This window comes from Massilia pinisoli (assembly GCF_024753285.1).
Lineage (GTDB): Bacteria > Pseudomonadota > Gammaproteobacteria > Burkholderiales > Burkholderiaceae_D > Telluria > Telluria pinisoli.
In genome coordinates this window covers 112,893-159,689 of record NZ_JANUGW010000016.1, presented here as the reverse complement: position 1 = coordinate 159,689, position 46,797 = coordinate 112,893, and the positions used below count along the sequence as shown (strand labels likewise).

Here is a 46,797-nt window from a genome sequence, read left to right as displayed (position 1 = left end):
CGGCCTCCGCCCACCGAATAACCGCATGATGCTGGCGATCAGGTACCGCGCTTCCCGCGCGCCGCCTCTTCCGCCTTGCGCGCCGCCTTCTCGGCCGCGATGCGCGCCTTCTCTTCCATCTCGATGCGGTGCCGCTCGAGCGCCTCGGCGCGGCTCTGCGGGGTTTCCAGGCTGATGCGGCCCAGTGCGCCCTGGCGATAATCCTGCAGCAGCACGTGCGCCGCCTTTTCGTAGTCGTAGTCGCCCCCGCGCACGCGGAACGCGCGGCGTTGCGCGACGCCTTCGATCACGCCGAAACCGTCCAGGCCCTCGGTCTTGACGCCGTAGCGCGCGGTCAGCAGGTGCGGATAGCGCTGCAGCAGCAAGGTGCCCAGGTATTCCGCGACCTCTTCCTCGATGACGGCGTTCGTGCCGATCGCGTGGCTGGCCGCCAGCATCAGGCCGTCGCTTTCCATCTCGATCTTCGGCCACAGCATGCCCGGCGTGTCGACGAGCACCGTGAACTTGTCCAGGTAGAGCTTTTGCTGGGACTTCGTGACGGCCGGCTCGTCGCCGACCTTCGCCACGCGCTTTTTCAACAGCGCGTTCATCAACGTGGACTTGCCCACGTTCGGAATGCCCATGATCATGATGCGCAACGGTTTCGTCGGCACGCCCCGGTGCGGCGCCAGCGCCTTGCACAGGTCGGGAAGGCGCGCCACGTCGGACGGCTTCTTCGTCGTCATCGGGTACGCGGTGACGCCGTCCTGCGCGTCATACCACGCGGCCCAGGCCGCGGTAGCGGCGGGGTCGGCGAGGTCGGTCTTGTTCAGCACCTTCAGGCAGGGACGCTGGCGGAACTTGCGCAACTCCTCGACCATCGGATTGCTGCTCGCCTCGGGCAGGCGGGCGTCCAGGACCTCGATGACCACGTCCGTGTTTTCCATCTGTTCCGCGGCCTGCTTGCGGGCGGCGGCCATGTGGCCTGGGAACCATTGAATCGACATGCTAAACCTTCAAATCTGCGTGCAACCCTCTATTTTACGCTAATTCCGGCGTATTGACGGGCAACGCAGAGACTCCCGCTCAGCGTGTCGCGGGGATGCACTCGCTGGGTGGCGGCGGCGCGGCCGGGTCGAACGCGGTCAGTCGGGCCCGCGCTTCGCGCACGTCCTTGCCGTATTCGGTCAGGTAGCGCGACCGTTCCTCGCTCTGCCATTCGGCGTCGGAATAGCTTTTCGATGCGTGCGCGGCGGCCGTGAGCACCTTGCCCTGCAGGCGCGGCAGCAGCGCGCGGTCGGGGTCCGTGTTTTCCTTCAGCAGGTAGCCGTCGACGTCGCGCAAGGTCAACGGTGCGACGGGCGCCTCGTCGCGCAGCAGCTTGCCGAACATCGTCAGCCTGACGTCGTTCGGGCCCGGGCCCAGGACGTCGTTGAAGGTCAGCAGCGCGACCGGTCGGCCGCGGGCGTCGTCGACGCGGCCGTTGACGATGTAGCGGCCCGGGATGCGCACGTCGAGCGGCAGGTGGAACACGAGCGAGCCCTCCTCGACGGCTTCGCGCGGCGGCCCCGCCCACGTGCCCGGCAGCTCCGGCGTGTAGATGACGTCGAACTGCACGACGCCGCTCTTGCCGCCCGCGTTGTAGCGCACTTCCGTGCGGATGGTGCCGTTGAACGACGCGAGGCCCGTCTGCGCGGGTGCGAGCACGCCGGCGAAGGCGCCATCGTTCGGGACCGGGTCGGCACCCGTGCCGTCGTCGACGAACGGTACGGACACCTGCGGCGTCGTGCGCGTGCCGCGGTACGTGATGCCTTCCGCGATGGCGCGCGTGATCACAAGGGGCAGCGTGTTGCCGTCGGCGTCGACGGCGCGCAGCGAGAACGCCACCGATTCGCCTGACGCCATGTAGACGCGCGACTGCGACGTCTGCAGCTGGATGCGGCCATCGGTGCCGCCGCCGTCCGCGTGCATCGCGTTCATCGACGTGACCGGGTCGTTCGGGCGGTTCTGGTCCGGGTTTTCCGTCATCGGGCGCGACCCGACCGGGTACTGGCTCGCCGTGCGGTAGCTGCAATACGTGTGGTCGGTCAGCTGCACGTTCTCGACGAGCACCCGGCGCTGGGCCACGCGGTCGCCCGGCGGCGGTGGCGCGCCGCCGGCCTGCACGGGCCCGAAGAAATGCGGCGCGCCCGGCGCGGCCGGCCGGGCGTTGGCTACGACAGGCGCGGGCGCGTCGCCCTGCATGGCGCTCCACGCGAGCAGCGCCACGACGGCGACGGCCGCCGCGCCCAGCGCCACGGCGCGCAGACGGGGCCGTGGCGGGCTGGATGGCCGCGGCGCGCGCGGCCGGTCAGGCGGACCGCTAGAGGGCACTGTTCACCATCGCGTTGCGCACGACGGACACGATGCCTTCCCAGTTGCCGTTCGTGTAGTGGTTGTACGACTCGCTGTCGTCGCGGAACGATACGGAGTGGTAGCTCCATTTCAGGCTGCCGCCCTCGTTGGCCGCGGTCCCGAGCGTCAGGTCGTTGCAGAACCAGTCGCTGGGATTGCAGTACGAGCCGCCGGAACTGCCGGACACGCCGCCCGAGCTGTGGTACGCGACGGCCTCGTCATCCTGGCCGGGCAGGATGCCGGAATACGCCGTGCCCTTGGCGGCCGCGTACATGTAGAACCAGATGCCGCGCGTATCGTTGTGGTTGTACATGGCCCTCGCCGTCGTCGTCTTGAGGTCTTGCGTCAGCGGGTCGGAGACGGCCCACGAGCCGTAGTCGGCCAGTTCGGAACCACCGCCCGCGCCGGACGCGGCGCGCACCCACTTGATGTTCCATCCGGTCTGCGACGTGCCGTCGCTGTTGCCGCACACGCCCGACGAATTCGGCGCCGCGTTCTTTTTCTGGCGCGCCGAGCCGCCGTAGTTGGCGAGCGTGTAGCCCAGCATCAGGTCGCCCGCGCTGTGCGTCGCGATATAGCACCAGTTGGCGCCGGTGCAGAAGCAGTCGAGGGCGTCGCGGATGTGATAGCTCTGCGAGGCGATGCTGTTGTAGCCGTCCCAGTTGACGGCCTTCTTGTTGACGCCGGCCGCCGTGGATGCGGGGCCCCAGTACGTGAAGCTGTTGTAGTCGCCGATCGTGCCGCCGCCCGTGCGGCCGTTGATCCACAGCGTGTAGTTCGTCGCCGATGCCATCCCTGTGATCCCGAGCAGGCACAGCGCCATCAGCCAGCGCATCAGTTTCATCTCTCCTCCGTTGTCGTTATGTCGTCGTGCGGTTCGATGTCGCGGCTGCGGACCGGGCTTGTGGCCAACGATACGCAGCCGATCCAATGTAGGACCGCGGGAACGGAGTGTCAATTGCGGCAGGAGCCAAGCGGGTGGCTCCTGCGGCAACGATGCGATGCGGCCGTGGCGCCGCGCTAGTAGGCGCTGTTCACCATCGCGCCGCGCACGACGGACACGATGCCTCCCCAGTTGCCGTTCGTGTAGTGGTTGTACGACTCGCCGTCGTCGCGGAACGAGACGGAGTGATAGCTCCACTTCAAGCTGCCACCCTGGTTGGCGGCGGTGCCGAGCGTCAGGTCGTTGCAGAACCAGTCGCTGGGATTGCAGAAGGCGCCGCCGGAACTGCCTGAGACGCCGCCCGCGCTGTGGTAGGCGACGACCTCGTCGTCCTGGCCGGGAAGGATGGCGGAATACGCCGCGCCGCGCGCGCCCGCGTACATGTAGAACCAGATGCCGCGCGTGACGTTGTGGTTGTACATGGCGCGCGCCGTCGTCGTCTTGAGGTCTTGCGTCAAGGGGTCGGAGACGGCCCACGAGCCGTAGTCGGCCAGTTCAGAGCCGCCGGCCGCACCGGCCGCCGCGCGCACCCACTTGATGTTCCAGCCGGTCTGCGACGTGCCGTCGCTGTTGCCGCAGATGCCCGACGAATTCGGCGCGGGATTCTTCTTCATGCGCGCCGAGCCGCCGTAGTTGGCGAGCACGTAGCCCAGCATCAGGTCGCCCGCGCTGTGCGTCGCGATATAGCACCAGTTGTTGCCGGTGCAGAAGCAGTCGAGGGCGTAACGGATGCGGTAGTTCTGCGTGGCGATGCTGTTGTAGCCGTCCCAGTTGACGGCCTTCTTGTTGACGCCGGCCGCCGCGGATGCGGGGCCCCAGTAGGTAAAGCTGTCGTAGTTGCCGATGGTGCCGCCGCCGTTGCGGCCGTTGATCCACAGCGTGTAGTTCGTCGCCGATGCCAGGCCCGTGATCGCGAGCAGGCACAGCGCTGTCAGCCAGCGCATCAGTTTCATCTCTCCCTCCGTCTCCGTCGTCTGGTTCGATGTTGCCGCTGCTTCCAGCGCTTGCGGCAGCCGATCCAATGTAGGACGGCGGGATGGAGGTGTCAATTGCCGGGGGAGCTGAAAACCCGACGCCGGGACGACAAAACAACTCGACCGAAGCGATACGCTAGTCGATGTCGGCAAGCGCCTTGACGTGCGCGACGACGCTGCGGCCCAGCGCCGACAGCGCATAGCCGCCTTCGAGGCAGCTGACGATGCGTCCGCCCGCGTACAGGCGCGCGACGTCGGCGATCTGGTGCGTGATCCACGCGTAGTCCGCCTCGACGAGCGCCATGTTCCCCATGTCGTCTTCCTTGTGGGCGTCGAAGCCGGCCGAGAAGAAGATCATCTGCGGGCGGAACGCGTGCAGCGCCGGCAGCCATTGCTCGGCGACGAGCTTGCGCACGACGTCGCCGCCGCTGTACGCGGGCACGGGGACGTTGACGCACGTGGCCGTGATCGGTTCCGGCTCCGTGTACGGATAGAACGGGTGCTGGAAGAAGCTGGCCATCAGCACGCGCGGATCGTCCTTGAACGACTCGGCCGTGCCGTTGCCGTGGTGGACGTCGAAATCGATGATCGCGACGCGTTCGAGCCCGTGCACATCGAGCGCGCGCCGGGCGGCGATGGCGACGTTGTTGAACAGGCAGAAGCCCATCGCCTCCGACGGCCGCGCGTGGTGGCCCGGCGGCCGCACGGCGCAGAACGCGTTATTGATCGTGCCCGCGACGACGGCATCCGTCGCGGCGACGGCGGCGCCCGCGGCGCGCAGGGCGGCGCGGTAGCTGTCCTTGCACAGCAAGGTGTCGCCGTCGAGCGGATAGAGTTCGCCCGGCGCCGTCGGCAGGTTGTCGCGCACGCGGTCGAGCGCGTCCTGCGTGTGGTTGCGCAGGATGTCGGCCTCGTCCGCGAGGGGCGCGCTGACGCGCTCGACGAGGCCGTCCAGGCGCGCGAGGATCAACTGGTCCTCGATGGCGCGCAGGCGCTCGGGGCATTCCGGATGCCAGCTGCCCATCTGGTGCAGGGAACAGTCCGGGTGGCTGTAAATGGCTGTGCTCATGGTCTTGATTGCGCGTGGCGCTCATCCGTGACGCGTGCCCGCCCGTTCTCGCATAGAATCGATGGGAAAGGCATGTTGACGCAGGCATACGGATGGCTAACAGCGCTAATCTACCATGCCTGCCCGCCGTGCCGCCCCGAACGACCACCGGAAGCCATCCATGTTCAACAAATTGCATGCCGCCGCGCGCCAGGTCAGCCAGATCGTGGTCGGCAAGGACCAGCAGGTCCGCCTCGCCGTCGCCTGTCTGCTGGCCGGCGGCCACCTGCTCATCGACGACGTGCCCGGCGTCGGCAAGACCACGCTCGCGCACGCGCTGGCGCTGGCGCTGGGCCTGCGGTTCAACCGCGTCCAGTTCACGAGCGACCTGCTGCCGGCCGACGTCGCGGGCATCTCCGTCTACGAGCGCGAAAAGAACGGCTTCGTGTTCCACCCGGGGCCGATCTTCACGCAGGTGCTGCTCGCCGACGAGATCAACCGCGCGACCCCGAAGACGCAATCGGGCCTGCTGGAGGCAATGGAAGAGCGCCAGGTCACGGCGGACGGCGTCACTCGTGCGCTGCCGGAACCGTTCTTCGTCATCGCGACGCAGAACCCGGCACACCAGGTCGGCACGTTCCCCCTGCCGGAATCGCAGCTGGACCGCTTCCTGATGTGCCTGTCGCTGGGCTATCCGGACCCCGCCGCCGAGCGCGCCCTGCTGATGGGCGAGGACCGCCGCGCCATGCTGAAGACCATCGAACCGGTGATGCGCCCGGAAGAACTCGTCGATGCCCAGCGCTCGCTGCGCGCGATCCACGCGTCCGGCGCCCTCGTCGACTACCTGCAGGCCCTGGCGCAGGCGTCGCGCTCGGGCAAGCTGTTCGCGGAAGGGCTGTCGCCGCGCGCCGTGCTGGCGCTGCTGCAGGCCGCGCGCGCCTGGGCCGCGCTGGAAGGCCGCGACCACGTGATCCCGGAAGACGTGCAGACCCTGCTCGTGCCCGTGTGCGCGCACCGCCTGCGGCCGCTGCGGTCGGCGCAGGGCGTGGCGATGGCGAGCCGCGATCTCGTTCTCCAGCTGCAGAAATCGGTCCCCTTATGACATGGCGCACGCAGCCGGCACGATGACGCGACCGCGCGGATGGCTGGACCGCAAGCGCGCCCTGTGGCGCGCGCGCACGACGGCACGCGACGCGGGCAGCGTGTTCCTCAGCCAGCGGCGCGTGTACATTCTCCCGACGCGTGCGGGGCTGGGCTTTGCCGCGCTGCTGCTCGTGCTGCTGGTCGGCTCCGTCAACTACAACCTCGGCCTCGGCTTCGGCCTCACGTTCGTCGCCGGCGCGTGCGCCGTGGTCGACATGGTACAGACGACGCGCAACCTGGCCGGCCTCGTGCTCAGCGCCGGCCGCGCGCCCGCCGTGTTCGCCGGCGAGGACGCGCCGTTCGAACTGCGCGTCGAGAATCCGACGCGCCTCGCCCGCTACGCCGTCTGGATCGATGTCGAGCACGTCGCCGAACCGCGCCAGGCCGTCGACGTGACGGCCGGCGCCACCACGGCGCTCGTACTGCGCGCGTCCACGCAGGCGCGCGGCTGGATGCGCGCGCCGCGCGTGCGCCTGTCCACGCAATTCCCGCTGGGCCTGTTCCGCGCGTGGAGCTGGTGGCAGCCGGACAGCCGCGCCCTCGTCTACCCGTTCCCCGAGCAGGACGCCCCGCCGTTGCCGATGCTGGGCCGTCCAAGCCCGGACGGTGCCGGCAGCACGGGCAGCGACGATTTCGCGGGTGTGCGCAACTACCAGCCGGGCGACGCGCTGCGCCACCTCGCATGGCGCCAGATCGCCCGGCTCGACCCGGCGCTGGGCGGACCGCTCGTCACCAAGCATTTCGAGGGCGGCACCGTCGACGATCTCGAGCTCGACTTCGACGCGCTGCCCCCGCACCTCGACGTCGAACTGCGCCTCGCCCGGATGACCCGCTGGGTGCTGGAAGCGGAGCAGCGCGCGCTGCCGTACGCGTTCCGCCTGGGCCGCATCCGCTACGACACGGGCCTCGGCACGGCGCACGAAGCCGCGTGCCTGCGCGCACTGGCGCTGTACGGCATCGCGGAGGACGCCGCATGAGATTCGCGTTGCCGGCGCCGCTGTCGCGCGACAAGCAGGATACGCTGCTGCTCGTCGCCGCGAGCCTGCTCGTGCTGGTGCCGCACGCGGCGCACCTGCCGGCGTGGGTCAGTGCGCTGTGCGGTGCGACGCTGGCCTGGCGCGCCGGCGTCACGTTGCTGGGCCGGCGGCTGCCATCGAACCTCGTCCTCGTACCGATTGCGGCGGCCGCGATGGCGGGCGTACTGCGCGAGTACCACACGCTGCTGGGGCGCGACGCGGGTGTCGCGATGCTCGTGCTGCTCGTCGCCTTCAAGATGCTGGAGATGCATGCGCGGCGCGACCTGTTCGTCGTCGTGTTCCTCTGCTACTTCCTCGTGCTGACGAATTTCTTTTATTCGCAGTCGATCCCGACGGCCATGCTGATGCTCGCCTCGATCGTTGCGCTGCTGGCCACGCAGCTGTCGTTCCAGCTGACGGGCGCCGTCCCGCCGCTGCGCACGCGGCTGTGGATGGGTGCGAAGGTGCTGGCGCTCGCGCTGCCGCTGGCCGGCGCCGCGTTCGTCCTGTTCCCCCGCATCGAAGGCCCGCTGTGGGGCATGCCGGACGATGCGCACGCGTCCCGGACGGGCTTGTCGGACACGATGGCGCCCGGCCAGATGTCGGACCTGGCGCAGTCGGAAGACGTCGCGTTCCGCGTGAAATTCGACGGCCCCGTGCCGCCGCAACCGCAGCTGTACTGGCGCGGCCCCGTGCTGGGCGACTACGACGGCCGCACGTGGACGCGCGTGCTCCCGTCGCAGCACGCGGAGCCGCTGTCGCTGTCCGTGGGCGGCAAGCCCGTCGGCTACGAAGTCACGCTGGAAGCGTCCAACACGCGCTGGCTGTTCGCGCTCGAGATGCCGCGCGCGCTGCCCGAGCTGCCGGGCCGCGGTGTCGGCCTGTCGGACGAGCTGGAATTCCAGGCGCTGGCGCCGATCTCGGACCGCGTGCGCTACCACCTCGCTTCCTACGTCCACTACAGCCTGCAGCCGCAAGCGACGGCCGTCGACGGACGCTGGCTGAGCCTGCCCTACGGCGTCGATCCGCGCGCCCGCGCGGCCGGCCAGGCGCTGACGGCCGAGCCCGATCCGGCGCGCCGCGTGGCGGCCGTGCTGCGCCGGTTTGCGCGCGACGGCTTCGTCTACACGCTGCACCCGCCGCTGCTGCCGGGCCCCGACTCCATCGACGATTTCCTGTACGGCACGCGCGCCGGCTTTTGCGAGCACTATGCGGGGGCCTTCGTGTTCCTGATGCGTGCGGCCGGCGTGCCGGCGCGCGTCGTGACGGGCTACCAGGGCGGCGACTTGAATCCCATCGACGGCTACCTCACCGTGCGCCAATCCGATGCCCACGCGTGGGCCGAGGTGTGGCTGCCGCGCCGCGGCTGGGTTCGCGTCGACCCGACGGCCGCCGTGGCGCCGGGGCGCGTGGAACACAGCCTCGCGCGGGCGCTGCCGCCGATGGTGCCGTTCGGCCTCGACGGTCTGGCCGGACTGCTGCAACCCGATCCCGGCTCGCTGCTGGGCCGGATCCGCTACGCGATCGGCGCCGTCAACAATGGCTGGAACCAGTGGGTGCTGAATTACACGCCGCAGCGCCAGCAGCGCCTCGTCGATCGCTTGCAGGAAGGATTGTCCCATTGGCAAAGCCTGGCGCTGCTGACCATGCTCTGTGCGCTGTTGTTTCTGGTCAGAAAATTCTCGCAGCGGCGAAAAGCCGACCCGGTCGATGCGCTATACTCGATGCTGTGCCAGCGCCTCGGCCAGCTGGGCCTGCCGCGCGCGCCGGACGAAGGTCCGACGGCGTACGCGGGCCGCCTCGATGGCGCCGGCCTGGCGCCTGAACCGAGCGCGGCAGCAGCGGAATTCCTGCGCCGCTACAGCGCTTACCGCTACGGACCGCAGAGTCCGGGCACCGGCCTCGTTCCCATCCTGAGAGATTTGCTGTCCCGAGTTCGATGAAATCCTTCGTTCCATTGCTGCTAGCCCTGGCCGTCGGCGCCGAGGGAGCGGCGGATGCGGTCGCCGCATCCTCGTTGCACCATACCCATGCCGCCAAGGCGAAATCCGCCACGGCCGCCAAGTCCTCCAAGTCCGCCAAGACAAAGACATCGCGCAAGGCCGCCAAGGTCGTCTCTGCGCCCGCCCGCCCGACGATCGACTACGACGGCGAGGCCGTCAACTTCGGCGAGTGGCAGGCCGTGCGCGACTTCGAGGACGACATGGTCACGCGCAACGGCTTCGACCGCGCGACCATCGAGGACGTGATCCGGCGCGCGCGCTTCCTCGATTCCGCAGTCCATCTCGTGAAACCGGCGCCGCCAGGCAAGCCGAAGAACTGGCGCGCGTACAGCGACCGCTTCATCGAGCCGATCCGCGTCAATGCGGGCGTGCGCTTCTGGAACGAGAACGCGGACGCCCTCGCGCGCGCGGAGGCCACGTATGGCGTGCCGGCCGAAATCATCGCCGGCATCCTCGGCGTGGAAACGATCTACGGGCGCGACACGGGACGCTTCCGCGTCGTCGACGTGCTGACCACCCTCGCCTTCGCCTATCCGGAAGCGCCGAATCGCCAGGATCGCATGGCGTTCTTCCGCGGCGAACTGGAAAGCACGCTGTTGTTGGCACGTAAGGAACACATCGATCCGTTTTCGCTGCTGGGCTCGTTTGCGGGCGCCGTCGGCATGCCGCAATTCATGCCGAGCAGTATCTTGAAGTACGGCGTGGACTTCGACGGCGACGGCATGGTCGACTTGCGCGGCTCCGCGCAGGATGCGATCGGCAGCGTCGCGAACTTCCTCGTCCAGCACGGCTGGGATCGCAACAGCACGGGCCCGGCCGTCTTCCCGGCCGACGTGGCGCCCAGCCTCGCGTGGCAAGGGCTCGTCGGCGGCCTCGAAGCCCGCTACCGTCCGACCGACCTGGACGGCGCCGGCGTCGCCACGCGCACCCCGTTGCCGGACGGGCGACTGTACGGTCTCGTCGATTTACAAAATGGCGGCGACCCGACGGAGTATTGGGTAGTGAATGCTAACTTTTTTGCTATCACTAAATACAACCGCAGTTATTTCTATGCCATGTCCGTCGTCGAACTGGGCCGCGCCGTCCGATTGGCGCGCGCAATGTAGTGCTCAGAGCAACAACTTTGTATCAGTTTGTAACAGCATTGTCATAAATACGGTCGAGTTCATGACGTCGTGACAATGTTATACTCCCCCGGGGTATCGTCGTTTCCGCTTGACAGTTCTTCTAGGAAACAGCCGCTCTGCCCCGATACCCCCTCACAAGTTGTCATTCCACCACTCAATTCCTAATCGTGCGTCGGCGCATCGATAATTGCTTTACACTTAAGTTTAAATAAAAAACAATTATCTTCGCGGTGAGTTTGTGAGAGAATTGCATTGAGGCTATTGTTGTGATTGAACAACGGACCCAACAAAAGCCCCGGATTTTATTGCTCTTAAGTACTAAATTTGAAATTAGTTGTATAATTTAGTAGACACTTTCACATCCAGAAGGATCTGGACGTGCGCCGTGAGCCCCTGACGAACCCTCATAGGAATTGAATCATGACGAACCAAGTCGGTATCGATATGAACAGCGATTCGGAAAACGACGAACTGCTGCAATACAACCCGAATCGCCTGCTCGACACGCTGATCGAGAACCTGCGCCTGAAGAACGACGCAGCGCTGTCGCGCGCACTGGAAGTCGCGCCGCCGGTAATCTCGAAGATCCGCCACCACCGCCTGCCGGTCGGTGCCTCGCTGCTGATCCGCATGCACGAAGTGTCGGACCTGTCGATCCGTGACCTGCGCTACCTGATGGGCGACCGTCGTGCCAAGTTCCGCATCAGCGACAAGCAGTTCAAGCCGAAAGACAAGGACAGCGCAGGCGGCGCCGGCGCCGAGCAATGATCTGCATCACCCCGGACGGCGGCCATTGATGCCGCCGCACCGGAGCACGCGCACCTGAGTACGCGCACCTGAGTACGTTTTACTCCGCAGCGAATGCGGATCAAAGACCCAGCGCCACGCCCTCGCGCCGGGCACGATTCAAGCGGGGAACACGCCCGTCGACAAATAACGATCGCCGCGGTCGCAGACGATGAACACGATCGTCGCATTCTCGACCGTCTGCGAAATGCGTAACGCGATTTCGCAGGCGCCGGCCGCGGAAATACCGCAGAAAATGCCCTCTTCGGCCGCCAGGCGGCGCGCCATCTGTTCAGCCGCGGCCTGCGTCACGTTTTCCACCTGGTCGATGCGCGACTTGTCGAAGATCTTCGGCAGGTACGCTTCCGGCCACTTGCGGATGCCGGGGATCGACGATCCCTCTTCCGGCTGCGCGCCGACGATCCGGATGCCCTCGTTCTTCTCCTTCAGGTAGCGCGACACGCCCATGATCGTGCCGGTCGTGCCCATCGCGCTGACGAAGTGCGTGACGCGGCCTTCCGTGTCGCGCCAGATTTCCGGCCCGGTCGTCTCGTAGTGGGCGCGCGGATTGTCCTGGTTGCCGAACTGGTCGAGGATGATGCCCTGGCCGTCGCGCTGCATCTGCTCGGCCAGGTCGCGCGCGTATTCCATGCCGCCCGTCTTCGGCGTCAGGATGATCTGGGCGCCGTACGCTGCCATGCTCTGGCGGCGCTCCACCGACAGGTTGTCCGGCATCAGCAGCACCATCTTGTAGCCGCGGATCGCGGCCGCCATCGCCAGCGCGATGCCCGTGTTGCCGCTCGTCGCTTCGATCAGCGTGTCGCCCGGCTTGATCTGACCGCGCGCCTCGGCGCCGCGCAGCATCGACATCGCGGCGCGGTCCTTCACGGAGCCCGCCGGGTTGTTGCCTTCGAGCTTGCCGAGGATGATGTTGTTGCGGGCCGCCGCTTCCGGCCCGGGGATGCGCACCAGTTGCACCAGCGGGGTATTGCCGATCGTGTCTTCGATGGTCTTGTATGCCATTGCCTACTCTTTTGCGAACGCGAAAGCGCCATTCTAATCCGAGTTGGAACACCGCGTATGGGGCTGGACCGGTGTCGGCAATAAAATACTTTTGTACAAAACAAAAACCCCGCACGCGGCGGGGTTCGGATCGTGCAAGGCGCCGGTCAGCTGGCCGACTTGCCCGCCTCCGGCTTGGCCTTCATGTCGGCCGGTTTGGCGCCCATCTTGGCCGGCTTGGCGGCCTTCATGTCGGTCTTGTCGGCCTTGGGTGCCGTTGCCGTCATCGGTGCGCCTTCCTTCGACTGGCCATTCACCTGCAGGCCGGCTTTCGACAGCTGGGTCGCGCGCTTGTCGGCGACGCCTTTCACGCGTTTCTGGAAATCGGCCCAGTCCTTGAACGGACCGGCCTTGGTGCGCTCGTCGATGATCGTCTTCGACATGGCCGGGCCGACGCCCTTGACCGAGTCCAGCGCGGCGGCATCGGCCTTGTTGACGTCGACCTGGGCGAACGCAAAGCCCATCGAGGCCACCAGCGTGGCGACTGCAAGCAACAGCTTCTTGATCATCTCGTTTCTCCGTTATCTTTGGGTGGCTGCCTGGGATGGCCGCCTGGTGCCATAACGGATGGGAGCGGCATTGCGTTGACGACGTGATTTGTGTCGACGCAATGCCCGATGATCACGCGTGGCCGTCCTCCTTGCGCCGCTGGGCGAACAACTCGTCGCGGGTGACGGTGGCCGTGCCCAGCTTGCCGACGACGATGCCGCCCGCGCGGTTCGCCGTCGCCAGCGCTTCCGGCAGCGGCGCGCCCGCGCCCAGCATGGCGGCCATCGTCGCGATGACGGTGTCGCCGGCGCCCGAGACATCGAACACCTCGCGCGCGTCCGCGTGGACGTGCAGCACCTCGTTCGCCGTGTACAGGCTCATGCCCTCTTCCGAGCGGGTGAGCAGCAGCGCTTCCAGGCCGAGATCCTCGCGGAGCTTCTGGGCCTTTTCCGTCAGCTGCTCTTCCGTCTTCCAGCTGCCGACGATGCGCTTGAGTTCCGACTTGTTCGGCGTGAGCATCGTGGCGCCCGCATACGGCGTGAAATCGTCGCCCTTCGGATCGACCATGACGGTCTTGCCGGCCGCGCGCGCGGCGCGGATCATCTCGGCCACGTTCACGAGGCTGCCCTTGTTGTAGTCGGACAGGATGATCACGTCGTAGTCGGGCAGCAGCGCCTTGAATTGCGTGAGCTTGTCGCGCAGGATCGTTTCCGTGGGCGCCTCTTCGAAGTCGATGCGCACCATCTGCTGCTGGCGTCCGATGACGCGCAGCTTGATGATGGTGGAGATCGCCTCGTCGCGCTTCAGATAGCTGTGGATGCTGGATTCGCGCAGGATCTTCTCGACCTGGTCGCCGGCTTCGTCGGCACCGACGACACCCAGCAGGCCGCAATGCGTGCCGAGGGCCGCCGCGTTGCGGGCCACGTTGGCGGCACCGCCCAGGCGCTCCTCGCGGCGCTCGATGCGCACGACGGGCACCGGCGCTTCTGGAGAGATGCGCGACACGTCGCCGAACCAGTAGCGGTCGAGCATGACGTCGCCCACGACGAGCAGGCGCACGCTGTCCAGCTTCGGGGCTTCGGCGTGGCGGTAGCTGTCGGTCGGCAGCAGGCGGCTTGGAATCGTACCGGTCATGCGCGCCTCACTTGCCCGTCAAAACGGAACGGCCGATGCCGTGATATTCGATGCCCAGGCCCGTCATCAGCGGCGGCTCGAACAGGTTGCGGCCATCGATGATCACCGGGTGCTTCAGGCGCGCCTTGATCTGTTCGAAGTCGGGGCTGCGGAACGCCTTCCACTCGGTCACGATCACGAGGGCTTCCGCACCATCCAGCGTGTCCATCGGCGTCGCCTTGAAGGCGACGCGCGCCAGCTGGTCGGCGGAGAGGTCGAGCGCCAGCACGCGCTGCGCTTCTTCCATCGCGACGGGATCGTGCACGGCGACACTGGCGCCCCGCTCGATCAATTCCTTCAGCAGCACGCGCGACGGCGCCTCGCGCATGTCGTCCGTGTTCGGCTTGAATGCGAGGCCCCAGACGGCGAATTTCATGCCCGTCAGGTCTTCGCCGAAGCGCTGCACGACCTTGCGGCCCAGCACCTGCTTCTGGCGGTCGTTGACGGCTTCCACGGCGCGCAGAATGAGCAGTTCCTGGTCGTACTGGCGTGCCGTGCGCTCGAGCGCCTGCACGTCTTTCGGGAAGCACGAGCCGCCGTAGCCGGCGCCCGCGTACAGGAAGCTGTGGCCGATGCGCGGGTCGGAACCGATGCCGTGGCGGACGGCTTCGATGTCGGCGCCCACCTGGTCGGCCAGGTTCGCCAGTTCGTTCATGAACGAGATGCGCGTCGCGAGCATCGCGTTGGCGGCGTACTTCGTGAACTCGGCCGAGCGCACGTCCATCCAGTACACGCGCTCGTGGTTGCGGTTGAACGGCGCGTACAGCAGCTTCATGACGTCGCGCGCGCGCAGGCCCGCGGGGGTGTCGTCGGTGCCGATCACGATGCGGTCCGGGCGCATGAAGTCTTCGACGGCAGCGCCTTCCTTCAGGAACTCGGGGTTCGACACGACGGCGAATTCCATGCTCCCCTCGCCGCGCGCATGGAGTTCCTCACGCACTGCCGCCGCGACGCGATCGGCCGTGCCGACCGGCACCGTGGACTTGTCGACGATGACCTTGTAGCCGGTCATGTGGCGGCCGATGTTGCGGGCGGCGGCCAGCACGTATTGCAGGTCGGCGGAACCATCTTCGTCCGGCGGCGTGCCGACGGCGATGAATTGCAGCTGGCCGTGCGCGACGCTGGCCGCGACGTCCGTCGAGAACTGCAGGCGGCCAGCCGCGCGGTTGCGCGCGACGACTTCTTCCAGGCCCGGTTCGTGGATAGGGATGCCGCCGTTGTTCAGCAGGTCGATCTTGCGTTGGTCGACGTCGAGACAAAAGACGTCGTTGCCGAGTTCCGCCAGGCAGGCGCCCGTGACGAGGCCGACATAGCCGGTGCCGATAATCGTAATCTTCATGGTCAGTTTCTAAGCTTAGTTCATCACATTCAGTTCTTCGGTGCGGCGCGGTGGGTAAGTCTCCCATTTGCTGCACCCCGGGCATTGCCAGTAATACTGACGCGCCTTGAAGCCGCAGTGGCTGCACTGGTAGCGCGCCAGCTTCTGCGTATAGCCGTGCACCAGGTTCTTCACCATCGACAGCTCTTCCCACACGTTGGCCGGCGCGTCCATCAGGCGCGCTTCCAGCAGCTTGTCGAGGCCCAGCAACGTCGGGTTGCGGCGCAGTTCTTCGACCACCAGCTGTTTGGCAGCCTCCACGCCGTTGAGTTCAATGACGGCCTTGAAGACGACCTCGATCAGATCAATCGACGACGCTTCTTCGAGATAGGAGCGCAGCAGGTTCACGCCTTCCTGCGGGCGGCCGACGGCGCGGTAGCCATCCATCAGGCGCGTCGCGACGAGGGCCGCGTGCGGCACGCTTTGCTGCTCCACGCGGCGCCACGTCTTCAGCGCGCCTTCGATGTCGCCTTCGGCCTTGAGGGCGTCGCCGCACAACATCGTCGCGCGCACGCTCTTGCGGTCGGTCTGCAGGGCCTTGTCCAGCAGCGACTTCGCTTCGTCAGAGTGCATGTGCACGAGGGCGTCCTGCGCCAGTTCGCAATAGAACTGGGCGATTTCCTTGTGGTACGCGCCGGCGCCCGATTCCATCAGGCCCTCGGCGGCGGCGATCGCGCGGCGCCATTCCTTCTCGCGCTGGAAGATCTCCAGCAGCGCGCGCCGCGCCTGCACGCCGTACGGCGTGTCGACGAGCAGGTTGAACGTTTCCTCGGCGCGGTCCAGCAGGCCCGCTTTCAGGTAGTCCATGCCAAGTTCGTACTGCGCGTGCACCTGCTGCTCGATCGGCAGGTCCGGGCGCGACAGCAGGTTCTGGTGGACGCGAATCGCCCGCTCCGTCTCGCCGCGGCGGCGGAACAGGTTACCCAGCGCGAAGTGCATGTCGGCCGTCTCCGGGTCGAGCTTGACGATCTCGATGAACGCGTCGATGGCCTTGTCCGGCTGCTCGTTGAGGAGGAAGTTCAGGCCCTTGAAATAGCCGCGCGGGAGGCTGCGCGATTCGGAGACGAGTTGCTTGATGTCGACGCGGGCGGCGATCCAGCCGAGGGCAAAAAAGACGGGGATGCCGAGCAGCCACCAGATTTCAAATTCCATATGTTGTTCTTATTGATGATCTTGTATTACGTTCAGCGCGGCGTGACGCCATCCGGCTGCGGCGCGTTGGCGGCGGTGCCGGCCGCGCTCTGCAGGGCCTGGATCGTGTGCTTGTGCCGCGAGCTTTCGCGGCGGTGGCGGAACACGGTCGGCGTTACGGCCAGGATGCCGAGGAAAGCGCCGGCGATGAAGAACGCCAGCAGCATCAGCACCAGCGGCCCCCGCACCTCGTAGTTCAGGAAGAAGTGCAGGTCGACCTGGTGCGTGTTCTTCAAGGCGAAGCTGAAGAACAGGACGAACAGCAGGCAACCGACGATGGTGGAGACGAGTTTCATCAGCAGGTCCCGAGTGGAAAGACGGCAAAGGCGCAGTGTCGCATATTTGAAACGATATTCCTAGAACGGCCGGCCCGGCCGTTGTGCGCGTGCGGCGTGATTATACGTGGGTTGCCCGGATGGCATCCGGGCTGCAATGCGTCGTTACATTTATCAAAAAAAACGGCGCCCTCGCGGACGCCGTTTTTGAATCTGTCGCAGACGAATCAGTCTTCGATGATCGGCTGCCCGACCATCGCATCCACCCGCTCGCGCAACTGCTTGCCCGGTTTGAAGTGGGGCACCCGTTTTTCGGGCACCATCACCTTGTCGCCGGACTTCGGGTTGCGGCCGATGCGAGGCGGCCGGCTGTTCAGGGCAAAGCTGCCGAAACCGCGGATCTCGATGCGCTGGCCGCTCGAGAGAGCATTGGTCATCGCGTCGAGAATGGTCTTGACGGCAAACTCGGCGTCTTTTGCCACCAGCTGAGAATAGCGCTCGGCCAGGCGGTTGATCAGCTCGGACTTGGTCATCTGCTTAGCTTCCGAAAAGGATTGAACCTTTGCTTAGTTCTTGTTGTCGAACTTGGCCTTCAGCAGAGCGCCCAGCGACGTGGTGCCGGTTGCTGCGCTGTTGTCCGAAGCCAGCTTCTGCATGGCTTCCTGGGTTTCGGCGTTGTCCTTGGCCTTGATCGACAGCTGGATGCTGCGTGCCTTGCGGTCGATGTTGATGACCAGGGCTTCGACCTTGTCGCCCACTTTCAGGTGGGTGCCGGCATCTTCCACGCGGTCGCGGGCGATTTCCGAAGCGCGCAGGTAGCCTTCGACTTCGTCGTTCAGCGCGATCACGGCGCCTTTCGGCTCAACCGACTTCACGGTGCCGGTGACCAGGGTGCCCTTGTCGTTCAGCGAAGCGAAGTTGTTGAACGGGTCGCCTTCCAGCTGCTTGACGCCCAGCGAGACACGCTCGCGCTCGACGTCGATCGCCAGCACGACGGCTTCCAGCTCGTCGCCCTTCTTGAAGCGACGGACGGCTTCTTCGCCGGCTTCCGTCCACGACAGGTCGGACAGGTGCACCAGACCGTCGATGTTGCCCGGCAGGCCGATGAACACGCCGAAGTCGGTGATCGACTTGATCAGACCTTTGACCTTGTCGCCCTTCTTGTGAGTCATGCCGAAATCGTCCCACGGATTCGCCTTGCACTGCTTCATGCCCAGCGAGATACGGCGACGCTCTTCGTCGATTTCCAGAACCATGACTTCGACTTCGTCGCCCAGCTGGACAACCTTGTTCGGGGCCACGTTCTTGTTGGTCCAGTCCATTTCCGAGACGTGCACCAGGCCTTCGATGCCCTGCTCGACTTCCACGAACGCACCGTAGTCGGTCAGGTTCGTGACCTTGCCGAACAGGCGGGTGCCTTGCGGGTAGCGACGCGACAGGCCGGTCCACGGATCGTCGCCCAGTTGCTTGACGCCCAGCGAGACGCGGTTCTTTTCTTGATCGTACTTGAGGACCTTGGCGGTGATCTCTTGACCAACCGACAGGACTTCCGACGGGTGACGCACACGACGCCATGCCAGGTCGGTGATGTGCAGCAGGCCGTCGATGCCGCCCAGGTCGACGAACGCACCGTAGTCGGTGATGTTCTTGACGACGCCGGTCACGACCGTGCCTTCTTTCAGCGTTTCCATCAGCTTCGCACGCTCTTCGCCCATCGATGCTTCGATGACGGCGCGACGCGACAGCACGACGTTGTTACGCTTGCGATCCAGCTTGATGACCTTGAATTCCAGGGTTTTGCCCTCGAACGGGGTCGTGTCCTTGACCGGACGGGTGTCGACCAGCGAACCCGGCAGGAATGCGCGGATGCCGTTGGTCAGGACGGTCAGGCCGCCTTTGACTTTACCGTTGACGGTACCGGTGACGATCTCGCCCGATTCCATTGCTTTTTCCAGAGCCAGCCACGAAGCCAGGCGCTTGGCCTTGTCGCGCGACAGGATGGTATCGCCGAAACCGTTTTCCAGCGATTCGATGGCCACGGAAACGAAGTCACCCACGTTGACTTCCAGTTCGCCCTGGTCATTCTTGAATTCTTCGATGGGGATGAAAGCTTCCGACTTCAGGCCGGCGTTGACGATCACGAAGTTGTGATCCAGACGCACGACTTCGGCGGAGATGACTTCGCCCGAACGCATGTCTTGACGGGCCAGCGACTCTTCGAAGAGTGCTGCGAAGCTTTCCATACCGGTATCTTGATTTGCTGCAGTAGCCATAAGTTTTGAGATGTTAGCCAGCAGACCGGCCATATGCGATCTGAACTGGGTCAAGTTGAACCACACCCGCGGCAACACGCCCCGGGCACCAAAAACGCGCCGTTCGCACGGCGCGCGCTGCATCCCCTCGACGACGGGGACTTATTCTTGTTCAGGGGTGTGCGTACCAGGCCAGCACCTGTTCGACGGCTTCGTCCGCCGTCATCTGCGAGGTATCGAGGATACGCGCCCCTTCGGCCGGCATCAGCGGTGCCACGGCGCGCTGCGTATCGCGCGCGTCGCGGGACTGCAAATCCGCCAGCAGATCGTCCATATTAGCAGAAAATCCTTTGCCAATCAATTGCTTATATCTGCGTTGCGCACGTGCCTCAACACTTGCTGTCAGGAACACCTTCAGCTGTGCGCTGGGAAAGATCACGGTGCCCATGTCGCGCCCGTCGGCCACGAGGCCCGGCGTCTGGCGGAAGCTGAGCTGCAAGCCGTACAACGCCTGGCGCACGCCGGGCAGCGCCGCGATCTTCGACGCCGTGTTGCCGACTTCTTCCTCGCGGATGGCGTTGCTCACCTCTTCCGTGCCGAGGTAGACGTGGCCGCCGTGGAAGCGGATGGTCAGGTGTTCGGCGACCTTGGCGAGCGCATGCTCGTCGCGCAGGTCGGTACCGCGGCGCAGCGCGGACAAGGCGGTCAGGCGGTACAGGGCGCCGGAATCCAGCAGGTGGAAACCCAGCCGGTCGGCGACCTTGTGGGCCACCGTGCCTTTGCCCGAGGCGGTCGGGCCGTCAATCGTAATGACGGGAATGTTCGTGTTCGGCATTGTGAATCTTTATTTGATGCGATTTGCACAGTGTACATGGACGCGTGGACGGCAGAGCCGTCCACCCTACCCGTCACCGCAACGTGGCCTGCGCGCTCTCGGCAAACGCGGGCTGGGCGTTATCCCTGAACGTCGAGCGTGGGGTGGACGGGTTCCCCGTCCACGCGTTCAACCAACGTATGACACCGAGCAACCCGTTCAGGATAAATCGTGTTGAGCGATCCCGGAAAACGTTTCGAAATAATCGGGGAACGTCTTGGCCACGCACTTGGGATCGTTGATGCGCATGGCGTTGCCGCGCCGCGCCGCGCCATCGAGCGACGCCAGCGAGAAGCACATCGCCATCCGGTGGTCGTCGTAGGTGTCGATCGTCGCCGGCGACAGCGTCTCCGGCGGCGTCACGCGGATGTAGTCCGGGCCCTCCTCCACCGTCGCGCCAACCTTGCGCAGCTCCGTCGCCATCGCGGCCAGGCGGTCCGTCTCCTTCACGCGCCAGCTGGCGATGTTGCGCAAGGTGCTCGTGCCATCCGCGTACAGCGCGGCGACGGCGATCGTCATCGCGGCGTCCGGGATGTGGTTGAAGTCCGCGTCGATCGCTTTCAACACGCCGTTCGACGTCGCTTCGATCCAGTTGTCGCCCTTCGTGATCGTCGCGCCCATCAGCGCCAGCGCATCGGCGAAGCGCACGTCGCCCTGGATCGAGTCCTTGCCGACGCCTTCCACGCGCACGGGACCGCCCGCGATGGCGCCCGCGGCCAGGAAGTACGACGCGGACGACGCATCGCCCTCGACGTGGATGCTGCCCGGGCTGCGATAGGTCTGGCCCGGCTGCACGGTGAACGAGGCCCAGCCGTCCTGGCCGACCGTCACGCCGAAGCGGCGCATCAGGTTCAAGGTGATCTCGATGTAGGGCTTGGAAATCAGCTCGCCGACGACCTCGATCGTCACGGGGTGCGACACGGCCATCAGCGGCGCAGCCATCAACAGCGCGGTGAGGAACTGGCTCGACACGTTGCCGCGCACGGCGATGCGGTCCGGCTGCACCTTGCCCGCGCGGATGTGCAGCGGCGGATAGCCCGGATTGCCCGTGTATTCGATGCTGGCGCCGACGGCGTTCAGCGCGTCGACGAGGTCGCCGATCGGACGCTCGTGCATGCGCTCGACGCCGTGCAACGTGTAGTCGCCGCCGATCACGGCCAGCGCCGCCGTCAGCGGACGGATCGCGGTACCGGCATTCCCCATGAACAGGTCGGCCTGCGCAACAGGCAGCTTGCCGCCGGCGCCGTGCACGACGTGCGTGCGCTCGTCCTTCTGTTCCCACTGGATGCCGAGTTTGCGCAGCGCGTCCAGCATGACGGTGGTGTCGTCCGACGCGAGCAGGTCGTGGATCGTGGTCGTCCCTTCGGACAGCGCGGCCAGCAGCAAGGTGCGGTTCGAGATGCTCTTCGAGCCCGGCAGGCGTACGGTGCCTTGCACGCGCATCACGGGTTCGAGGTCGATATGCTGCGGATAGATTTTAGCTTGTGTCATTTTCCAGATTCCTGATCGGGTGCCGGCGGTTTTTCCGCGGCCTCGATCGCTTCGATCCACGCGCGGCGGGCGCGCTGGGCGTTGGCGTACGTCGCCTCCAGCGCGGCCCCGTCGTTGGCGGCGAGCCGCGCGCGAAGGTGTGTCAATTGAGCGAGATACGCGTCCAGTTCGCCGAGCAGCGCGTCGCGGTTCGCGAGGGTGATGTCGCGCCACATTTCCGGAGAACTCCCGGCGATGCGGGTGAAGTCGCGGAAGCCGCTGGCGGCGTACTGGAACAGCAGGTCCGCGTGCGGCTTGCCCGCGATGTCGTCGACGAGCGCGTACGCGAGCAGGTGCGGCAAGTGGCTGACGGCCGCGAACACCTTGTCGTGTTCTTCCGCCGTGAGCTGGTGGATCACGGCGCCGCACGTGCGCCACGCGGCGGCCACCTTGTCGATGGCCTCCGGTGTATTTTCCGGCAGCGGCGCCAGCACCGTCTTCTTGCCGCGGTACAGGTCGGGGATCGCCGCGTCCGGGCCGTTCGATTCGCGGCCGGCGATCGGGTGGCCCGGCACGAATTGCGCGATCTTGTCACCCAGCGCCGCGCGCGCGGCCACCACGACGTCGGACTTGGTGCTGCCCGCGTCCGTGACGATCGTCTGCGGCTCCAGGTAAGGCAGCAGCGACGACAAGATCGGCCCCGTCTGCGCGACGGGCGCCGCCAGCAGCACGAGGTCCGCGCCGCGCAGCGCATCCTGCGGCGACGATGCCGCTTCGTCGATGATCCCGAGCTCGCGCGCACGCGCCAGCGCCTGCGCGGAGCGCCCGAGGCCCACGACGTGGCCGACGGCGCCGGCCGCCTTCAGCCCCAGCGCGAACGAGCCGCCAATGAGGCCGACGCCGACGATGACGACTTTCGTGAACATCAGCCGAGGGCCTTCTTCAAGGCCTCAACGAAGCGCGCATTTTCTTCCGGCAGGCCGATCGAGATGCGCAGCCACTGCGGCAGGCCGTACGCGCCGACCGGACGCACGATCACGCCCTGCTTCAGCAGCGCGACGTTCACGCGCGCGCCGGCGTCATCGTCCTCGCCCACTTTCACGAGCACGAAGTTGCCGTGCGACGGCACGTATTCGAGGCCGAGTTCTTCGAACGCTTGGGTCAATTGCTGGTAGCCGGCGCGGTTGTTTTCGAAGCCCTTCTGCAGGAATGCTTTATCGTTCAGCGCCGCGATGGCGGCGGCCTGCGCGAGCGAATTCACGTTGAACGGCTGGCGGATGCGGTTCATCAGGTCCGTCACGGCCGGCTGTGCGATGGCGAAACCGACGCGCAGGCCAGCGAGCCCATAGGCCTTCGAGAACGTGCGCGAGACGATCAGGTTCGGGTATTTGCGCACCCACTGCGTCGACTCGAACTGGTCCTTCGGTTCCAGGTATTCGTTGTACGCCTCGTCCAGCACGACGACGACGGACGACGGCACCTTGGCGAGGAACGCTTCGATCTCCGCTGCCGGGATGAACGTGCCCGTCGGGTTGTTCGGGTTGGCGATGTAGACGAGGCGGGTGTCCGGGTCGATGGCATCGGCCATCGCGTCGAGGTCGTGGCCGTAGGCCTTCGCCGGCACCACGATGCCGCGCGCACCGACGCCTTGCGTCGCCAGCGCGTACACGGCAAACGAGTACTGCGAGTAGACGACGGCCTGGCCCTTCTGCACGAATGCGTGGGCGGCGATCTCGAGGATGTCGTTGGAGCCGTTGCCGAGCGTGATCCAGTCGGCCGGCACGTCGTAGCGCTTGGCCAGCGCGGCCTTCAGCTCGAAGCCGTTGGCGTCCGGGTAGCGTCCGAGTTCCGCCGCGGCGGCGGCCATTGCGGCCTTCGCCGATTCGGGCACGCCGAACGGGTTTTCGTTGGACGCCAGTTTCACGATATTGGCTTCATCGAGGCCGAACTCGCGGGCGACTTCGGAAATGGGTTTGCCGGCCTGGTAAGGGGCGATGGCGCGGACGTAATCGGGACCGAATTGCGACATGGGATTCTCTTGGCTGAACGTGTGGATGGATTCGTGACTCACAGGCCGACGGGGTACGACCCCAGCACCTTGAAGAAGGCGGCGTTGTCCTTGAGTTCTTCGAGCGCGCGGCCGACGGCGGCATCGCCGATGTGGCCCTCGACGTCGACGTAGAAGTAGTACTCCCACGTGCCGATGCGCGCGGGGCGCGATTCGAAGCGCGTCATCGACACGCCGTGTTTCGCGAGCGGCGCGAGCAGGCTGTAGACGGCGCCGGCCTTGTTCGGCACCGCGAGCACGATCGACGTGCGGTCCTTGCCCGACGGGCCCGTGGCCTGGCTGCCGATGATCAGGAAGCGCGTGCGGTTGTGCGGGTCGTCCTGGATGTGCGCCTGCACGACGCCCAGCTTGTACTGCTCGCCCGCCATCTCGCTGGCGATCGCGGCGACGGTCGGATCCTGGCTCGCCAGCACCGCGGCTTCCGCGTTCGACGCGACGGCGCGCCGCTCGATGCCCGGATGATGCAGGTTGAGCCATACCTGGCATTGCGCAAGTGCCTGCGAATGGGCACAGACGACCTTCACGCCGTCCATCGTGCCCGTCTTCGTCATAAGGCTGTGGTGCACGGGGATCGACACTTCGCCGCTGATGATGGTCGTCGTCGCGAGCATCAGGTCGAGCGTGCGGTTGATGGCGCCCTCGGACGAGTTCTCGACGGGGACGACGCCGTAGTCGGCGGTGCCGGCCTCCGTGGCGCGGAACACTTCGTCGATCGACACGCACGGCAGTCCTTCGACGGCGCTGCCGAACTGCTGGAACACGGCCTGTTCGCTGAACGTGCCGGTGGGGCCGAGGAAGGCGACCGTCACGCGCTTTTCCAGCGCGCGGCACGACGACATGATCTCGCGGAAGATGGTCTGCACGTCCTGGTTCTTCAGCGGGCCCGGGTTGCGCTCGGCCACGCCGCGCAGCACCTGCGCTTCGCGTTCGGGGCGGAACACGGGAGCGTTCGTCTCGGCCTTCACGTGGCCGACTTCCTGCGCGACCTTGCCGCGCCGGGAGAGGAGTTCGAGGATTTGCGCGTCGATCGCATCGATCTGTTCGCGCAGGGGTTTGAGTTTGTCTGTCATTGTCTGCTCATTGGGTACCGTTCACGGTAGGGTGGACGGCTCGGCCGTCCACGCGTTCATGTGGCGCGAAACCGGACGCGCGGCATGCATGTGCCGGTTGGACGCGTGGACGGGGGACCCGTCCACCCTACGGCCGGGCTAACGGCCCGCGAACTCGTTCAAATAATCGACCAGGGCTTGCACACCCTCGATCGGCATCGCGTTGTAGATCGATGCCCGCATACCGCCGACGGACTTGTGGCCCTTCAGTTGCAGCAGGCCGCGCGCTTTGGCGCCGGCCAGGAATTGTTCGTTCAACGACTCATCGCGCAGGTAGAACGGTACGTTCATGCGCGAGCGATATTCGGGCGCCACACGATTCTGGTAGAAGTCGTCGGCGTCCAGCGCCGCGTACAGCAGGCGCGCTTTTTCGATGTTGCGGCGTTCCATCTCGGCCACGCCGCCCAGTTTTTTCAGGTGCGCGAACACGAGGCCCGCGATATAGATCGCATACGTCGGCGGCGTGTTCAGCATCGAGTCCGCCTCGGCCACGGCGCGCCAGTTGAACACGCCCGGGCAGATCGGCAGCGCGTGGTCGAGGAGGTCGTCGCGCACGATCGTGATCGTCAGGCCCGCCGGGCCGATGTTCTTCTGCGCGCCGGCGAAGATCACGCCGTACTTCGACACGTCGATCTGGCGCGACAGGATGTGCGACGACATGTCGACGACGAGCGGCGTATCGCCCTGCACCGTCGGCACGTAATCGATCTCGACGCCGTCGATGGTCTCGTTCGTGCACACGTGCAGGTACGCGGCGTCCGCGCTGAGCTTCCACGTTTCCTGCGGCGGCACCGTCGTGAAGTGGCTCGCCTCGCCCGACGCCGCGACGTTCACGTTCGCGTAGCGGCGCGCTTCCTTCAGCGACTTGCCGGACCACGAACCCGTGTGGACGAAGTCGATCGTCGCCGGCTGGGGTTTGCGGCCCAGCATGTTCAGCGGGATGATGGCGTTCTGGCCAAGGCCCCCGCCCTGCATGAACAAGACCTTGTAGTTCGCGGGTACGCCCAGCAGTTCGCGGAAATCGGCCTCGGCCTGCTTCGCGATCGAAATGAATTCGGGGCCGCGATGGCTCATTTCCATCACGGACATGCCGCTACCGTGCCAGTCGAGCATTTCCTCGGCCGCCTGGCGCAGGACTTCCTTCGGCAGGACGGCGGGGCCGGCGGAGAAGTTGTACACGTGGGTCATCGCCTGCTCCTCACTTGCCCGTGATGCTTTGCGCAGTCTGCGCCATCATCTTCTGGATCCGCGGCATCATGATGCGGTTGCTGATCTCCATGCTGCGGCTCATCAGCGTGGGCATATTGGCCAGCATCTTCTGTCCGAGCGGCGACGCGTAAAACGCGGACAGCTGGTGGATCTCGTCCAGCGTGTAGGTTTCGGCGTATAGCGGCACCATCTCGGTCATCATCTCGTCGACGAGGCTCGGGTCGGTCAGCATCTCGTGCACTTGCGCGGTCACGGTCGGCAGGACCTTCTCCAGCTTCTTGCGCATCTCGGCTTTCTTGGCGGCGTTCAAGGTCGCATCGCCGTCGACCATCGCGTTCAGCGACGCGGCGATCTGGGTCGGCATATTCTGGTCCGCTTGCTTCAGCGACGCCAGCATCACATCACGCAGCTTCAGCGACGCCATCATCTCCTTGGTGGCGGCGACGACGGCCGGGTCGGCGGACGGCATCGACGTCGCGGCGAACGCGGCGGGAGAGCAGGTGACGACGAGGGCGGAGGCGATGGCGGCGAATGATTTCTTCACGAATATCCTTGATTGATGGCTGGTGCGGGGGCTTGCAATCCCGGCATGACAATGCGGGTTCCTCGATTTTCGCACGAAACTTGCAAAAAATCCTCAACCCTGCCATTTGCCGGGGTGACGGCGCCGAGCAGAAACTGAACGTAAGCGCCATTTCCACAGAAAAATTGTTCGAAAAAGTGCTCTGACCCCGAATTTTCGAAAAGTGCTCTGACCCCGACTTCGATAAAAAAAACCGCCGGCATTGGAACGCGCGGCGGTTTCGTGGGGCGGGCCCGGCTTATTCCGGCGCCGGCTCCAGTTCCGTTTCCTCGAGGTCCGTCTCGACGACGCGCTGCAGGCCCGACAACCGCGTGCCGTCCTCCACCGCGATCAAGGTGACGCCTTGCGTGGCGCGGCCCATCTCGCGGATCTCCGCGACGCGGGTGCGGATCAGCACGCCGCCCGTCGTGATCAACATGATCTCGTCCGTCTGGTCGACCAGCGTCGCAGCGACGACCTTGCCGTTGCGCTCGGACGTCTGGATCGCGATCATGCCCTTCGTGCCGCGGCCATGACGGGTGTACTCCGTGATCGGGGTGCGCTTGCCGAAGCCGTTCTCGGTCGCCGTCAGCACGGACTGCTGCTCGTTCTCGGCGACCAGCAGCGCGATCACGTTCTGGCCTTCTTCCAGGTTCATGCCGCGCACGCCGCGTGCCGTACGGCCCATCGGGCGCACGTCGTTCTCGTCGAAGCGCACGGCCTTGCCGGCGTCGGAGAACAGCATCACGTCGTGCTTGCCGTCCGTGAGGGCGGCGCCGATCAGGAAGTCGCCCTCGTCCAGGTCGACGGCGATGATGCCTGCCTTGCGCGGGTTCGAGAAATCGCGCAGCGGCGTCTTCTTGACGGTCCCGAGGCTCGTCGACATGAACACGTAATGGTCTTCCGGGAACGTCGAGTTCTCGCCCGACAGCGGCAGGATCACCGTGATCTTCTCGCCGTCCTGCAGCGGGAACATGTTGACGATCGGCTTGCCGCGCGAGTTGCGCGAACCCTGCGGCACTTCCCACACCTTCAGCCAGTACATCCGGCCGCGGTTGCTGAAGCACAGCATGTAGTCGTGCGTGTTGGCGATGAACAGCTGGTCGATCCAGTCCTCGTCCTTCGTCGCCATCGCCTGCTTGCCGCGGCCGCCGCGCTTCTGCGCACGGTATTCGGAAATCGGCTGCGACTTCATGTAACCCGTGTGCGACAAGGTGACCACCATGTCCTGCGGCGTGATCAGGTCTTCCGTTTCCAGGTCGGACGCGTTGTGCTCGATGGCGGAGCGGCGGGTGTCCTTGCCGTTGTCCGCGTAGTCGGATTTGATCTGCGCCATCTCGTCGACGATGATGCTCGTGACGCGCTCGGGCTTGGCCAGGATGTCGAGCAGGTCGGCGATGTGCAGCATCACTTCCTTGTACTCGTTGACGATCTTGTCCTGCTCGAGACCCGTCAGGCGCTGCAGGCGCATCTGCAGGATTTCCTGGGCCTGCTCGTCCGACAGCTTGTACAGACCGTCGGTCTGCATGCCGTAGTGCTTGGGCAAGTGCTCCGGACGGAATGCCTCGATGCCGCCGGAGGCGCCGAGCTCGGTGCGGTTCAACATCTCGCGCACGAGGGACGAATCCCACGCGCGCGCCATCAGTTCCGTCTTCGCGACGGGCGGCGTCGGCGCGGCCTTGATGATCGCGATGAAGTCGTCGATGTTCGCCAGCGCGACCGCGAGGCCTTCCAGCATGTGGCCGCGTTCGCGTGCCTTGCGCAGCTCGAACACGGTGCGGCGCGTGACCACTTCGCGGCGGTGCGACAGGAAGCACTCCAGCATCTGCTTCAGGTTCAGCAGCTTCGGCTGACCGTTGACGAGGGCCACCATGTTCATGCCGAACGTATCCTGCAGCTGCGTCTGCTTGTACAGGTTGTTCAGCACGACTTCCGGCACTTCGCCGCGCTTCAGCTCGATGACGACGCGCATGCCCGATTTGTCGGACTCGTCGCGGATGTCGGAAATGCCTTCCAGCTTCTTGTCGCGCACGTTCTCGGCGATGCGCTCCAGCAGCGATTTCTTGTTGACCTGGTATGGCAGCTCGTCGACGATGATCGCGATGCGGCCGCCGTCCTTGCCATATTCCTCGAAGTGCGTCTTGGCGCGCATCACGACGCGGCCGCGGCCGGTGCGGTAGCCGTCGCGCACGCCCGAGACGCCGTAGATGATGCCGGCCGTCGGGAAGTCCGGCGCCGGGATCAGTTCGATCAACTCGTCGATCGTGCAGTCCGGATTGCGCAGCACGTGCATCGCGCCGCTGATCACTTCCGACAGATTGTGCGGCGGGATATTCGTCGCCATGCCCACTGCGATACCGGACGAGCCGTTGATCAAGAGGTTCGGGATTTTCGTCGGCAGGACGGTCGGTTCTTTTTCCTTGCCGTCATAGTTCGGCTGGAAGTCGACGGTATCCTTGTCGATGTCGGCCAGCAGTTCGTTCGAAATCTTGTCGAGACGGCACTCGGTGTAACGCATCGCCGCGGCGGAGTCGCCGTCGATCGAGCCGAAGTTGCCCTGGCCGTCCACCAGCGTGTAGCGCAGCGAGAAGTCCTGGGCCATGCGGACCAGGGTGTCGTAGATCGACGCATCGCCGTGCGGGTGGTACTTACCCATCGTGTCGCCGACCACGCGCGCGCACTTGAGGTAAGGACGGTTCCACACGTTGTTCATCTCGTGCATCGCGTAGAGCACGCGGCGGTGCACGGGCTTCAAGCCGTCGCGCACGTCCGGCAGAGCACGGCCCACGATCACGCTCATGGCGTAATCGAGGTAGCTCTTGCGCATCTCTTCTTCCAGGGAAATTGGAACTGTTTCTTTTGCGAATTGATCCATTGTGCGGGTCGACGCCTTCAAGCTAAAAATTGGAATTCCAAGCCCATGATTTTACCACGCCGGCCCTAGCAGCAGAGCATTTTGGCCGCAAGCAAGGTTGATAGCAAAGTGGCACAATTGCCCCTCTGACACATGCCTGTCATAAACCTTCGTCAAGCTTGCATGCACTTGCCGACACCTTGTTGCGCAGAAACAACGCGACAAATACCATGCACTGCAATTGGTCAGCCACCGGTCGTGCGGATGTGGCGTATGTGGCAAAATGGCCGAGACGTTAATTGCTTGTTTCACAATGCGGAACTGACGTGCTGTCTCGAGTGTTAATATTATGCTCACGTCGTATTGCCTCAAGGCAGTTTCGCTGCTAGAAGATTTTACCGAAAGGAATAAATAAGATGAATAAATTGGCAACCCTCGTATTCGCAGCTACGGCCGCGATGGCGGGCAGCGCATCCGCGCAGAGCGCACCTCCGTATGCGCCCCTGACCACCGATATCAAGGCGCCGACGCCGTACAGCGCTTACGTGCAGGATGCCCGTGGCGTCATCGCTCGCAACCCGTTCGGCCTGTGCTGGCGTACCGGTTACTGGACCCCGGCCGACGCGGTCCCGGGCTGCGACGCGCCGCTGTGCGTGGAACCCGAGCACCTGGAGAACGGCAAGTGCGTCGCACCGCCGCCTCCGCCGCCGCCTGCCGCTCCGGCACCTGCCCCGGCTCCGGCCCCGGCACCGGCTCCGGTCCCGACCTCGGAAAAAGTGAGCTACTCGGCTGACGCCTTCTTCGACTTCGACAAGGCCGTGCTGAAGCCGGCTGGCAAGGCATCGCTGGACGACCTGGTCGGCAAGCTGAAAGACATCAACCTGGAAGTCATCATCGCCGTCGGTCACACCGACTCGGTCGGTACCGATGCGTACAACCAGAAGCTGTCCGTTCGCCGCGCACAGGCCGTCAAGGCCTACCTGCAGAGCAAGGGCGTCGAAGCAAGCCGCGTCTACACCGAAGGCAAGGGTGAGAAGCAGCCGGTCGCCGACAACAAGACCGCCGCCGGCCGTGCGAAGAACCGCCGCGTGGAAATCGAAGTCGTCGGTACCCGCAGCAACCAGCAGTAAATAATCGGCGGCTTGACGCCTGAACAACCCCGCTTCGGCGGGGTTTTTTTATGCCTGTCGGAAGTGTTTCCTCACAGGCGCTTTTTTTCGCAAACCCAGCCGTACCCGCTACCCATTTCCGCTATCATTCCGTCCTATGACTACGACGACCAATGCCGATCCGTTAGAGATCCAGAAGTTCAGTGAGCTGGCCCACCGCTGGTGGGACCCGACGTCCGAATTCCGTCCGCTGCACGACATCAACCCGTTGCGCCTGGAATGGATCAACGCGCGCGTGCCGCTGGCTGGCAAGAACGTCATCGACATCGGCTGCGGCGGCGGCATCCTGGCCGAATCCATGGCGCGCAAGGGCGCTAAGGTCACCGGCATCGACTTGTCGAAAAAAGCATTGAAAGTGGCGGACCTACACAGCCTGGAATCGGGCGTGGACGTGCGTTACAAGCTGATCGCGGCGGAAGACATGGCTGCGGAAGAACCCGGCCAGTTCGACGTCGTCACGTGCATGGAAATGCTGGAACACGTGCCGGACCCGGCCGCCATCGTGCGCGCCGCGGCGACCCTCGTCAAACCGGGCGGCCGCGTGTTCTTCTCGACGTTGAACCGCAACGTCAAATCGTACCTGTTCGCCGTCGTAGGCGCAGAATACGTGCTGCGCATGCTGCCGCGCGGCACCCACGACTACGCCAAATTCATCACGCCGGCAGAATTGTCGAATTTCGTGCGCGACGCCGGCCTCGTCGTCGACGGGCTGAAGGGCCTGACGTACAACCCGCTGACCAAGATCTACTCGCTGAACCAGGACACCGACGTCAACTACATGGTCGCCTGCAGCAAACCGCTCTGACTATTCGCCCCATGACTTTTTCTTCTGCCCTGCCGGCGCCGCGCGCCGTCCTGTTCGACCTCGACGGCACGCTGGCCGACACCGCGCCTGACCTCGCGGCCGCCGTCAACTGGATGCGCACGGAGCGCGGCCTGGAGCCCACGCCGTACGCGCTGCTGCGCCCGACCGCATCGGCTGGCGCGCGCGGCATGATCGGCGCCGCCTTCGGCCTCGCCCCGGGCGACGAGGGCTACGAAGAATTGCGCGTGCAATGGTTCGAGCGCTACCAGTCGGCGATGGCCGTGCACACGACCTTGTTCGACGGCATCGCCGACCTGCTAGATGGCATCGTGGCGGCCGGCATGAACTGGGGCATCGTCACCAACAAACCGGCGCGCTTCACCGACCCGCTCGTGCCGCAGATCGGCCTGGCGCACGCCGGCTGTGTGATCTCGGGCGACACGACGCCGCACGCGAAACCGCACCCTGCCCCGCTGCTGGAAGCGGCGCGCCGCCTGGAGCTCGACCCGGCGCACTGCTGGTACGTGGGCGACGACCTGCGCGACATCGAAGCGGGCCGCGCGGCCGGCATGGTCACCGTCGCGTGCGCGTGGGGCTATTGCGGTTCCATCGCCCCCGTCACCTGGGGTGCCGATTATCTGCTCGAGACGCCGCGCGACTTGCTGCAGTTGCTGCGGGAACTTGCGGAAGCGTCGCGCGCGGCCGCCTGAATCGGTTGCGGTCCACGCATCGCGCGCATGGGCGCGATGACTCCTTCCTCTTGATTGGCTGCCGGCTTGGTTCTGATGCTGGCAGCCATGACCTCTCTGCTGTGCCGACCGGTGCGTCGCTGATCGTGGCGGCCTTGCCGTGGTCATATGCGCCCCCGGTCGGTTAGTTGCATACTGCCCCTGCGGCAGTGCTTCTGCCGGTTAGACCGCCAGGCGGACTCGTCATCGCTGCCGCACGCCGGCAAGTTTCCCACTTACATATCTTTACGATTGATACAGTGCACTGTCTATCTCTCCGCAATGCCTCTGAGTAATCTACAGCCATACGACAACAACGTCTCAGGAGCAAACAAATGGAAACGACCAAGACCACTTCCCGCATCCACCCGCTGACGGCAGCTGCCGCAGTGTCCGTCATCGTCGTCAGCCTGGCGGGCACCGCCGCGATCACCGGCCTCCTGCCGAGCTCGCACAGCGCACCTGAGGCGGGCGCAAACACGGCCCAGGTGAACCCGGCCTACGCCGGCGCCCCGACCGCCGCACCGGCCCTGCCGATGGCCGCCGAAGCGCCGCAAGGCACGCAGCCGCAGCAAGCCGCGTATGCCCAGCCGGCAACCGGCGCGTACGCCCAGCCGGCCGTCGCCAGCGCCCAGCCGGCCCCGGTCGTGATCAAGGAAACCGTGATCAAGGAAGTGCCTGCGAAACCGGTGCATCACACCGTGCACCACGCGAACACGAGCTACGCACAGAACGAGTCGCCGTCGTACCGTGAACCGGCCTATCGCGAACCGGCACAGCGTCCGGCACCGCAGCCGAACTACGTCGCGATCGGCACGGGCGCCGTCGTGGGCGGCCTCCTCGGCAACCAGGTCGGCAGCGGCAACGGCCGCAAGCTGGCAACGGTGGCCGGCATGATCGGCGGCGGCATGCTGGGCAACCAGATCGCCAACCAGAGCCAGAACCAGGGCCGTTGATCGACAGAGCTTGATTCTCCGCACCTCGCACCCATATCGGGTGTGAGGGCGCATCCTGGCTCTCCGTTCATGGGTCGATTGCGGTACAATGAACGTCTCTATCTGGGGGCGACCTGGTTTCGACGTGGGTTGCAAAGCAGAACAGGGCATACCGAGGACTGGTTACCTCGTAAATACATCCAGAAATCAATAACTGCAAACGATAACTCGTACGCACTCGCAGCCTAATCGCTGCTAGCTCTACACCACCTCGCCTCTGGGGTGTGCCGCAAGGCAAGTAGAGTCATTTACAGAGGCTAGGACTCAACCGGGTTACTTGGTTGCTTCCGAAATTTTAGGTAACTCGCTTGGTCGAAGGGTGCACGTCCCCGTCGTCTAAGTTAAATTAATTGACAGTGCTAAGTATGTAGAACTGTCTGTAGAGTGCTTGCGGACGAGGGTTCGATTCCCTCCGCCTCCACCAGTATTCAAAATCAAAGCCCGGCTCGCGCAAGCGAGCCGGGCTTTGTTTTTGAATACCTCTCTTGCAGACCGTGGAATCGAATCCTCGTCCTGCACGGACGAGGGGCGAGCCGGGGTTTCGAGCTGCGCAGCAGCGAGCCGGCGAGCGGCCTTGCGCATGCAGGCGCAAGGCCGCTCCGATTCGCCCGTTCAAGGAAAATCGCGCGGCGTTTTTTGCCTTGACCTCCACCAATATGTAAAAACAAAGCCCTGCCGGCGCAAGCCGGCGGGGCTTTGTTTTGTACGATTACGCATGCGGGCAGACGCGATACTGGCCCGTTCACGTCAACGCAGTTTCCACATTGCGCATCAACCAGTGATAACGGAATGCGTCGGCGATACTCGCGCACAAGGCCTCGTCGTCCCAAGGTTTCGTGTGGAACCGGAACACGGCACCGCTATTGGTCGCTTCGATGATCGCGTCGACCGCCGTGTAGCCCGACAACATGATCCGGATAATCTGCGGGTGTATCTGCTTGACGCGTGACAGGAATTCGATGCCCATCATGCCGGGCATGCGCTGGTCGGAGATGACAACCTGGACGTCGTTCAAGGCAAGCAAGCTCAACCCTTCCTCTCCGCTTTCCGCGTGCAAGACCCGATAGCCCTGGCGGCGCAGAAGTCGGCGCAATGCCGCGCTGACGCTAGGGTCGTCGTCAACGAGCAGCACCGTCCGCACCTGTTCGTCAGGACGCGCCGCAGGCAGCACACGCTCCTCGCTCAGCAATTGTTCGAATTCCGCAGCCGGTACCGGACGGCTGAAATAGTAGCCCTGGATCTGATCACAACGGTAGGTCGTCAGATAGCTCAGCTGCTCCTGGGTTTCCACGCCTTCCGCGATGACTTGCAATTGCAGGCTTTGGGCAAGCGAAATGATGGACCGCGCGATTGCCGCCGCGTCCGGATCGGTGGTGACGTCCCTGACGAATGACTTGTCGATCTTCAGCACATCGATCGGGAAGCGTTTCAGATACGACAGGCTGGAGTAGCCGGTGCCGAAGTCGTCCAGTGACAGCTGTACGCCGAGCCCCTTCAGCGCATTCATCGTGGCGAGTGCCTGGTCGATGTCGGTCATCACCAGGCCCTCCGTCAACTCGATGTCCAGGTAGCGTGCGGCGAGCCCTGATTCCGCCAGGACCCCTGTCACGACCTCGATCAGATCCGGCTGGTAGAACTGCTTGCCCGACAGATTGACACCGACACGCAGGCCGTCCCAGCCGGCGCTATGCCAACGCTTGGCGTCCGCGCACGCGGTCCGCAATACCCACGTGCCAATCGGGACGATCTGCCCGGTTTGTTCCGCCAGGTCGATGAACCGGTCGGGCGGAATCATGCCGAGCTCGGGATGCGCCCATCGCAGCAGGGCTTCCACGCCGACGATCCGCCCGGTGCGCACGTCGACTTGCGGCTGATAATGCAACAGCAATTCGCCCTGCTGGACGGCATGCCGCAGGTCGCCCTCGAGTCGCAGGCGTTCCATCGCGCGCGCTTTCATCGACGCCGTATAAAACTGTAACTCACCACCGCCCGCTTCCTTGGCGCGCTGCATCGCGATGTGGGCATTCTTGATCAACGCGTTCGCCGTATCGCCGTCAGCCGGGAATACCGATAACCCGGACGTGCAGCTCAGGAAATGCACATGCTCGCCTACGTTGATCGGTTCGCCCAGGGTGGCCATGATACGCTGGACTGCATGGATCGCGGCGTGCTCGTCGGGTACGTCGGCCAGCACCAGCACAAATTCATCGCCACCGGTCCGCGCGGCCGTATCGTTCGGCCCCAATGCCGCCCTCAAGCGGGCCGCTGTCTCTTGCAGGACCAGGTCGCCGGCTTCGTGGCCCAGCGTTTCGTTGACCACGGCGAAGCGGTCGAGATCGATACAGACAAGCCAGGCCTGCTCGCCCCGGCCCATGGCGCGCGCCATCGTCTGACTCGTCCTTTCGCAAAGCAAATTACGGTTGGCAAGTCCCGTCAGGGTGTCGTAATTCGACTGATATTCGAGCAGGTCCTCGCTTGCGCGGGCCTTGCGTTCAATGTGAAGTCGTTCCACCGCGATGCTTACCGTGTGGACGCACAGACCAAGAATCTCCATTTCGCCTTGATCGGGCACACGTCCGGTTGCCGTGAACACCGCGAGTGTACCGAGCAACCGATCTTGACCAGAGCGAATCGCATACCACCAGCACGCGCGGTCCCCATGGCGTGCAGCGGAATCGTGCGCACCAGTCCAGCTCGGATCGTCCCCCACGTCGGCGACGAACACCGGCCCTGCTTGCAGCCGTGCGCGCCGATCGGGCGGCAATACCGCGTCAACATCGAATTCTTCCAGGATGCCGCGTAACGGAGCCGGAAGACTTGGCGCGACCACGCTTTCGAAGGCGGCACCGTCCGCGCCCAGCAACATCACGGCACATTGCATGGCATGCCCGGACGATTCGACGATCCTGGTCGCCAGTTCCAGGAGCTCGGGCAACGGCGCACCCAGTGCCATCCGTTCCAGCAATTTCATCTGCTCGTTCTTGAACGTCTGCAGGCGCCGGCTTGCGCTGATATCGCGGCAATATACCGCAAGCCCTTCCGATGACGGATACGCGCGAACCTTGAACCATCGATTCAGTGGCGGGAAGTAAATATCAAACTCGACGGTACAGTGTTCACGGATGGCTCTCCGGAATTCGGTATTGGCGATCCCGCCGACGAGATCCGGATATTCGTCCCATAAGACGCATCCAAGCAATTGCGCACGATCACGCTCAAGCAGGCGCTCGGTTTCCTTGTTGACATACGTGAATTTCCAGTCCAGATCGACTGTAAGGAACGCTTCCGTGATGCTTTCGAGCGTCGTGCCGAGACGGTGGGCCAACCTGCGGATTTCGTCATTCGCCAACCGCGTGTCGTGATTGTCGGTGGTGGTGCCGTACCATTTTACGATCGTGCCGTATTCGTCCCGGATCGGTATGGCACGCGCCTGATGCCAGCGATAGCTCCCGTCGGCGCTACGGAATACGCGATATTCGGTCTCGAAGATAGTGCCCGAGCGAACCGCGGCCTCCCAGATGGACAGCGTCTGAGCAACGTCATCCGGGTGCAGTATCGTGACCCAGTTCTCAGCATTGATGTCGTCGACCAGACCAGTGTAGGCACGCACCCAACTGTTGGCGTAATCGATACCGCCGTCGGCGTTGGCCGTCCATACGATTTGCGGCATTGCATCGGCAAGCTGGTGGAAACGCTGTTCGCTTTGAAACAGGGCCTGCGCGGCGTGCATCTGCTCCACCTGATGAAGCGCCTCTTCCTGCAGCTTACGGTCCGTCAGGTCGGTATGGGTGCCGATCACCCGCACTGCCTGTCCATCCGCATCGGTACCGATGACCATGCCGCGACTGAAGATCCAGCGCCAGCTCCCGTCCTTCGCCCGCATGCGATATTCCATCGCCAATGTCGGCATCAGCCCGGCGATCAATTTGGCGGTCGCGTCGAGAACCCGTCCACGGTCCTCCGGATGGATCAGGTTTTCCCACTGTTTCCCGGTCCGGATCTCGTCGTCGTCATAGCCAAGCATCTCACGCCAGCGGTGAGAAAAGTACACCGTATCGGTCCGACCATCCCAATCCCAGACGCCATCGCCCGCGCCTTCGAGCGCGTATTTCCAGCGAAACTCGCTTTCCTCGAGAGCGACGCGGGCGCGGGCACGGTCGCGCAGTCCGGTCAGCACACTATAGCTGACCAGGACAATCAGAATGGACAGCCCATATGCACCGGTCAACACCAGATTCCGTTGCCGGATATAGGGTTCGAGAATTTCATCACGGCTGCGGCCGACCGCCACCCCCAGGGCCTTCAGCGGCAATACGCGCCAGGCGTAGAGCCGAACGACACCGTCGATCTGCGAGGCACGCGAATACATCAGTGTTTCCGTGCCTATCGCGCCAAAGTCCGGCATCGTCCGCAACATGTTGGGCGGCTCGGACGACACTGCCGGCTCGCGCGCGACGAAGATGCCGTCCTCGCGAACAAGGGCGACCGTCCCGTGCTGGCCAAGTTGAAGCTTCCCCGAAAACCGGGTGAAGTATTCCGGGGCCACCGACAACACGATCACGCCGGCGAAACGATTCCCGGCGGCAAGCAATGGACGGGTAAACTGGACACTTCCCCGTCCGGACACCCGGCCCTTGACCGGGCGGCTGACGAACAGTTTGTCGATTCCGCCAAGATGGGTGCGAAAGTGCTCGCGGTCGCTTAAATCGAGCCTCGGCGCGGAGCGGTCCACGCTCGAATACGCCAGATGCCCCGCGGCGTCGATGATACTTACCTGAAATGCCACAGGTCTTTCGAGAATTGCCTGACGCTTGTGGACATAGTCATCAAACCTGTCCGGGGCGTCGAGCCAACGTTCGCGCAGGTCGATCACCGTCAGGTCGATCGCATTGATGGAAGAATTGACTTCTTCCGCGAACAGACGCGCGATGTTATTGCTGTCCTCGGCGGCCTCCGCCAAAGTTTTCTCATATGTACCGTGTAACGACACTATCACGAGAGCCCATAGGCAAGGCAAGATAACTGCCGCTATCAGGACGAGTTGTCCAGGCAACGGAAGTCTGTGAAAAACGCGCAGCGGCAGGGCGATCGATTTGGAGCTCACTCAGCGACCTTCTTATCCAGAGGGGCGTCGCCGGCGCAAGACCGCACGATACCGTTAGATAGTCTTTGGCGGGACCGGCGCTCTCCACGACGGCCGCGGCGCACCTCCAGTCAGCCCGCCAAAATCGGCTTACATTTTACATTGATTCCCAAGGGAAACATAAATGTATTTCCAGAAAGAACTAAAATGTCGCATTTTTGCTCAATATCAGCCTTGCACATATCGGCGACTACAATCGGGCAGCGAGGTTCCGCCTGATCGATCACCGCTTCACCGTCGAGCTATCCGGCGATCGTCAGCTCACGATAAAAATACGTCGTATGACACAATCCGCCCTCCGGCAACAACGCAAACCCCGGCACGACACCCAGCCGCGTCCACCCCATGCGCGCGTACAACCGCTCGGCATCCTGGCTGGCCGTATCGAGCACGAGCAACGTCTTGCCGGAAGCGCGCGCCTCGCGCTCCGCCGCGTCCATCAGCGCCGCGCCGACACCCTGCTTGCGCGCGCGGCGCATCACGAGCATCTTGCACAAATCGGCCCGATGCGGCTGGTTGTCCGGCATCGCCAGCACGAGGTGGACGGTGCCGACGATGCCGTACTCGTCCTCGGCCACGAGCAGCACGCGCCGTCCGGCCTCGACGTCGGCAGCGAGCCCGCGCCACCACGCGAGCGCCTGGCTCAACGTGAACGGATGCATGAACCCGACGGATGCGCCTCCCTCGACGCAGTCGAACAGCACGGCGGCGAGCCCTTCGATGTCCGGATCGGTCAGGTTCGACAGACGACGTACGCGACAACTCATGATCAGCTCCTGGCGAGTGTGGTGAGGACGACGGCGTACCGTGCCGGCACGTCCCCGGGGTTGTGGAAGGAATTCGGTGCGTCGAGGGGCACCGCGAGGCAGTCGCCTGTCTCCAGCAGGTACGACTCGGCGCCGTACGTCACCTCCATCCGGCCTTCGAGGATCCAGATCTGCTGCAGCACGGCGGGCGTGCGTGCGCCCGCCTCGTACGTCACGCGCGCATGCGGCGGAAACGTGACGTCGACGATACGCGTCGGCGATTGGAAGCCTTCTGGCGAGACATTGCGCCGCAGATAGCCCGAATGCGGGTCCTGCCACACGACCTGGTCGGCGAAACGCGCGACGGGTTCGGTCTTGGATGCGGGGTCGTCGAACAGCGACGCGAGCGGCACGCCGAGGCCGGCTGCGAGCTTGTCCAGCACGACGGCAGTCGGGCTCGTTTCGCCACGCTCGATCAGCGACAGCATCGACCGGCTGACGCCGCACTGGTTCGACAGCGCGTCCAGCGACAGGCCGCGCTCGCTGCGCAGCAGGCGCACTTGTTGGGCGATACGCCCGTTGACGGAGGAGTCATCTTTCATAGTGGAGACATTCTCCAATATGAAAGATCATCCGTCAACTATCCTGGATTACACATCCAGTAAGATGGACAGCCTCAGGACGTCGGCCCCGTATCCGTCCCCGACGCGACGAGTAATTCCTTCAGCAACATGGTGTTAAAGGCCGGCAGATCGTCGGGCTTGCGGCTGGTGACGAGCCGCGCGTCCAGCACGACTTCCTCGTCCGTCCACTCGGCGCCCGCATTCGTGAGGTCGCGCTTGAGGCTGGGCCAGCTCGTCAGGTGCTTGCCCGTGGCGATGCCAGCGTCGATCAATGTCCAGGCACCATGGCAGATGGCCGCGACCATCTTGTCCTCCGCATCGAAATCGCGGATGAAGTCGATCGCTTCCTTGCTCATGCGCAGTTGATCCGGATTCGCGACCCCGCCAGGCAGCACGAGGCCGTCGAAGTCGGCCGGCTTTGCGTCCCCCACGTTCATCTCGACCTTGAAGCGGTCGGCCGGCTGCATGTGATTGAAGCCCTGCACTTCGTCGCCCGCGGCCTTGGGCGCCAGCAGGACGACGGTCGCGCCCTGCTCTTCCAGGAAGGAACGGGGGCTCGTGTATTCGATTTGTTCGACGCCATCCGTCATCAGCATGGCGACGCGCTTGCCTTGCAAGGGCCTGCTGGAAACTTGTTCCATATAAACTCCTTTGGGTCGAACGCATAAAGACGATCAACCATTCTAGGCATCGCGCGCACGCGGCGTCGCACGGCGCGGGGCGTAAAAAGACGCCGGCGCTGAGGCGGCGCCGGCGTCGGTGCGGAGCGCGGCAGATCGATCAGTGCTTCGTCTGGCCGGCCGATTGCAGCTCGCTCAGCAGGGCTTGGTTGAAGGCCGGGATGTCGTCCGGCTTGCGGCTCGTGACGAGCTTGCCGTCGACGACGACCGGCTCATCGGTCCATTCCGCGCCGGCATTTTGCAAGTCGAGCTGCAACGTGGGCCAGCTCGTGACGTGCTTGCCCGTGACGAGGTCGGCGTCGATCAGCGTCCACGGACCGTGGCAGATGGCGGCGATCGGCTTGTCTTCGCGGCCGAATGCGCGGATGAACGTGATGGCTTCCATCGACAGGCGCAGCTGGTCGGGATTGGCAACACCACCCGGCAGCACGAGCGCATCGAAGTCGGCCGGGCGCGCGTCGCGCACGTCCAGTTCGACCTTGAACTTGTCGGCCGGGGTCAGGTGATTGAAGCCCTGGATCTCGTCGCCCGTGGGCTTCGGCGACACGAGCGTCACCTGGGCGCCTTGCTGTTCGAGGAACCCGCGCGGGCCCGTGTATTCGACTTGCTCGACGCCATCCGTCATGAGGATGGCAACCCGTTTGCCCTGCAGGGCCTGGTTCTTACCTTGTTGCATGTAACCTCCTTGTCAGCGTTTAGCAAAGCTAAGCAGGAAGCCGATTGTAGATTCGCGCGGCCGGACGCGGCGCGCGCCACTGGTCAGCCCGACAGGGCCTGCCACACCATCCAGATGTTCGCGCTGGAGATCACGACGAACAGGAACCACGACAACACCGTCGTCCACCACACGTTGACGAACTGCCCCATCAGGTCGCGCCGCCCCGTCAGGCGGATCAGCGGGTACATGGCGAAAGGCAATTGCAGGCTCAACACGACCTGGCTGCCGACGAGCATCTTGCCGATCGCATGATCGCCCAGCGTCAGCACGCCGATCATCGCCGGCCCCAGCGCGAGCGCGCGCGTGAGCAGCCGGCGCTGCCAGCACGGGATCTTCAGTTTCAGGAAGCCTTCCATGATGACCTGGCCAGCGATGGTCCCGGTGAACGTGGAACTCTGGCCGGACGCGAGCAGCGCGAGGCCGAACAAGACCGCCGCGGCCGCGGTGCCGGCCACCGGGGCCAGCAGATAATAGGCCTGGTCGATGCCCATCACGTTGCCGCCGCCCGGCTTGTAGAACGCGGCGCCCGCGAGCACGAGGATCGCGCCGTTGATGAACAGGGCCAGCAGCAGCGACACGATGGTGTCGATACGCGACAGCTTGATCGCCTCCGCGAGGCGCGCGCCGCCTTCGTTGAGGTCGTGGCGCATGATGCGCGTCTGCACGACGGACGAGTGCAGGTACAGGTTGTGCGGCATGACGGTCGCGCCGAGGATGCCGATGGCGAGGTACAGGGCGTCGCGCTGGCGCAGCTTGTCCAGCGACGGCACGAGGCCCGCCACCACGGCGCGCGGGTCCGGATCGACGAGGAACAGTTCGACGAACAGGCACACGGCGATCGTCAGGATGAGGCCCAACACGATGGCTTCCAGCTGGCGGAACCCTTTGCTTTTCAAGCCCAGCACGATGATGGTGTCGAGGGCCGTCAGCGCCACGCCGACCGGCAGCGACAGGCCCAGCAGCAGCTTGAACGCGAGCGCGCAACCGAGCACCTCGGCGAGGTCGCACGCGATGATCGACAGTTCCGCGAACGCCCACAGCCCCTTCGCATGCACGGGCGAATATTGCTCGCGGCAATGGACGGCGAGATCTTTTCCGGTGACGATGCCCAGCCGCATGCTCAGGCATTGCAGCACGATCGCCGCCAGGCTCGACAGGACGACGACGAACAGCAGGTCGTAGCCGAACTGCGAGCCGCCCTGGATCGCCGTGGCCCAGTTGCCCGGGTCCATATATCCGACCGACACGAGCAGGCCGGGGCCGGCATAGCGCAGGATTTTTTTCCACAGCGGATCGTTCTCCGGCACGTTGACGGTGCCGGCAACTTCCGAGGGACAAAATGGTGCGCTGGCGTTGGACGGTAATTTGAGCATACGCGGCAAGATAACACGGGCCTTGCCGCGCACGCCGTGCTCCACCCGAGCTCGCCGAAACGCCGGCGCACGAGGCACCGGCACGGAGGTCAGCCGATGCCCGGGTCGACGCCGAGCACACGCAGGCGCGCGCGCAGGCGGCGGATTTCCTCGCCCAGGTCGACGACGAGCGCGGCGAGGTCCTCGTTGGCGTCGAAGTCGCGCTCGACGCTCAGCAGCCGCCGGGCGCGGACGAGGTCGCCGCTGCGGAAACGCCAGCTCGTCACCTGCACGCTCGTCTCGCCGCCCAGCACGCCCGCGTGCACGTGGCGCACGACCCAGTCGGGCTCCACGTTGCAGGCACGCGCCAGTTCGTCGAGGGTCAGCGCCACGTCCTCCAGCAGCACGCCGGTGAGAATGTCGTCATGCATCGTTCAAGCTCCTATGCGTTCGCGGGGATTGAAGGCAAGGTCGCGCGCCATCGCCTCGTACAGCTCGCGCGCACGGTCGCTGGTCGCGGGCGGCAACACCACGTTCAGCAGCAGGTACAGATCGCCCGGCGTCTTGGCCGGGATGCCGCGTCCTTTCAAGCGCAGCTTGCGCCCGTTCTGCGATCCGGGCGGCACCGTCACCTCGACCGTGCCCGACGGCGTGGGCACGGAGATCGTCGCCCCCAACGCGGCCTCCCACGGCGTGATGGGCACGTCCTGGTAGACGTTCGTGCCTTCGACGCGCTGGCGCGGGTCGGGGTTCAGCTGGATTTCCAGGTACAGGTCGCCGGCCGGCCCGCCGCCGAAGCCCGGATGGCCTTGCCCCCGCATGCGCAGCTGCTGGCCCGGTGTCACGCCTTTCGGGATGTTCACGGACAGGGTCTTGTCCTGCATGGTCGCGTGGCCTTGCGCGTCATGCTGCGGCACACGCAGGCTGATCGTGCGCGTGGCCCCCTGGTAGGCGTCGCGCAGGTCGATGGCGATGGCGGCGTGGATGTCTTCGCCGGGCATCTGGAAGCCGCCGCCGCCCGCGTGCGCGCCCCCGCGCGAGCGCCGGCCCACGTGGGCGAACAGGTCGTTGAAGAAATCGTCCCCGCCGGTGCCGCCGAAATCGAATTGCGTGCCCCAGTCCGGCGGCGGCTGGAAGCCCTGGCCGGGACGGTGCCCGCGGCCCAGCTCGTCGTAGGCGGCCCGCTTTTCCGGGTCGCCCAGCACGTCGTAGGCTTCGTTGATTTCCTTGGTCTTCGCGTCCGCGTCCTTGTGCTTGCTGACGTCGGGGTGGTATTGCCGCACGAGTTTGCGGTAGGCCTTCTTGATCTCGTCCTGGGTCGCCGTCTTCTCGACACCAAGGGCCTGGTAGTAGTCCTTGTATTCCACGAGCTTGCTCCTGGATCGGTTGGATATTGAATGACCCGTACGTTGTGGCGGGGGGCTTGCTTTTCAATTACTACCTGGCGCGTCCCGTCCGATTGTACTAGCGCGCCGCGCCCGGTTTCGCACCGTTGAGCGTGAGTTGGGCTCCGGAAAGCATGCGCTTGTCTCCTGACGCCATGGTGTGCCGTTTGATGCATGCATATGAGAGGCCTAGCATCGGACATCACACATCAATAACGACTTGGAGACAACAATGCACACAACTCGCTCGAGATTCCTCCTCGCCGCCGCCATGCTGTCCGCCATGGCCGCCAGCGCCGCCGCCGCGCAGACGACGAGCTTTGCCAGCAGCTACAACGGCGCCAGCACGGCCGGCGGGTCGTGTTCGATGAGCTACAGCATCGCCGGCGCGGAACCGTCCGGGACGGGGCCGTATCCCGTGTTTATCTACATGGTCGGCACGAGCGAGACCTACAACAACGCGGCCGCGATGGCTGCCGTGAACGATATGGCAAGCAAGGGCTATATCGCGGCCACCGTCGACTATGCGGAATCGCAGTTCGGCACGTGCTCCGTGCTGAGCGCCAAGTCGAGCTGCATCTTCAACCCGAACAGCACGTTGAGCGCCGTGTCGCAGCTGTGCTCGCGCGCGAAGGCCGATTGCAGCAAGGGCATCGTCGTGGGCGGCTTCAGCCAGGGCTCCATCCTCGCGCTGCTGGCCAAGAACTACGACGCGCGCGTGCAGGCCGCGTACGGCATCGGCATGAGCAATGTGTATTCGGTGTACGACCTGTCGTCCTGCGTCTCGAACGGCAACCGCACCTTGCCGAGCGACCGGTTGCGCGCCGTCGACGGCGAACGGGACAATTTCGCAGGCGGGTCGCAGTCCGCCGTGCAGACCTCGCTGCAGAACGTCACGGGCCAGAAATGCGCGGCCGGTTCCTACGCCTGCATGAACAGCAATAACAGCGGCTGGATCATCGTCAAGAACAGCCAGGTCGCAGACGGCTCGGCCGACCACTGCTATATGCGCGCATCCGGCGACTGCTTCGGCAGCCAGAACAGCCTGGACAGCAACTGGAACAACGGCACGGCGAGCTGGGCCAAGGACCCGAACCTGCAGTGGCTCACGAACTTCACGACCAAATAAAGGTTCGTGACCCACGCTTGACCCAGGCCTCATTACGCACATGTGGCCGTCATTAGCATTTCAACCAGTATCCGGCCATGAACGGCAGTGCTAGATTCCTCGTGTTGTCGTTCGTCCAACAAGGAGGAAATGATGGTGAGCAAATGGGTCAAGCGCACGAGCATCGCGTTGGCGGCACTCGCCCTGCTGGGTGTCGCCACGGCCGGGGTCGGCAAGGTGCTCGGTGAACGCAAGATGGCACGCAGCATCGCGTTGCAGGTGCGGCCGCTGGACATCGTGCCCGACGGCGCCCGCGTCGACCACGGGCGCTACCTGTACAACACGCGCGGCTGCGCCGAGTGCCACGGCGCGGACGGTGCCGGCAAGACCGTCGTACGCGACGGCGGCATGCTCGTCGTCGCCCCGAACATCACGGCCGGGCCCAACGGCGCGACGGCGCATTACCGCGACATCGACTGGGTGCGCACCGTGCGCCACGGCGTCAAGCCGAACGGCAATCCCGTCATGGTGATGCCCAGCGAGGACTACAGCCGCCTCAGCGATGAAGACATGGCAGCCCTCGTCGCCTACCTCAAGCAAATGCGTCCCGTGCCGGGCGTGAGGGCCGTCATCGACGTGCCCGTGCCCGCCAAGGCGCTGTACGCGTTCGGCGTCATCAAGGACGCGTCCGAAAAAATCGACCACACGCTGGCCCCGCCGCGGGCCGTGCCGGCCGCCGTCACGCCCGCGTATGGCGCCTACGTCGCCGCGACGTGCATCGGCTGCCACGGCGCGGATCTCGCCGGCGGCCGCATTCCCGGCGCACCGCCCGCGTGGCCGCCCGCCGCCCGGCTCGCGCCCGGCAAGGGTAGCGCGCTGAACCGCTATCCGACGCCGGACGCATTCATCGCGATGTTTAAGACGGGCCACCGCCCGGACGGCAGCGCGATCAGTCCCGTGATGCCGTTCGGCTCGCTCAGGCAGATGAACGAGACGGACATACGGGCGCTGTACGCCTACCTGAAATCCGTGCCGGAGCCGACCTTGGCTCAGCGCTGAGACGCCCGCGCGCGCGCCGACGTGCGCCTCATGCGCGGGTCGCGCGTGCAGGTCGCACGGGGCTGCCGATTCCTCAGTAAAATGATCGGTTTCCCAAGCAAACCGATCATGACGCCCAACCCGACCCGCACCGGCGCCCGCGCGGCGCATCCCGTCCGCACCGAGATCGCCACGCTGTGGCGGCTGTCCTGGCCCATGCTCGTGGGCCAGCTGGCGACCGTCGGCATGGGCGTGGCGGACGTCGCCATGACAGGCCACGTCAGCGCGGCGGAACTGGCCGCCGTGTCGCTCGGCACGTCCGTGTGGTCGATCATCCTCGTCACCGTGATGGGCATCATGATGGCCGTGAACTCCGTCGTGTCGCACGAGATGGGCGCCGCGCGCTTCGACCGCATCTCGCACTCGGTGCGCGAGTCGTTGTGGATGGGTGTCGGCGTTGGCGTCGCGGGCTCGCTCGCCGCGAACCTGTGCACGCTCGTGTTCGATCACATCGGCCTCGACGCGGCCGTGGCGGGACGCGCCGCGACCTTTCTCCACATCCTCAGTGCCGGGATGCCCGCGTTCGCCTGTTACCGCGCGCTGTACGGCTACACGACGAGCATCAACGAGACGAAGCCCATCATGGTCATCGCCGTGTGCGGCCTGCTGTACAACATCGTCATGAACTGGCTGTTCATCTTCGGCAAGTTCGGCCTGCCCAAGCTGGGCGCGCTCGGCTGCGCCGTATCGACGGCGACCGGCCTGTGGCTGATGCTGGCCGCGATGGTCATCTGGATCAAGGTGTCGCCGGTATATCGCCAGACGTATCCGTTCACCCGCTGGGAAGGGCCGAACTGGAAAGAGATCGGCAGCATGCTGCGGCTGGGCCTGCCCATCGGCGTCACCTATTTTGCCGAGGTCAGCGCGT

At 64.9% G+C, this 46,797-nt stretch carries 41 protein-coding genes and 1 other RNA gene (1 of these 42 cut by a window edge); 13 read left to right on the top strand and 29 right to left on the bottom strand.

What is annotated here, in order from left to right; genetic code table 11:
- Positions 1 to 38: 38 nt before the first annotated feature.
- The 5 genes from ylqF to NX784_RS20250 all read right to left on the bottom strand — a co-directional run bounded on the left by ylqF (position 39) and on the right by NX784_RS20250 (position 5,359).
- The gene (gene ylqF, locus NX784_RS20270; protein ID WP_258818496.1) at positions 39 to 986 is read right to left on the bottom strand and encodes a ribosome biogenesis GTPase YlqF; all 948 of its coding nucleotides are present in this window, start codon (positions 984 to 986) and stop codon (positions 39 to 41) included.
- Positions 987 to 1,065: 79 nt separating this feature from the next.
- Complete coding sequence (locus tag NX784_RS20265; RefSeq protein WP_258818495.1) at positions 1,066 to 2,352, bottom strand: choice-of-anchor X domain-containing protein; 1,287 nt, start codon at positions 2,350 to 2,352, stop codon at positions 1,066 to 1,068.
- The gene (locus NX784_RS20260; RefSeq protein ID WP_258818494.1) at positions 2,342 to 3,217 is read right to left on the bottom strand and encodes a hypothetical protein; all 876 of its coding nucleotides are present in this window, start codon (positions 3,215 to 3,217) and stop codon (positions 2,342 to 2,344) included. Before NX784_RS20260 ends, NX784_RS20265 begins: the two co-directional genes overlap by 11 nt.
- Before the next feature lie 176 nt (positions 3,218 to 3,393).
- Positions 3,394 to 4,269, bottom strand: coding sequence for a hypothetical protein (locus tag NX784_RS20255; protein WP_258818493.1), 876 nt, complete (start codon positions 4,267 to 4,269; stop codon positions 3,394 to 3,396).
- Positions 4,270 to 4,426: 157 nt separating this feature from the next.
- A complete protein-coding gene (locus tag NX784_RS20250) occupies positions 4,427 to 5,359 on the bottom strand; it encodes a histone deacetylase family protein (RefSeq protein WP_258818492.1) in 933 nt (310 codons plus the stop codon).
- 160 nt (positions 5,360 to 5,519) lie between these two features.
- Between NX784_RS20250 and NX784_RS20245 the strand changes: the two genes are divergently transcribed.
- The 5 genes from NX784_RS20245 to NX784_RS20225 all read left to right on the top strand — a co-directional run bounded on the left by NX784_RS20245 (position 5,520) and on the right by NX784_RS20225 (position 11,395).
- Complete coding sequence (locus tag NX784_RS20245; protein WP_258818491.1) at positions 5,520 to 6,440, top strand: AAA family ATPase; 921 nt, start codon at positions 5,520 to 5,522, stop codon at positions 6,438 to 6,440.
- Between the two features lie 22 nt (positions 6,441 to 6,462).
- Complete coding sequence (locus NX784_RS20240; RefSeq protein WP_258818490.1) at positions 6,463 to 7,458, top strand: DUF58 domain-containing protein; 996 nt, start codon at positions 6,463 to 6,465, stop codon at positions 7,456 to 7,458.
- Complete coding sequence (locus tag NX784_RS20235; protein ID WP_258818489.1) at positions 7,455 to 9,440, top strand: transglutaminase TgpA family protein; 1,986 nt, start codon at positions 7,455 to 7,457, stop codon at positions 9,438 to 9,440. The genes NX784_RS20240 and NX784_RS20235 overlap by 4 nt, the downstream gene beginning before the upstream one ends.
- On the top strand, positions 9,437 to 10,606 hold the full coding sequence (gene mltB, locus NX784_RS20230; RefSeq protein WP_258818488.1) for a lytic murein transglycosylase B: 1,170 nt from the start codon (positions 9,437 to 9,439) through the stop codon (positions 10,604 to 10,606). The genes NX784_RS20235 and mltB overlap by 4 nt, the downstream gene beginning before the upstream one ends.
- Before the next feature lie 441 nt (positions 10,607 to 11,047).
- A complete protein-coding gene (locus tag NX784_RS20225) occupies positions 11,048 to 11,395 on the top strand; it encodes a hypothetical protein (protein WP_166859826.1) in 348 nt (115 codons plus the stop codon).
- A gap of 138 nt (positions 11,396 to 11,533) precedes the next feature.
- Here the strand turns inward: NX784_RS20225 and cysM are convergent, their stop codons facing one another.
- The 16 genes from cysM to gyrA form a co-directional block, all read right to left on the bottom strand.
- Positions 11,534 to 12,436, bottom strand: coding sequence for a cysteine synthase CysM (cysM, locus tag NX784_RS20220; RefSeq protein ID WP_258818487.1), 903 nt, complete (start codon positions 12,434 to 12,436; stop codon positions 11,534 to 11,536).
- 146 nt (positions 12,437 to 12,582) lie between these two features.
- Positions 12,583 to 12,984 carry a ComEA family DNA-binding protein gene (locus tag NX784_RS20215; RefSeq protein WP_258818486.1) on the bottom strand — a complete coding sequence of 134 codons (402 nt, stop codon included), beginning with the start codon at positions 12,982 to 12,984 and terminating at the stop codon, positions 12,583 to 12,585.
- Between the two features lie 112 nt (positions 12,985 to 13,096).
- On the bottom strand, positions 13,097 to 14,098 hold the full coding sequence (gene rfaE1, locus NX784_RS20210; RefSeq protein ID WP_258818485.1) for a D-glycero-beta-D-manno-heptose-7-phosphate kinase: 1,002 nt from the start codon (positions 14,096 to 14,098) through the stop codon (positions 13,097 to 13,099).
- Positions 14,099 to 14,105: 7 nt separating this feature from the next.
- A complete protein-coding gene (locus NX784_RS20205) occupies positions 14,106 to 15,476 on the bottom strand; it encodes a UDP-glucose dehydrogenase family protein (RefSeq protein WP_258818484.1) in 1,371 nt (456 codons plus the stop codon).
- 15 nt (positions 15,477 to 15,491) lie between these two features.
- The gene (gene lapB, locus NX784_RS20200; RefSeq protein WP_258818483.1) at positions 15,492 to 16,667 is read right to left on the bottom strand and encodes a lipopolysaccharide assembly protein LapB; all 1,176 of its coding nucleotides are present in this window, start codon (positions 16,665 to 16,667) and stop codon (positions 15,492 to 15,494) included.
- Between the two features lie 32 nt (positions 16,668 to 16,699).
- Positions 16,700 to 17,002: a LapA family protein gene (locus NX784_RS20195; RefSeq protein WP_258818482.1), complete on the bottom strand. Its 303-nt coding sequence runs from the start codon at positions 17,000 to 17,002 to the stop codon at positions 16,700 to 16,702.
- A 206-nt stretch (positions 17,003 to 17,208) separates the two neighbouring features.
- Positions 17,209 to 17,514 (bottom strand): integration host factor subunit beta, encoded by a 306-nt coding sequence (locus NX784_RS20190; RefSeq protein WP_075795246.1) that lies wholly within the window; start codon positions 17,512 to 17,514, stop codon positions 17,209 to 17,211.
- A gap of 33 nt (positions 17,515 to 17,547) precedes the next feature.
- Entirely contained in the window at positions 17,548 to 19,254 is a 1,707-nt protein-coding gene (rpsA, locus tag NX784_RS20185) for a 30S ribosomal protein S1 (RefSeq protein WP_082548402.1), read from the bottom strand.
- A 151-nt stretch (positions 19,255 to 19,405) separates the two neighbouring features.
- Positions 19,406 to 20,068 carry a (d)CMP kinase gene (cmk, locus tag NX784_RS20180; RefSeq protein ID WP_258818481.1) on the bottom strand — a complete coding sequence of 221 codons (663 nt, stop codon included), beginning with the start codon at positions 20,066 to 20,068 and terminating at the stop codon, positions 19,406 to 19,408.
- Positions 20,069 to 20,266: 198 nt separating this feature from the next.
- A complete protein-coding gene (gene aroA, locus NX784_RS20175) occupies positions 20,267 to 21,598 on the bottom strand; it encodes a 3-phosphoshikimate 1-carboxyvinyltransferase (RefSeq protein WP_258818480.1) in 1,332 nt (443 codons plus the stop codon).
- Positions 21,595 to 22,503, bottom strand: coding sequence for a prephenate dehydrogenase (locus NX784_RS20170; protein ID WP_258818479.1), 909 nt, complete (start codon positions 22,501 to 22,503; stop codon positions 21,595 to 21,597). Before NX784_RS20170 ends, aroA begins: the two co-directional genes overlap by 4 nt.
- Entirely contained in the window at positions 22,503 to 23,606 is a 1,104-nt protein-coding gene (gene hisC / locus NX784_RS20165; RefSeq protein ID WP_258818478.1) for a histidinol-phosphate transaminase, read from the bottom strand. The genes NX784_RS20170 and hisC overlap by 1 nt, the downstream gene beginning before the upstream one ends.
- A 38-nt stretch (positions 23,607 to 23,644) precedes the next feature.
- Positions 23,645 to 24,715: a prephenate dehydratase gene (gene pheA / locus NX784_RS20160; protein WP_258818477.1), complete on the bottom strand. Its 1,071-nt coding sequence runs from the start codon at positions 24,713 to 24,715 to the stop codon at positions 23,645 to 23,647.
- A gap of 138 nt (positions 24,716 to 24,853) precedes the next feature.
- The gene (gene serC, locus NX784_RS20155; RefSeq protein WP_258818476.1) at positions 24,854 to 25,942 is read right to left on the bottom strand and encodes a 3-phosphoserine/phosphohydroxythreonine transaminase; all 1,089 of its coding nucleotides are present in this window, start codon (positions 25,940 to 25,942) and stop codon (positions 24,854 to 24,856) included.
- A gap of 10 nt (positions 25,943 to 25,952) precedes the next feature.
- Entirely contained in the window at positions 25,953 to 26,507 is a 555-nt protein-coding gene (locus NX784_RS28965) for a DUF2059 domain-containing protein (RefSeq protein ID WP_258818475.1), read from the bottom strand.
- 277 nt (positions 26,508 to 26,784) lie between these two features.
- Positions 26,785 to 29,400: a DNA gyrase subunit A gene (gene gyrA, locus NX784_RS20145; RefSeq protein WP_258818474.1), complete on the bottom strand. Its 2,616-nt coding sequence runs from the start codon at positions 29,398 to 29,400 to the stop codon at positions 26,785 to 26,787.
- A gap of 395 nt (positions 29,401 to 29,795) precedes the next feature.
- On the opposite strand from gyrA, the gene ompA reads away from it, so the two are divergent.
- The 5 genes from ompA to ssrA all read left to right on the top strand — a co-directional run bounded on the left by ompA (position 29,796) and on the right by ssrA (position 33,500).
- Positions 29,796 to 30,509, top strand: coding sequence for an outer membrane protein OmpA (ompA, locus tag NX784_RS20140; protein ID WP_307736055.1), 714 nt, complete (start codon positions 29,796 to 29,798; stop codon positions 30,507 to 30,509).
- A 136-nt stretch (positions 30,510 to 30,645) separates the two neighbouring features.
- Complete coding sequence (gene ubiG / locus NX784_RS20135; RefSeq protein ID WP_258818473.1) at positions 30,646 to 31,353, top strand: bifunctional 2-polyprenyl-6-hydroxyphenol methylase/3-demethylubiquinol 3-O-methyltransferase UbiG; 708 nt, start codon at positions 30,646 to 30,648, stop codon at positions 31,351 to 31,353.
- An 11-nt stretch (positions 31,354 to 31,364) separates the two neighbouring features.
- The gene (locus NX784_RS20130; protein ID WP_258818472.1) at positions 31,365 to 32,063 is read left to right on the top strand and encodes an HAD family hydrolase; all 699 of its coding nucleotides are present in this window, start codon (positions 31,365 to 31,367) and stop codon (positions 32,061 to 32,063) included.
- A 353-nt stretch (positions 32,064 to 32,416) separates the two neighbouring features.
- Entirely contained in the window at positions 32,417 to 33,037 is a 621-nt protein-coding gene (locus tag NX784_RS20125; RefSeq protein WP_258818471.1) for a glycine zipper 2TM domain-containing protein, read from the top strand.
- Between the two features lie 104 nt (positions 33,038 to 33,141).
- Positions 33,142 to 33,500, top strand: a transfer-messenger RNA (tmRNA) gene (gene ssrA, locus NX784_RS20120).
- Positions 33,501 to 33,818: 318 nt separating this feature from the next.
- On the opposite strand, the gene NX784_RS20115 is transcribed toward ssrA, so the two are convergent.
- From NX784_RS20115 to NX784_RS20080, 8 genes are all read right to left on the bottom strand, one after another.
- Positions 33,819 to 38,036, bottom strand: coding sequence for an EAL domain-containing protein (locus tag NX784_RS20115; protein ID WP_258818470.1), 4,218 nt, complete (start codon positions 38,034 to 38,036; stop codon positions 33,819 to 33,821).
- Positions 38,037 to 38,461: 425 nt separating this feature from the next.
- Entirely contained in the window at positions 38,462 to 38,986 is a 525-nt protein-coding gene (locus NX784_RS20110) for a GNAT family N-acetyltransferase (RefSeq protein WP_258818469.1), read from the bottom strand.
- 2 nt (positions 38,987 to 38,988) lie between these two features.
- Positions 38,989 to 39,567, bottom strand: a complete 579-nt coding sequence (locus NX784_RS20105; RefSeq protein WP_258818468.1) for a helix-turn-helix domain-containing protein — start codon at positions 39,565 to 39,567, stop codon at positions 38,989 to 38,991.
- 74 nt (positions 39,568 to 39,641) lie between these two features.
- Entirely contained in the window at positions 39,642 to 40,229 is a 588-nt protein-coding gene (locus tag NX784_RS20100; RefSeq protein ID WP_258818467.1) for a type 1 glutamine amidotransferase domain-containing protein, read from the bottom strand.
- A gap of 139 nt (positions 40,230 to 40,368) precedes the next feature.
- Positions 40,369 to 40,944 (bottom strand): type 1 glutamine amidotransferase domain-containing protein, encoded by a 576-nt coding sequence (locus NX784_RS20095; RefSeq protein ID WP_166859796.1) that lies wholly within the window; start codon positions 40,942 to 40,944, stop codon positions 40,369 to 40,371.
- A gap of 83 nt (positions 40,945 to 41,027) precedes the next feature.
- The gene (locus NX784_RS20090; protein ID WP_258818466.1) at positions 41,028 to 42,359 is read right to left on the bottom strand and encodes an Nramp family divalent metal transporter; all 1,332 of its coding nucleotides are present in this window, start codon (positions 42,357 to 42,359) and stop codon (positions 41,028 to 41,030) included.
- An 89-nt stretch (positions 42,360 to 42,448) separates the two neighbouring features.
- Positions 42,449 to 42,769 carry a chaperone modulator CbpM gene (locus NX784_RS20085; protein WP_258818465.1) on the bottom strand — a complete coding sequence of 107 codons (321 nt, stop codon included), beginning with the start codon at positions 42,767 to 42,769 and terminating at the stop codon, positions 42,449 to 42,451.
- Positions 42,770 to 42,772: 3 nt separating this feature from the next.
- A complete protein-coding gene (locus NX784_RS20080) occupies positions 42,773 to 43,705 on the bottom strand; it encodes a DnaJ C-terminal domain-containing protein (RefSeq protein WP_258818464.1) in 933 nt (310 codons plus the stop codon).
- Between the two features lie 250 nt (positions 43,706 to 43,955).
- Here NX784_RS20080 and NX784_RS20075 point away from each other — a divergent pair, with 250 nt between their 5' ends.
- The 3 genes from NX784_RS20075 to NX784_RS20065 all read left to right on the top strand — a co-directional run.
- Complete coding sequence (locus tag NX784_RS20075) at positions 43,956 to 44,852, top strand: hypothetical protein (RefSeq protein ID WP_258818463.1); 897 nt, start codon at positions 43,956 to 43,958, stop codon at positions 44,850 to 44,852.
- A 132-nt stretch (positions 44,853 to 44,984) separates the two neighbouring features.
- A complete protein-coding gene (locus tag NX784_RS20070; protein ID WP_258818462.1) occupies positions 44,985 to 45,890 on the top strand; it encodes a c-type cytochrome in 906 nt (301 codons plus the stop codon).
- 108 nt (positions 45,891 to 45,998) lie between these two features.
- Positions 45,999 to 46,797, top strand: the 5' portion of a protein-coding gene (locus tag NX784_RS20065) for an MATE family efflux transporter (RefSeq protein WP_258818461.1). It continues 632 nt past the right edge of the window; the window shows 799 of its 1,431 coding nt (coding positions 1-799); its start codon is at positions 45,999 to 46,001; its stop codon lies beyond the right edge, outside the window.

Coding starts and splice junctions, on each gene's coding strand:
- ylqF (WP_258818496.1), bottom strand. CDS start 986: ATGTCGATTCAATGGTTCCCAGGCCACATGGCCGCCGCCCGCAAGCAG.
- NX784_RS20260 (WP_258818494.1), bottom strand. CDS start 3,217: ATGAAACTGATGCGCTGGCTGATGGCGCTGTGCCTGCTCGGGATCACA.
- NX784_RS20255 (WP_258818493.1), bottom strand. CDS start 4,269: ATGAAACTGATGCGCTGGCTGACAGCGCTGTGCCTGCTCGCGATCACG.
- NX784_RS20250 (WP_258818492.1), bottom strand. CDS start 5,359: ATGAGCACAGCCATTTACAGCCACCCGGACTGTTCCCTGCACCAGATG.
- NX784_RS20245 (WP_258818491.1), top strand. CDS start 5,520: ATGTTCAACAAATTGCATGCCGCCGCGCGCCAGGTCAGCCAGATCGTG.
- NX784_RS20240 (WP_258818490.1), top strand. CDS start 6,463: ATGACGCGACCGCGCGGATGGCTGGACCGCAAGCGCGCCCTGTGGCGC.
- NX784_RS20235 (WP_258818489.1), top strand. CDS start 7,455: ATGAGATTCGCGTTGCCGGCGCCGCTGTCGCGCGACAAGCAGGATACG.
- mltB (WP_258818488.1), top strand. CDS start 9,437: ATGAAATCCTTCGTTCCATTGCTGCTAGCCCTGGCCGTCGGCGCCGAG.
- NX784_RS20225 (WP_166859826.1), top strand. CDS start 11,048: ATGACGAACCAAGTCGGTATCGATATGAACAGCGATTCGGAAAACGAC.
- cysM (WP_258818487.1), bottom strand. CDS start 12,436: ATGGCATACAAGACCATCGAAGACACGATCGGCAATACCCCGCTGGTG.
- NX784_RS20215 (WP_258818486.1), bottom strand. CDS start 12,984: ATGATCAAGAAGCTGTTGCTTGCAGTCGCCACGCTGGTGGCCTCGATG.
- rfaE1 (WP_258818485.1), bottom strand. CDS start 14,098: ATGACCGGTACGATTCCAAGCCGCCTGCTGCCGACCGACAGCTACCGC.
- NX784_RS20205 (WP_258818484.1), bottom strand. CDS start 15,476: ATGAAGATTACGATTATCGGCACCGGCTATGTCGGCCTCGTCACGGGC.
- lapB (WP_258818483.1), bottom strand. CDS start 16,667: ATGGAATTTGAAATCTGGTGGCTGCTCGGCATCCCCGTCTTTTTTGCC.
- NX784_RS20195 (WP_258818482.1), bottom strand. CDS start 17,002: ATGAAACTCGTCTCCACCATCGTCGGTTGCCTGCTGTTCGTCCTGTTC.
- NX784_RS20190 (WP_075795246.1), bottom strand. CDS start 17,514: ATGACCAAGTCCGAGCTGATCAACCGCCTGGCCGAGCGCTATTCTCAG.
- rpsA (WP_082548402.1), bottom strand. CDS start 19,254: ATGGCTACTGCAGCAAATCAAGATACCGGTATGGAAAGCTTCGCAGCA.
- cmk (WP_258818481.1), bottom strand. CDS start 20,068: ATGCCGAACACGAACATTCCCGTCATTACGATTGACGGCCCGACCGCC.
- aroA (WP_258818480.1), bottom strand. CDS start 21,598: ATGACACAAGCTAAAATCTATCCGCAGCATATCGACCTCGAACCCGTG.
- NX784_RS20170 (WP_258818479.1), bottom strand. CDS start 22,503: ATGTTCACGAAAGTCGTCATCGTCGGCGTCGGCCTCATTGGCGGCTCG.
- hisC (WP_258818478.1), bottom strand. CDS start 23,606: ATGTCGCAATTCGGTCCCGATTACGTCCGCGCCATCGCCCCTTACCAG.
- pheA (WP_258818477.1), bottom strand. CDS start 24,715: ATGACAGACAAACTCAAACCCCTGCGCGAACAGATCGATGCGATCGAC.
- serC (WP_258818476.1), bottom strand. CDS start 25,942: ATGACCCACGTGTACAACTTCTCCGCCGGCCCCGCCGTCCTGCCGAAG.
- gyrA (WP_258818474.1), bottom strand. CDS start 29,400: ATGGATCAATTCGCAAAAGAAACAGTTCCAATTTCCCTGGAAGAAGAG.
- ompA (WP_307736055.1), top strand. CDS start 29,796: ATGAATAAATTGGCAACCCTCGTATTCGCAGCTACGGCCGCGATGGCG.
- ubiG (WP_258818473.1), top strand. CDS start 30,646: ATGACTACGACGACCAATGCCGATCCGTTAGAGATCCAGAAGTTCAGT.
- NX784_RS20130 (WP_258818472.1), top strand. CDS start 31,365: ATGACTTTTTCTTCTGCCCTGCCGGCGCCGCGCGCCGTCCTGTTCGAC.
- NX784_RS20125 (WP_258818471.1), top strand. CDS start 32,417: ATGGAAACGACCAAGACCACTTCCCGCATCCACCCGCTGACGGCAGCT.
- NX784_RS20110 (WP_258818469.1), bottom strand. CDS start 38,986: ATGAGTTGTCGCGTACGTCGTCTGTCGAACCTGACCGATCCGGACATC.
- NX784_RS20105 (WP_258818468.1), bottom strand. CDS start 39,567: ATGAAAGATGACTCCTCCGTCAACGGGCGTATCGCCCAACAAGTGCGC.
- NX784_RS20100 (WP_258818467.1), bottom strand. CDS start 40,229: ATGGAACAAGTTTCCAGCAGGCCCTTGCAAGGCAAGCGCGTCGCCATG.
- NX784_RS20095 (WP_166859796.1), bottom strand. CDS start 40,944: ATGCAACAAGGTAAGAACCAGGCCCTGCAGGGCAAACGGGTTGCCATC.
- NX784_RS20090 (WP_258818466.1), bottom strand. CDS start 42,359: ATGCTCAAATTACCGTCCAACGCCAGCGCACCATTTTGTCCCTCGGAA.
- NX784_RS20085 (WP_258818465.1), bottom strand. CDS start 42,769: ATGCATGACGACATTCTCACCGGCGTGCTGCTGGAGGACGTGGCGCTG.
- NX784_RS20075 (WP_258818463.1), top strand. CDS start 43,956: ATGCACACAACTCGCTCGAGATTCCTCCTCGCCGCCGCCATGCTGTCC.
- NX784_RS20070 (WP_258818462.1), top strand. CDS start 44,985: ATGGTGAGCAAATGGGTCAAGCGCACGAGCATCGCGTTGGCGGCACTC.